Source organism: Sodalinema sp., from assembly GCF_046483825.1.
Lineage (GTDB): Bacteria > Cyanobacteriota > Cyanobacteriia > Cyanobacteriales > Geitlerinemataceae > Sodalinema.
Window position 1 is genome coordinate 1 of record NZ_JAWOCL010000071.1, and the last position, 57,671, is coordinate 57,671.

The 57,671-nt window shown below is 52.1% G+C and carries 45 protein-coding genes and 1 pseudogene (1 of these 46 running past the window's edge); 24 read left to right on the forward strand and 22 right to left on the reverse strand.

Going from position 1 to position 57,671, the window contains the following annotated elements:
- Window positions 1–394: hypothetical protein (locus R6U67_RS04550; protein WP_410251455.1), on the forward strand; the 394-nt coding region annotated here is incomplete at its 5' end.
- A 22-nt stretch (window positions 395–416) separates the two neighbouring features.
- A pseudogene (locus R6U67_RS04555) lies at window positions 417–503 on the forward strand (histidine kinase); the annotation flags it as partial.
- Window positions 504–572: 69 nt separating this feature from the next.
- Here R6U67_RS04555 and R6U67_RS04560 read toward each other — a convergent pair.
- Window positions 573–839, reverse strand: a complete 267-nt coding sequence (locus tag R6U67_RS04560; protein WP_410251456.1) for a type II toxin-antitoxin system YafQ family toxin — start codon at window positions 837–839, stop codon at window positions 573–575.
- Window positions 840–841: 2 nt separating this feature from the next.
- A complete protein-coding gene (locus tag R6U67_RS04565) occupies window positions 842–1,051 on the reverse strand; it encodes a hypothetical protein (RefSeq protein ID WP_046320858.1) in 210 nt (69 codons plus the stop codon).
- 182 nt (window positions 1,052–1,233) lie between these two features.
- On the opposite strand from R6U67_RS04565, the gene R6U67_RS04570 reads away from it, so the two are divergent.
- The 3 genes from R6U67_RS04570 to R6U67_RS04580 all read left to right on the forward strand — a co-directional run bounded on the left by R6U67_RS04570 (window position 1,234) and on the right by R6U67_RS04580 (window position 2,228).
- On the forward strand, window positions 1,234–1,533 hold the full coding sequence (locus tag R6U67_RS04570; RefSeq protein WP_410251457.1) for a hypothetical protein: 300 nt from the start codon (window positions 1,234–1,236) through the stop codon (window positions 1,531–1,533).
- 82 nt (window positions 1,534–1,615) lie between these two features.
- Window positions 1,616–1,852, forward strand: a complete 237-nt coding sequence (locus tag R6U67_RS04575) for a hypothetical protein (protein ID WP_159788236.1) — start codon at window positions 1,616–1,618, stop codon at window positions 1,850–1,852.
- Window positions 1,845–2,228: a PIN domain-containing protein gene (locus tag R6U67_RS04580; protein ID WP_170191672.1), complete on the forward strand. Its 384-nt coding sequence runs from the start codon at window positions 1,845–1,847 to the stop codon at window positions 2,226–2,228. The genes R6U67_RS04575 and R6U67_RS04580 overlap by 8 nt, the downstream gene beginning before the upstream one ends.
- Before the next feature lie 363 nt (window positions 2,229–2,591).
- On the opposite strand, the gene R6U67_RS04585 is transcribed toward R6U67_RS04580, so the two are convergent.
- Window positions 2,592–5,654 (reverse strand): glycosyltransferase, encoded by a 3,063-nt coding sequence (locus R6U67_RS04585; protein WP_410251458.1) that lies wholly within the window; start codon window positions 5,652–5,654, stop codon window positions 2,592–2,594.
- A 56-nt stretch (window positions 5,655–5,710) separates the two neighbouring features.
- Window positions 5,711–8,323 carry a tetratricopeptide repeat protein gene (locus R6U67_RS04590; protein WP_410251459.1) on the reverse strand — a complete coding sequence of 871 codons (2,613 nt, stop codon included), beginning with the start codon at window positions 8,321–8,323 and terminating at the stop codon, window positions 5,711–5,713.
- Window positions 8,324–8,811: 488 nt separating this feature from the next.
- Between R6U67_RS04590 and R6U67_RS04595 the strand changes: the two genes are divergently transcribed.
- The gene (locus R6U67_RS04595) at window positions 8,812–10,137 is read left to right on the forward strand and encodes a calcium-binding protein (RefSeq protein WP_410251460.1); all 1,326 of its coding nucleotides are present in this window, start codon (window positions 8,812–8,814) and stop codon (window positions 10,135–10,137) included.
- On the forward strand, window positions 10,118–12,727 hold the full coding sequence (locus R6U67_RS04600; protein WP_410251461.1) for a glycosyltransferase 61 family protein: 2,610 nt from the start codon (window positions 10,118–10,120) through the stop codon (window positions 12,725–12,727). Before R6U67_RS04595 ends, R6U67_RS04600 begins: the two co-directional genes overlap by 20 nt.
- Here the strand turns inward: R6U67_RS04600 and R6U67_RS04605 are convergent.
- The 8 genes from R6U67_RS04605 to R6U67_RS04640 form a co-directional block, all read right to left on the reverse strand.
- The gene (locus R6U67_RS04605) at window positions 12,701–14,209 is read right to left on the reverse strand and encodes a sulfotransferase domain-containing protein (RefSeq protein WP_410251462.1); all 1,509 of its coding nucleotides are present in this window, start codon (window positions 14,207–14,209) and stop codon (window positions 12,701–12,703) included. The two genes, R6U67_RS04600 and R6U67_RS04605, sit on opposite strands and share 27 nt — an antisense overlap.
- Window positions 14,210–14,373: 164 nt before the next feature.
- Complete coding sequence (locus R6U67_RS04610; RefSeq protein WP_410251463.1) at window positions 14,374–15,093, reverse strand: ABC transporter ATP-binding protein; 720 nt, start codon at window positions 15,091–15,093, stop codon at window positions 14,374–14,376.
- Window positions 15,094–15,128: 35 nt separating this feature from the next.
- Window positions 15,129–15,671: a tetratricopeptide repeat protein gene (locus R6U67_RS04615; protein WP_410251464.1), complete on the reverse strand. Its 543-nt coding sequence runs from the start codon at window positions 15,669–15,671 to the stop codon at window positions 15,129–15,131.
- A gap of 2 nt (window positions 15,672–15,673) precedes the next feature.
- Entirely contained in the window at window positions 15,674–16,303 is a 630-nt protein-coding gene (coaE, locus tag R6U67_RS04620) for a dephospho-CoA kinase (protein WP_410251465.1), read from the reverse strand.
- Window positions 16,300–17,094 carry an S-adenosyl-l-methionine hydroxide adenosyltransferase family protein gene (locus R6U67_RS04625; RefSeq protein ID WP_410251466.1) on the reverse strand — a complete coding sequence of 265 codons (795 nt, stop codon included), beginning with the start codon at window positions 17,092–17,094 and terminating at the stop codon, window positions 16,300–16,302. Before R6U67_RS04625 ends, coaE begins: the two co-directional genes overlap by 4 nt.
- Window positions 17,095–17,171: 77 nt before the next feature.
- A complete protein-coding gene (locus R6U67_RS04630) occupies window positions 17,172–18,878 on the reverse strand; it encodes a protein kinase domain-containing protein (protein ID WP_410251467.1) in 1,707 nt (568 codons plus the stop codon).
- A gap of 188 nt (window positions 18,879–19,066) precedes the next feature.
- Window positions 19,067–20,335 carry an SGNH/GDSL hydrolase family protein gene (locus R6U67_RS04635; protein ID WP_410251468.1) on the reverse strand — a complete coding sequence of 423 codons (1,269 nt, stop codon included), beginning with the start codon at window positions 20,333–20,335 and terminating at the stop codon, window positions 19,067–19,069.
- A gap of 97 nt (window positions 20,336–20,432) precedes the next feature.
- Window positions 20,433–23,981 carry an ATP-binding protein gene (locus tag R6U67_RS04640; RefSeq protein WP_410251469.1) on the reverse strand — a complete coding sequence of 1,183 codons (3,549 nt, stop codon included), beginning with the start codon at window positions 23,979–23,981 and terminating at the stop codon, window positions 20,433–20,435.
- Window positions 23,982–24,120: 139 nt separating this feature from the next.
- On the opposite strand from R6U67_RS04640, the gene R6U67_RS04645 reads away from it, so the two are divergent.
- From R6U67_RS04645 to R6U67_RS04680, 8 genes are all read left to right on the forward strand, one after another.
- The gene (locus tag R6U67_RS04645) at window positions 24,121–25,305 is read left to right on the forward strand and encodes a pyridoxal phosphate-dependent aminotransferase (protein ID WP_410251470.1); all 1,185 of its coding nucleotides are present in this window, start codon (window positions 24,121–24,123) and stop codon (window positions 25,303–25,305) included.
- A gap of 128 nt (window positions 25,306–25,433) precedes the next feature.
- Entirely contained in the window at window positions 25,434–28,319 is a 2,886-nt protein-coding gene (locus R6U67_RS04650; RefSeq protein ID WP_410251471.1) for a Calx-beta domain-containing protein, read from the forward strand.
- Window positions 28,320–28,558: 239 nt separating this feature from the next.
- Window positions 28,559–29,245 (forward strand): Crp/Fnr family transcriptional regulator, encoded by a 687-nt coding sequence (locus tag R6U67_RS04655; RefSeq protein WP_410251472.1) that lies wholly within the window; start codon window positions 28,559–28,561, stop codon window positions 29,243–29,245.
- Window positions 29,246–29,425: 180 nt separating this feature from the next.
- Complete coding sequence (locus tag R6U67_RS04660) at window positions 29,426–30,472, forward strand: hypothetical protein (RefSeq protein WP_410251473.1); 1,047 nt, start codon at window positions 29,426–29,428, stop codon at window positions 30,470–30,472.
- 127 nt (window positions 30,473–30,599) lie between these two features.
- Window positions 30,600–32,408, forward strand: a complete 1,809-nt coding sequence (locus tag R6U67_RS04665) for an aspartate kinase (protein WP_410251474.1) — start codon at window positions 30,600–30,602, stop codon at window positions 32,406–32,408.
- A gap of 145 nt (window positions 32,409–32,553) precedes the next feature.
- Window positions 32,554–33,510: a tRNA pseudouridine(55) synthase TruB gene (gene truB, locus R6U67_RS04670; protein WP_410251475.1), complete on the forward strand. Its 957-nt coding sequence runs from the start codon at window positions 32,554–32,556 to the stop codon at window positions 33,508–33,510.
- A 1-nt stretch (window position 33,511) separates the two neighbouring features.
- Complete coding sequence (locus R6U67_RS04675; RefSeq protein WP_410251476.1) at window positions 33,512–34,294, forward strand: hypothetical protein; 783 nt, start codon at window positions 33,512–33,514, stop codon at window positions 34,292–34,294.
- 153 nt (window positions 34,295–34,447) lie between these two features.
- Window positions 34,448–34,759 carry a DUF3082 domain-containing protein gene (locus R6U67_RS04680; RefSeq protein WP_410251477.1) on the forward strand — a complete coding sequence of 104 codons (312 nt, stop codon included), beginning with the start codon at window positions 34,448–34,450 and terminating at the stop codon, window positions 34,757–34,759.
- 244 nt (window positions 34,760–35,003) lie between these two features.
- Here the strand turns inward: R6U67_RS04680 and R6U67_RS04685 are convergent, their stop codons facing one another.
- A complete protein-coding gene (locus R6U67_RS04685) occupies window positions 35,004–36,968 on the reverse strand; it encodes a protein kinase domain-containing protein (protein WP_410251478.1) in 1,965 nt (654 codons plus the stop codon).
- A 925-nt stretch (window positions 36,969–37,893) separates the two neighbouring features.
- Between R6U67_RS04685 and R6U67_RS04690 the strand changes: the two genes are divergently transcribed.
- From R6U67_RS04690 to R6U67_RS04715, 6 genes are all read left to right on the forward strand, one after another.
- Window positions 37,894–38,412, forward strand: coding sequence for a phycocyanin subunit beta (locus R6U67_RS04690; protein ID WP_087709575.1), 519 nt, complete (start codon window positions 37,894–37,896; stop codon window positions 38,410–38,412).
- A gap of 102 nt (window positions 38,413–38,514) precedes the next feature.
- Window positions 38,515–39,003, forward strand: coding sequence for a phycocyanin subunit alpha (gene cpcA / locus R6U67_RS04695; RefSeq protein ID WP_170188221.1), 489 nt, complete (start codon window positions 38,515–38,517; stop codon window positions 39,001–39,003).
- A 111-nt stretch (window positions 39,004–39,114) separates the two neighbouring features.
- Window positions 39,115–40,014 carry a phycobilisome rod-core linker polypeptide gene (locus R6U67_RS04700; protein WP_410251479.1) on the forward strand — a complete coding sequence of 300 codons (900 nt, stop codon included), beginning with the start codon at window positions 39,115–39,117 and terminating at the stop codon, window positions 40,012–40,014.
- A gap of 153 nt (window positions 40,015–40,167) precedes the next feature.
- A complete protein-coding gene (locus R6U67_RS04705) occupies window positions 40,168–40,431 on the forward strand; it encodes a phycobilisome linker polypeptide (protein WP_410251480.1) in 264 nt (87 codons plus the stop codon).
- A gap of 19 nt (window positions 40,432–40,450) precedes the next feature.
- The gene (locus R6U67_RS04710) at window positions 40,451–41,269 is read left to right on the forward strand and encodes a HEAT repeat domain-containing protein (RefSeq protein WP_410251481.1); all 819 of its coding nucleotides are present in this window, start codon (window positions 40,451–40,453) and stop codon (window positions 41,267–41,269) included.
- Window positions 41,270–41,283: 14 nt separating this feature from the next.
- Window positions 41,284–41,910, forward strand: coding sequence for a HEAT repeat domain-containing protein (locus tag R6U67_RS04715; RefSeq protein ID WP_410251482.1), 627 nt, complete (start codon window positions 41,284–41,286; stop codon window positions 41,908–41,910).
- 88 nt (window positions 41,911–41,998) lie between these two features.
- On the opposite strand, the gene R6U67_RS04720 is transcribed toward R6U67_RS04715, so the two are convergent.
- From R6U67_RS04720 to R6U67_RS04745, 6 genes are all read right to left on the reverse strand, one after another.
- Complete coding sequence (locus R6U67_RS04720) at window positions 41,999–43,165, reverse strand: hypothetical protein (RefSeq protein WP_410251483.1); 1,167 nt, start codon at window positions 43,163–43,165, stop codon at window positions 41,999–42,001.
- A 269-nt stretch (window positions 43,166–43,434) separates the two neighbouring features.
- Window positions 43,435–44,499, reverse strand: a complete 1,065-nt coding sequence (locus R6U67_RS04725; RefSeq protein WP_410251484.1) for a potassium channel family protein — start codon at window positions 44,497–44,499, stop codon at window positions 43,435–43,437.
- Between the two features lie 19 nt (window positions 44,500–44,518).
- A complete protein-coding gene (locus R6U67_RS04730; RefSeq protein ID WP_410251485.1) occupies window positions 44,519–44,809 on the reverse strand; it encodes a DUF2103 domain-containing protein in 291 nt (96 codons plus the stop codon).
- 95 nt (window positions 44,810–44,904) lie between these two features.
- Window positions 44,905–45,795 carry a hypothetical protein gene (locus R6U67_RS04735; RefSeq protein WP_410251486.1) on the reverse strand — a complete coding sequence of 297 codons (891 nt, stop codon included), beginning with the start codon at window positions 45,793–45,795 and terminating at the stop codon, window positions 44,905–44,907.
- A 586-nt stretch (window positions 45,796–46,381) separates the two neighbouring features.
- Window positions 46,382–48,451: a thioredoxin domain-containing protein gene (locus R6U67_RS04740; RefSeq protein ID WP_410251487.1), complete on the reverse strand. Its 2,070-nt coding sequence runs from the start codon at window positions 48,449–48,451 to the stop codon at window positions 46,382–46,384.
- A gap of 144 nt (window positions 48,452–48,595) precedes the next feature.
- The gene (locus R6U67_RS04745) at window positions 48,596–49,834 is read right to left on the reverse strand and encodes a trypsin-like peptidase domain-containing protein (RefSeq protein WP_410251488.1); all 1,239 of its coding nucleotides are present in this window, start codon (window positions 49,832–49,834) and stop codon (window positions 48,596–48,598) included.
- A gap of 142 nt (window positions 49,835–49,976) precedes the next feature.
- Here R6U67_RS04745 and R6U67_RS04750 point away from each other — a divergent pair, with 142 nt between their 5' ends.
- Window positions 49,977–50,282 (forward strand): hypothetical protein, encoded by a 306-nt coding sequence (locus R6U67_RS04750; protein WP_410251489.1) that lies wholly within the window; start codon window positions 49,977–49,979, stop codon window positions 50,280–50,282.
- A gap of 284 nt (window positions 50,283–50,566) precedes the next feature.
- Here R6U67_RS04750 and R6U67_RS04755 read toward each other — a convergent pair whose 3' ends face one another.
- The 3 genes from R6U67_RS04755 to R6U67_RS04765 form a co-directional block, all read right to left on the reverse strand.
- Window positions 50,567–52,147 (reverse strand): B12-binding domain-containing radical SAM protein, encoded by a 1,581-nt coding sequence (locus R6U67_RS04755; RefSeq protein WP_410251490.1) that lies wholly within the window; start codon window positions 52,145–52,147, stop codon window positions 50,567–50,569.
- A 522-nt stretch (window positions 52,148–52,669) separates the two neighbouring features.
- Window positions 52,670–52,864: a DNA-binding protein gene (locus R6U67_RS04760; RefSeq protein WP_410251491.1), complete on the reverse strand. Its 195-nt coding sequence runs from the start codon at window positions 52,862–52,864 to the stop codon at window positions 52,670–52,672.
- A 69-nt stretch (window positions 52,865–52,933) separates the two neighbouring features.
- On the reverse strand, window positions 52,934–54,244 hold the full coding sequence (locus R6U67_RS04765) for a DNA cytosine methyltransferase (protein WP_410251492.1): 1,311 nt from the start codon (window positions 54,242–54,244) through the stop codon (window positions 52,934–52,936).
- Between the two features lie 192 nt (window positions 54,245–54,436).
- Here R6U67_RS04765 and chlG point away from each other — a divergent pair, with 192 nt between their 5' ends.
- A complete protein-coding gene (gene chlG / locus R6U67_RS04770) occupies window positions 54,437–55,441 on the forward strand; it encodes a chlorophyll synthase ChlG (RefSeq protein ID WP_410251493.1) in 1,005 nt (334 codons plus the stop codon).
- 12 nt (window positions 55,442–55,453) lie between these two features.
- Window positions 55,454–57,671 carry the 5' portion of a transglycosylase domain-containing protein gene (locus tag R6U67_RS04775; protein WP_410251494.1) on the forward strand. It continues 5 nt past the right edge of the window, so only the first 2,218 of its 2,223 coding nucleotides appear in the window; the start codon lies at window positions 55,454–55,456; the stop codon falls past the right edge of the window.

Consider the following 57,671-nt stretch of genomic DNA (forward strand, 5'->3'; position numbering starts at 1 on the left):
AACCCACCCCCTCAACTGCCAAATCATTTGCATCGACGGCAGCCGCTTCAGCGACCCTAGCAACCCCACCCTCCAAATCTACACCACCCTGAAAAAAGCAGGCTGTCCCGCCAGTCCCGACGGTAAACCGGATACCATTGCCAAATTACAAGCCTACTGCGACGATGACCTCAGCGACCATCAAATTGCCCTCATCCTCTACGAAGAACCCACCAATCCACCCCCCCAAGGCTTTGATATCGCCGTCCTCAATCAACTCGCCCGCTTTAGCCATTCCCCCATAGCCCTAGTTGTCCCCGATCGCCTTGCTGAATGCCGATTACCGCAATTCCTAGAAGGCGACCCGAATTTAGTCACAACAATCCTTCAGTGGTTGCAAAATTTAGAAAGATAGGGGGCATCCCTTCCTCAGTGACGACCCCCTAGAAGCGCCCTTAAAAGGCTTTCCCCCCAATCAACGGAATCTGATATCTGCGATCGAAACCTGGTTAGAGGAAATTTGAGAAACCGGTTTTCTGCGACAGTTTCACCTACAAATCAGAGATTGGGATAGAAACCCAGTTTCTGGCTACTTAATACACCTCATCATGGCTGCCCATATCAACAAATACAGCTTTTTCATCCTCTGTAAAATAGAATAACACTCTCTCATCATAACCCACACTGAAACTCCATAAATCTTTCAACTTACCCGATAGTTTGTGCGTCTTTAAAGTAGGGTCAAATGGATCGAGGATAAACAAGTCTAACTTTTGCCAAAACCTTGTTTCTAAATCCTGATTGTCTTTAATTTTCTTTTTAAAAGCCCGTTTAAAAGCAGAGCTAAAACTAACTTCCATGATTATTCTTCAATCATCTCCTTCAATTTATCAATCTGGTTGGAGAACTTAAGATTTCCTTGTTTTTCTTCCTGCTGGGCTACTTGGAAATTCTTATAAATATTGTCACGAGATTCTTCACGAAGATATTGCTGTAACAACATTGAAATTTCTTGTTTTTCATCGATAGAAAGACCTTTTATTGCTTCAACTACATCATTAAATCTCATCATTGACTAAGCCTCACGGTACTGACTTACTTTGAATGATATTCTATTTTGCCATAAACCAACCGACACCCCAGCCTTCCTCACGGACGAACCCCTAGAATTGCCTCAACGCCGACATCCTCGCCAACGAAACCCGCGAACGGGAAATCGCCCTCACCCTGGCTCGAACTGATTTGGGACATCACTTGTCCCGACGAAGACCCCGCAGAACTGCGATCGCCACCTCAAAACCCTCAAACGCGCCCCACCTCCTCCCCCACCGTGCCATTCTCTTCGGTAGCGAAACCGTTTCCACCCCGACCCAACCCACCCCAGAAGCGATCGCGAAGCGTCTCCGCAGGAGAATCGCCTTTTGCCAAAAACTGACCGGGGTAATTGCCGTTGCATTTCTCACCGAGGAACCCCTAGAAGCGCCGTTAAAAGGCTTTCCCCCCAATCAACCAAATCTGATATCAGCCATTGAAACCGGGTTAGGGGAGATTTAAGCAGCCACCAAGAAACCCGGTTTCTGACCCTTGGCGGCAAAATTAGCTAAAATGTCAACAACCCCTAGCCCCTGACTAAACAATGACTCAAACTCTTGATGTCACTGGACTCACCCCAGAACAAATCGAGCAAATTCAGAAGATGATAGAAACCTTTAACACTATTAATCAACAGCAGAAACAAGGCGATCGCCCACTAATAACTGACTCCACCAGCCCCCTCACCCACGCTCAAAAAATAGTCAAAAAATATGCGAAAAATCGGAACCTAACAGAGGAACTGATTCAAGAACGCCGTCACGAGTCTATCCATGAGTAATGTCATCATGGATGCCTCTGCCATATTAGCATTTCTCAATCAAGAAAGCGGGAGTGAACAAATAACAGACTTGATTGAAAATGCAACGATTAGCACCATTAATTTATCTGAAGTGATTGCTAAATTAGCAGAAATTGGCATCTTAGAAACCGAGATTTTGCAAATTTTGTCCGACTTGAACTTAAAAATTGTTCCCTTTGATGAACCGCAAGCTCAAATTGCGGGTATGCTACGACCCATGACTAAACCTCTAGGCTTATCCCTAGGCGATCGCGCTTGTTTAGCCCTGGGTCTTGTTCTCAATCAACCCGTGATCACCGCAGACCGCCAATGGAGTCAGTTAAATCTTAACCTCGAAATTCGAGTGATTCGGTAAAAAGGCTTTCCCCCCAATCAACCGAATCTTATATCCGCCATTGAAACCGGGTTAGGGGAGATTTAAGCAGCCACCCAGAAACCCGGTTTCCGAACCCTCACCCCAAGTTCTCAAATTCGCTAAAATATCATCAAACCCTAGCCTTCAGTTACTGTCGGGGCGAAAAATTTTTCGCCCCGACAATTTTGTATGTTATGTAATAAATTCCACCGTAGATCCAGAAGACCCAAAAAATCCACTGAACTCAAATCTAAGCGAAAATCACCATCCTCTCCGACAACCCCCTAGAAGCGTCCTTAAAAGGCTTTCCCCCCAATCAACCCAATTTAATCTGCACCCTTGAAACCGGGTTAGAAGACCCCATCAAAACCCATCAGACAGACCCATTTTTTCAGAATTGAGAGCATCAATAGCCCTCAACAGCGTCTCAACTCGTTGTGCAACACTATGCTGTTGACGAATCCGCTGAGATAACGCCAGTCGTTGCGATGCTGTACTGTCGCGGCGGCGTAAACAGTCTTGGACCAATACACCTAACTTCTCGGGTTCATCATAACAGGCGATCGCATCCCCAAACACCGCCTCTACGCCAACCACCGCATCCGAAACAATCATGGCCCCACAAGCCGCCGCATCAAAGAGACGATTCGAGAAAAACCCACCCTCGCGCATCGTATCCCAATGGTCATTCAACACCACTCCCGCCGCCGTATAATACTGTCGCAACTGGTCATTAGCAATATGAGTTCCTCGCACATAATGCGACGGTAAAAAAGCCTCCCAACGGCTTCCATACACCGCCACATCTAACCCCGCCGCCACCGCATCTCGCACAATTGGACGATACACCTGGCGTGAATTGCCAACAAATAACACATCCGGGATATCAGCATCTAAACTTGAGTCAGGATAGAAGCGAGAAGCGTCGGTACATTGCAATAGCGGTTGTACCTCAACCTGAACCTGGGATTGTAACTGTTTGGCATAAAAGTGTGAGGCAACAAATACCTGATCATATTGCTCATATTCCTCCAGAGAAACCTGGTCAGGATGACTAATAAGCCAAAGAAAATTAAGCTGATGGGGTTGTGGTTTATAATCACTCAATCCTCGCAAGACAATCGCCACATCGTCGCCCAAACTTTGGGAACATTGCCAATCGGGGAGGATATCAATCCGCACAGAATGTCCCAACTGCTCAAACCCTCGTTTCAAGCCTTGCGCCAGGTGATAATCTCCCCATTCTTGAACTTGGTCTTGATGAGGAACTCCAATCTTAAGACTAATTCGATAGCGGTTTGTCATCGTCTCTTTGAGACTGGTAAACACTGTTTGAGCGCGATGACGATAGGTATGGTGATCTCGGATTTGAGCCTGTAATTGAGCCACTTTTTTCTGTCGTAATGGCTCATCACTTAGATAAGTGTGTAACACGGATTCCAAGGATTCAGGAGAGTCAAAGGTGGGTAGTAAACCGCCAAACACCTCATCGTTGCCTAGTTTGCCATTGGTCACCACTAACGCTCCTGCTGCGATCGCATCAAAGACCCGAGAATTAACCGACCCCCAATTTTTTGTGACTGTATTCGCATCATCAATGACAATCTTAGTGGAACGATAAACCTGTGGGAGTTGCTCATAAGACACTGCACCTCGGTAATAGTCTTGAAACTCAGGAAATTCCTGCCAATGATGACCATAAAGAGCAAAGCAATAGGGGATTTTTTCAGGACGTAAACAGGTGATAATCTCCCGAGGAACGTTCCAGAAATTGCCCGTAAAACAATAGTCAGACTGGAAAGAATCTCGGGGTAATAATTGGTCAGAAAATCGCTCAGGATTGGTGGCAATTCGCAGTTGAGTCACGGCTTTAGAAAGCTGCTGGCTGAGATAGTCCACCCCAGCGTCAGAAGATGACCAAACCGAGTCGTAGTCAGCGATTGATGGAGTTTGAGTCCAAGCTTCAAACCAATTGCGAATCCAAGCCACTTTAATTAGACGTGGTTTAGCGTTTTTAAGTTGGCTTAAATCATAGTCCTGTCGCATCACAATCAGGACATCTAACTGATGCACATCGTACCAGGACTTTCCTTGAGTTTTTGAGAGATAATAGATGCTCCAACCATACTGTTTGCTGAGTTGTTCTCCCAATTCCAACGCCGTGAAATAATCCCCCGCTGCTGCGTCGAATTTTGCCTCAGTTACGGCAAAGCCAACTCGTAGCGGATGTCCAGTCCAGTAGCGATCGCAGTCAAAGAAATCCGCCAAATGACGACGGCGAAGATAATAGCCAAATTGACGTTCTAAATACTGACGATTGTTGCCAATTTTGGCGAGAAATGAACCCGGAAGCTGACGACTAAAGCGAGAAATTCCCCGATGATGTTGAGCGGTTAAATGATTAGCACAAATAACGTTTTTTTGCAACTGTTTTTGATAGCGTAAACAGAGGTCAATATCCTCATAGCCATAAAAATAGGTCTCATCAAACCCCCCTAAGTCCAGAAAGTCTTGACGACGACAAAGCATCATCGCTCCTGTGACTCCAGGAACCCGCCAAGATTGATGAATATCGTCTCTGAGATCAGGATTATCTCGCACTTCAAAAGGAGAAAAACTGGCAAAGGGATTATAAAAATCAAATTGCACCCCCAGATGTTGAGTTCCTGGGGACAAATGGGGCGAATCCGTGATTTTATCCAACAGTTTCACCCCCACAACTCCCACCGTCTCATCTTCCAAGATTGTCGCTAAATCTGCCAAAATATCTTGACAGAAACTGATGTCATTATTGGTAAACAGCACCAAACTGGCATTCGTCTGTTGAGCCGCCAAATTATTCGACTCGGAGAAACTATAGTTTTGGTCTCGGGCCAAAACTTGAATCGGGAGTTTATTTTGCCAACGTTGACAAACGGCTAAACTCTCATCGCTGGAGTCATGATCCACAATAATCAGTTCCAGGTTGGTATAACTATTGTGGATTTCAATCGAAGAAAAGAGGTCTTCGAGTAACGTCGCCCCATCGCGATTGAGGATAATTAGGGCAATCTTAGGGTTTGTGGTGAGGGCTTGTGGAGGATGATAGACGAGGGTGGAACTCGACGTTGCTGGGGGAAGGGCTAACCGTTGTCCCTGGGGGCCGAGTTGTACCCAGATGGGGGAGTGGGGCAGATCGCGATCGCCGCCGTGGCCCGTCACACGGACCGCAACCGGCTCATGGCTGTTGATAGAAGAGGGGATTTTCAGTTCAAAACCATGTCGGCCCTGACTCTTGAGAAACCGGGCTACATCAGGGCGATGGCTTTGGGCGGGATACGTCCCCAGGAGAGTGTCGGCGATATAGACATCAACCCAGAGGGGTTTGTCGGGGTCCTGTTTGTGGCAAATCCAACCATAGATGAAGTCAGGAGTTACCAGTTGCAATTCCCCCTGGAGATCCTCTGGATTGTGAGTTTCGGGTTGGGCTAGAGGAGTTGGGGTTACTTTATTTTTTTTTTGAGCAGATCTTGCAGTTTAGCTTTGATATCGGGGCGATCTTGCAGTTGTAGGGCCATTTGATAGAAGGTTATCGCCCCACTGTCTTGATTCTGACGGGCCAGTTCGTCGGCCAGTTGCACGTAAAGGTCAATATCGTTGGATTTGAGATCCAAGGCCCGGTGGTAGTTATCGAGATCTTCGGGATGTTCGGCGATCGCCTGACGATACCAGCTGACCGCTTGCTCGATATCAGCCAACGCCCGACCCCGTAGGGCATCAGCCAGTTTCTTGGCTAACCAGGGCGTCTCAGGGGCTAAGGCCTGGGCCTGTTGGAACGCCTCAACCGCCTTGTGATACATCTCCAATTGCATCCAAGCCTGGCCTAACTCCACATAGCCCCAATGGAACTCAGGATTGAGGGGCATTGCCCTGTCAAGGACATCGGCGGCGGCTTGCCATTGTTGCAAGGCTAGGAGGGATTTACCCCAGAAATACTGACTCCAGAAAAACTGAGGATCTAAGTTGACCGCCTGTTGGAGATGATTAGCGGCGTCTTGCCAGCGTTCTTGGGCCACTTGGCAACGTCCGGCATAGTAATGAGCTTTGGCCACCTGGGGATTGAGGGCGATCGCCCGCCGGGCCGCCTCTAACCCGGCCTCCCATTGCTCGGACTGACAGAGAAGTTCCGTCAAACCTAACTGAAGTTCAAAGGCCTGGGGGGCAAATTGCAAGGCCCGCTCATAGACGCCAATGGCTTCTGAGTGCAATTCCGCTTCCATGAGGCGTTGAGCAAAACGCTGTTGAGCCAAAACTTGGGCGGGGGCAACTTCGGCGAGATAGGAGTATTGGGCGATCGCCGCCGGCCAATCTTGCAACCCCGCTAAGACTCGGCCATAGCCAAGTTGAGACAGCACTCGCTGCGGATCTTGTTGTAAGAGAGTTTCATAGGTTTCGCGAGCCGCTTGCCACTGCTGATCATGGGCCAGAACTTCGGCTAAGTTATGCCAAGCATCGAGTAAATTGGCATCACAGGCGATCGCTCGTCGATAACAGCTCTGTGCCATATCCCATCGATCCAGTTTGACCCAACGATTGCCCAGAGCTAAATGGTCTTTTCCCTGAGCCCAGTCCGGTTCAATGGCCAGGGCTTGATGCCAACAATCGAGGGCTTCACGTTCGTTGCCCACCTGTTCCCAGACTTTCGCGAAATTCCGATAAGCCGCCGCCAGTTGCGGTTGTAGACGCAAAGCCCGTCGGAAACATTCGATCGCTTTGGGCCAATGTTTCTGTTGGGCGTAGAGGCTGCCGAGATTGGCGTAGACTTCAGCAAAATCAGGCTTGAGGCGTAGGGCCTGACGATAGCTGTTTTGGGCCTGGGTGGCTTGTCCTAGGGCTTGGAAGGCATTGCCGAGGAGTTTCTGGAGATGGGCATCATTTTGATGAGTTAGGGCCTGTTGACAGGCGGTGATACAGGCGGGCCATTGACGGCGATCGCCCGCCTCTTGGGCCACCTGCTTCAACTGCTCAAAGCTGGGCGGTTGAGGGCTAGACTCAACGGCTGAATTGTCCTCCGTTGGGGTCTCCCCAGCCGCTGAAGCGGTGTTATCTGGGGTGAATGCGGGTTTTGCCTTCTCGGCGGTTGAGGCGGTCTGAGGGCTATTCGAGGCGGGATAGGTGAGGGCCTGTTCATAAGCGGCGATCGCCTCGGGCCAACGCCCATCTTTCTCGCAATCTCGGGCGAACGCTAACCAGCCCTCGCGAGAGTCAGGCGATGAGGGAGCCTCGTCAGAACCAATCTCAGAAACGATATCAGGAGAGTGATCAGACAACGACTCACCCTCAGCAAGTGTTTCATCCGGGGTCATCTCATCCGGGGTCATCTCATCGGCTAGAGTTTCCGTGAAAGATTCAGTTTCCGGCAACTCCAGCAATTCCCCCATCGAAGGAGTTTCCGTCTCCTCCGCCGAGCCAGTTAAGTGACGTAAAAGCGTCTCAGGGGTCAGATGAGCCAATTGTTGCCGCTCAGACTGATGATTGTAATAGACCGTCCATAACAGCTCTTGTAACTCTCGCAATCTCTGTTCTCGGAACCCATCCAGCTCCTGAATTTCCGCCAGTTGCACTTCAACGGCTTGACTAACAGACTCCACCTCATCAGGGATTTGGCTATTGTGTCTCTCAAGTCGTTGTTCGAGATCCCCGAGAAGCTGATCCGCCTGTTCAGCCCGTGATTCCAACTCCGTTTCCAAGTCTCCCAAACGCTGGAGTTCCTGACGCACTTCCTCACTGAGATACTGAACCACCCGCCGACGTAACACCGCAAACACCGTCATCGCCGCTAGGGGAGACAGAGCTATACTCAGCAGCAATACCTGATAGAAGCGGACATATTGAGTAAATAGAGACCCCGTGTCTGAGATTAGGGCGGGGGTGAGGTGGATTTCCGGTTGAGCGATCGCCCCAGAAGTCGCCAAGGCCATCTCAGGTTCAAACTCCGCTTGAGCATCACTGACAGGCGGAGGGATAGTATCGGGTGGCATCAAGGCCAACTCCGTTGCATCGGCTTCGGGAACGAGGAGTGCTGTCAGGGCCAACAGGGCGGGGGAGGTACTCATAAGCCGTAATCCGTCTTCTACAGAAGTGCTATTTGCATATACTGACGAATCCCATCCGATCCGGACTCCTCCGGATTCTTCCAAACTTAGCTGAAAGGATGAAAACACTATCCGGATGGCTCCCTAACAATCCTGAATTGATTACTGGGGCGTCATCTGGCCAAAGCCATAGTTAATCTCATTAACCGTTGACCGCTATCCCTAAAAGAACCGATGTCAGTTCAGGGGTTAGATGGAGATATCAATTTGCTCTAACTATTCTGCTTATCCAGATTGAAATTAGTGGCTTTTTATGCGTTCTCATACACAACCTCGGAAACTTTTATTCGTGAAACACCATCTTTATAGTTGCAGGAGTCAGCAAAAAGTTTAAACACCTTCGCTCTGATAGTGGCTTAAATAGCTTCAGGTTGGGCAATATATTTTTTGCGATATCTGAATTAAATTCCCCTGCTTGTTCGGTGTGAAAATTGGAGTAATAACCTAGTATGTCTTGTATTGAAAATCCCACAACTCCGATGAGTTCGGAACCCAATGAAGAAGGAGGATTTAACATTATCGGTCAAGCCGATGAAAGTAACCGCCTTCAAGGAAGTGATGGTAATGATATCATCCTCGGATCTGACCCCCAACTCGGGGCTAGTGTCGGCATGGCTGATACCATATGTGGTTCTGATGGAAGCGATACGATCGCCGGTTTTGCCGGTGATGATAGCCTCGTTGGTGGCGGAGGAAATAACCTCATCTTTGGCGGTGAAGGCAATGACACGGTTCTCGCGGGTCCCGGCAATGATACTCTCTATGGCGGCCAGGGAGACGACTACATTAGTGGCGGCGGCGGAGATGATGTTCTTCTAGGAGATGATGGCCATGATACCGTCGCTGGTGGTGATGGTGATGACCTGATTTTTGGTGGCAAGGGAGATGATTATCTCTTTGGCGGTCGTGGCAACGATACCATTTATGGCGGTCAAGATAATGACACCGTTGTAGGTGGAGAAGATAATGACTTACTCTTCGGAGATCTCGGAGATGACTATCTCTTTTCTGCTAGCGGTGATAATAGCTTAGTCGGTGGCGATGGTAATGATACGGCGGTCACCGCAGACGGGAATGATCTCATGTTTGGGAACAAAGGAAATGATTACCTGATGACCGGTGGCGGGAGTAATAGTCTCTATGGTGGACAGGGAGATGATACCGTCATTGGCGGGGATGGCGATGATATCTTATGGGGCGATCTCGATGATGACTACCTGTTTGACAGTGGTGGTAATAATACGCTCCTCGGTGGTGATGCCAATGACACCTTGGTTACAGGTAATGGTAATGACATTCTCGTGGGCCATTCTGGCAATGACTATCTCATGGCTGGTGGGGGGAGTAATAGCCTCTATGGCGGACAGGGAGATGACACCCTCATCGGTAGTGATAGCAATGATATCCTCTCGGGCGATCGCGGCAATAACTGGCTAACCGGCGGCTTGGGCGAGGATACCTTCTTGTTTAGTAATCACGGCAACACGGCCATTACTCCCGATCAGATTGGTAATGACACCATTACTGACTTTATGTCTGGCCAAGACAAGATTGGTCTCGATCGCAGGGTCTATACCGCCTTAGGCGACAGCTTAGCCGCCTCAGACTTCACCACCGTTGAGTTTAACGATGGAGCCAGTAACGCCAAACTCATCTATGAACAGTCGAGCGGCCAACTCTTCTATAACCCCACCACTGAGATCGGCGACGAATCAACCATCGCCCGTTTAGACACGCTACCGGATCTGACCATCAATGATTTCGAGTTGCTTTAAAGGAGTCCCCTCGCCCATCTCCGGGGAGTCTGAGTTGCAGCAACTGCGTCAACGATTCCAAACGGGAGAGTTTCTAGAGATACTCAGGGATTGCGATCGCCGTCTCCAGAGAGTCCCCCATTGTGCGGCGACGCACCAACTGCGGGGGGAAACCCTAGCCGAACTCCAGCGCGTTGACGAGGCCATCACCGCCTATAAAACCTCCATTGACTGCGATCGCCAACGCCCCCAACCCTATGCCTATCTCGGGGAACTCTACGATCGCAGCGGCGACGCTCACCAAGCCGCTCACTACTATGAAACCGCCCTACAATTGCGGCCCCAATGGCAAGCGGTTCGCTATAACTTAGCCCGAACCTATCTCAATGAGGGGAACGATGGCCAAGCTCATCATCACTACCGCATTGCTATCGAACAGAATCCCCAAGATGCCAAAGCCTACAACGATCTCGGGGCGCTTTATGAACGTTGGGGACAATTCCAACAGGCTCAAACCTATTATCAACAGGCCATCGCCCGGCAACCCAACCGCCGCCAACCGCAACGTAATCTTGCGGCATTACTCCTGAAACAAAATCGTCCCCAGGAGGCTCGTCTCATCTTAGAGCAGGCTCTGGCTCAAGATACCCATCGCGCGGATCTCTATCATCTTCAAGGCTGGTGCGATCGCCTCAGCGATCGCCTGGATCTGGCTCTCGCTCACTATCTCCGCAGTCTACAACTCGATGCCAACCAAGCAGAGGTTCATGAGGATTTAGGCAAACTCTTCGATCGCCTACAACAGCCCGCCGCCGCTCTCACCTGTTTTCAACGGGCCTTAGAACTGGCCCCCCAACGCTTAGATCTCTATGGCTATACCGCTCAGATGGCCTTGCAACTCGAACAACCCAGGGAGGCGATTCAGCAATTCGCTGAGGGCGTTGCCCGAATGCCCAACATCGCGCAAACCTGGCTGCAAACCTTAGCCTCAACGGACCTCTCTCGGGATCTCCCCCAAGATCTTCCCCAAGATCTCTATCATCAGGCCTTCCTAGCTCGACAAGAGGTGATCCGGACCTTGATGCAGGGCAGCCCCCAAGCTCGCCAGCAGGCTCTGGCTCATCTCTATCGCGGCTGGGGCGATGTTCGCTTAGCCTATGACGCGGTGTTGGAGGCTCAAACCTACTATCAACTCTCACTCACCGTTGAGGCCAACAATCCCGAGGCGGAACGAGGCTTAGGGGCGGCTCTGCTGAGTCAGCAACGACTCGCCAAACTCCGACAATCCCCCACACGTCGCGAGTATCCCTATCCCCAAGGCCAGTTTCCTCAAACCCTCTCCTGGCTCGGGAATCTCTCGGATCATCGCTATTTTCCCCTCAGTCAACCCTTCGGTAAACCCTTCAGTAAACCCTTCAGTAAACACCAGTCTGCCGCTACTCCCGATTCCCTCGTCCCCCTCCCGCCACCAACAGCCGAGACGGCTCAACCCTGTCAGGGGATTAACTGCCCTAGCTGTTTGCAACGGATTCAAGAACAGTTTGCCCCCATTGGGCTGCGACAAGATCACTATCACTGCCCGCCAGGAGCGAAACTCCCCCAGGTTGAGGGCGATCGCTTCACCGTCGAGATTCCCCAGGGGCGAGTCTGGACGATGGCTCAAGAGCAGTGGTGGAAGGTATGCGAGGCGATCGCCGTCATGACGCCGGATAACACCCTATTGGCGGATCTTTCTCGCGAGTATCCCGGAACCCTTCCGGGTTGCCCCCACGCCGCGAACCCGAACCGCCCCCATCGTATCTTTACAACGGCTCAACTGCCCCCAGTGAAGAGGATTGAGGGAACAGTTGCGGTGCTGACGGGCCTCTCGGCGAATGTCTATTTCCACTGGATGGTGGATATTTTGCCCCGGTTAGATATCCTGCGTCGCAGTGGCTTCCCCGAGCAAGAGATTGACTGGTTTTATGTCAACAGCCTCGCTCAACCCTTTCAGCGGCAAACCCTAGAACAGTTGGGGATTCCCCGCGATCGCATCCTAGAGAGCGATCGCCATCCGCATCTACAAGCCAGCCGCCTGGTGGTTCCCAGTTTTGCCAGTCCCATTGGTTGGGCGACAGCCGAGTCTATCGAGTTCCTGCGATCGCAATTCCTCTCTCCTCAATCAACACCCTCCACCACTCCAAAACGACTCTACCTCAGTCGCCAAACCGCTCGTTATCGCAAGGTGATTAACGAACCAGAGCTAATCCAATACTTACAAAAACAAGGCTTTAGCGTCATCACCCTAGACGAATACACCGTCCGGGAACAGGCCCAACTTTTCGCCAATGCTGAAGTCATTGTTGCCCCCCACGGAGCCACACTCACAAACCTAGTATTTTGTCAACCCAAAACCACCGTTTTAGAGTTATTTTGTCCCAACTATATTCGTTATTATTATTGGTCAATTTGTCAATACCTGAACCTCAATCACTACTATGCGATTGGGACCGCCTTACCCTGTTCTGCACTACGCCGTCTCCTCTATCCAGATGCCCTTACGGAAGATTTTTGGGTTGATATTTCAGGGCTTGAGTCGTTAATCTCAACTCCAAAATTCCTGACCCAGTAACGCCGCTAAATCCCGATTATAGGGAGCATAAAACTCCGCTAAAAACTCACGAGTTTTCGCCTCACTGGGAGGATAATGACCTTGATTGTATTGAGGATAGGCTTTCAATGGATGATGGGGTAAGCCCAGAAACTGATACACTTGCCGCAACGTCTGATCTGGATTGCCATAAAATTCTTCACTCTGCACAATCAAAAACTGTTCCCTGGGAAAATAGGAAAACCAACGTCGAAGATGGTCTGCATATAAGCCGCGCTCTAAGTAATTCTTAGGAACACTGTCATAAGAGGAATTGGGTTTTAAGTGTTGTACGTTCTTTTGTAAGGCGAGTTCTAATGAATCCTCTTCTTGGTGGATTTTGCGCCAATGATGATAATGAGAAATAGCTCGATCAACGGGATTACGAAGTAAGATAATAAACTTAATTTTGGACTCCTGACTCGCCAGCCGTTTTGGGGTATCAGGAAAATCAAAATAATTGGGGCAAGCTTCCCCAGTTTGATAGGGTCCCCCAGCCGGTAATTTAGGAAATTGGGCGAAATACCAATCGAGGCCATGATAGAATTTCCAAGACCAAAATTCGAGTTCCTTGCGTAACGGCGGCAAAATTTGCGGATGTTCTGTTAAGTAGGCATATAAGGAGCTTGTTCCAGCTTTTTGCGCTCCTAAAATAATGAAATTTGGGGCAGTTTGCACAACCTCTTTTGCATCAACATCCAGTGTTTGATTGAAATGTCCATCTGTGAGACTCTCAGAATACATCAAGTCAATTCCCTGTCTATAATACAAAATCGCCTCATTTTTCTTGTTTTGTAATGACAGAGCATCCCCAAGATTGATATATGAATTAAGGGAGTTTTGGGCGTATTTTAGGGTATTTTTGAATTGATTAATTGCCGCTAAAACCTTGTTTTCTTGCTTTAAGGATTTCCAAAATAAGGGATAATAATACCAGGCAAAATCAGGATTGAGGGGAATACTTTTTAGGTAAATATCCACCATTGCCGCGCGATCGCCTAACCGGGAGAAACAAGCCGCCTGCTGATGTAACGTCGCAAAATCCTCAGCATCAATATCCAGGGAACGCTGATAGGCAGAAATCGCCTCAGTCCACCGTTGCTGACTCATTAACCAATCTCCCCATTGTCGATGAATAGCGGCGGATTGGGGATTTAAGGTGCAGGCGCGATGATAACAGGATTGAGCCTGTTCCAAGTTTCCCAAACGAAGCCAACGTTTGGCTAAGGTGAGATGTTCGGCTAACGTTGCCCAGTGGGGATCGAGCCGTAACGCATGAGTCCAACAAATAAGGGCTTGATATTCCTGTTTCTCCTGTTCCCAAAACTGGGCAAACGTTCGATACGTTTTGGCACAACTGGGCTGAACCTTTAAGCTCTTTTGATAGTAGGCGATCGCCCCGGCTGGATTGCCCTGTTGACGATGACAATTAGCGAGATGTCGTAAAATTTCGTGAGTATCCACAGGCAAAAATGAGCAAGTTTACAGGAGTCTTCTGGGTTCAGGGTGATCCAGGAAAATTATGGCAGAGTATCCCCGTTGCTATAGGGGCGAAAAATCCCCTCCTGGGAGGGGCTAGGGGTGGGTTCCCCTAGAATTTGGTATACTGCCCAAAATCCGCACAAGATCTATTGAACTTTACCGTCACGAAACCAAATAATCCGCTCTGTTCGTTCAGCCACTTCCGGCTCGTGCGTCACCATAACAATGGTAATTCCGGCCTCATTGAGTTGAGCAAAAATCCCCATCACTTCATCGGTGGTGTGAGTATCTAACGCCCCCGTTGGTTCATCCGCGAGGAGGATAACCGGACGATTCACGATCGCCCGTGCAATCGCCACCCGTTGCTGTTGTCCACCCGATAGTTGAGTGGGTTTATTGTTCATGCGATCGCCCAATCCAACCCGGACTAACGCCTCTTGCGCTCGTTCAACTCGTTCTGCATGAGGAACCCCAGCATAAATCATCGGTAACATCACATTATCCAAAGCCGTCATCTGAGCCAACAGATGAAACTGTTGGAAGACAAAACCGAGTTTACGATTGCGAACTTGAGCCAGATGAGGTTCATCAAACCCCGCCACATCCACCCCATCAAGATAATAGCGTCCTTGAGTGGGGCGATCGAGACAACCGATCACATTCATCGCCGTAGATTTCCCAGATCCAGAGGGTCCCATAATCGAACAATACTCCCCCGGATAAATGCAAAAATTGACGCCATCGAGAGCGCGAACTTCAGTATTTCCCGAACCATAAATTTTATAGATCTCCTCAAAGCGAACCAAGGGGCGATCGCCCGACGGAGACAACGGCGACAGTTGAGGATCAACATCAGTAGAAGCCATAGGGAAATCAACAGAACACAAAAATGGACAACGAACTAATCGATAAATAACATCCGCAACACCGATGGCGTAAAGGGATTTTCATCCGCTTCTAACATCTCAATCCAGTTTTGACGTTGAAACCGACGCCCCTCATGATCCGTTTGCTCAACAAAGACTCGGAAATCAGCGATCGCCCCCTCAAAATCGCCCACCAAGGCCCGCGCCAAGCCGCGACTATCGCGAATCTCAATATTATCCGGGGCCAGTTCCACCGCGCGATCGCAGGCCTCGAGAACCGCCTCAGCTTCTCCCCACAAACTGCCATACCAACACAAAAGATTCCAGGATTGCGCCCCCACCTCTCCATGAAGACTCAGCGCATCAGCCTCATTATAGAGAGCAACCGCCTCCAAAACTTCCCCGCGCATAATATGCCGTTCCCCCTCTTCGAGTAACTCCGAAGCGCGACGACGGCGGCTCAGTCTCATCGGATGAGACTCCGTAACCTCCATCGCCGCAACAGGAGGGCGAACCTCCATCGCCCCAAGCCACAACAGACATGAACTCGCCAAAACCGTCCCAAGTTTAACCGTCATCGTCAAGATTCTACTCGATCAAATCGTTGCAACCACTGTTGAATCTGTTGTTTCCAGATCCTCTCAGCGCCACTGTTGTCTAACACCAGCGTCGCCTGGCGGCACTTCTCCGCTAAGGGCATTTGTGCCATCAGGCGCGATCGCACCTGCTCTTCATCATAGCCATCACGCTGCCGCAGCCGTGCTTTCTGTTGCTCCAGGGTACAGTAAACGACCCAAATGTCCGTCACCAAATCGGTCATCTGCGCCTCAAACAGCAACGGAACCACAAACAACAACGGCGGCCAAGCCGCAGCCGCAGCGATGGCCTCCTGGAACTGCTGCCGGATGCGAGGATGAATCTGCGCTTCTAACCACTGTCGTTCTCGCTGCGCCTCGGCCGTCTCTTGGAAGACAATGGCCCCTAACTCAGCGCGATTAAGACGGCCATCGGGCTGTAGCACCGACTCCCCATAACGCTGGACAATCTCGTGCCAGGCCGCCGTTCCCGGCTGCACCACCTGGCGCGACAAGACATCGGCATCCAGCATCGGCCAGCCATAGTGCTGACTCAGATAGGCCGCCACGGTACTTTTGCCCGTGGCGATGCCTCCCGTTAAGCCAATCAGCGGCGGCGTTGCTGCTGCTGTCACGACACCACCACCGTCAGTTCATCGCCTACCTTTAACCCCAACCGTTCCTGGGCGCTGTGTTGATAGGCGGCTAACTCCAGCCAGCCGTGACGGGAGGCGATCGCCACCACCTCTTGCTCTTTGGCATCCATATAACTCTCACCCTGGGGAATCTCGCGGGAGGCGGCTTCAACGTGCCAGGATTGGCCGATTAACTCATCTGAGGCAATGTTACTGATTAAATTGCCGAAGCGATCGCAGTATTGAATCACCCCCGTCAGGCGATTCTCCTGCCACTGGGCATCACTGAGTGACAAGCGGGTGAGACTCTCAGGATCAATGGCTGTTCCCAGGCGATCAACCCGTACCCCCGTCGCCACATGAGCGCCGACGGTGGCAAAAATATCGCGAGCGTGGAACGTCTGACTCGGTTCGGGGGTGCGCCAATACTTGACTTCTGTTAACTCCACCGCCGCCAGGATTTTATCCTGATGCTGCCGCAGAACCCCATCAAAAATGCCATTATCGGGGCCAATCAGAAAGCCATCTTCGAGTTGAATGGCAACGCCGCGCCGGGATGTACCGACACCGGGATCAACCACGGCGATATGAACCGTCTCTTTGGGAAAGAAGGGATAGGCGTTGGCGAGACAGAAACGGGCTGCCAGGATATCTTGCGGGGGAATGTCATGGGTGATATCGGTGACGGCCAGGGACGGTTCAATTTTGGCGATCGCCCCTTTGAGAATGCCCACATAGCCATCCCGTTCACCAAAATCGGTCAATAATGTTAAATGTCGTCGAGAAAACATAAAGGCTCCTGTATAACGAAATCTCCTCCCTCATCGTAACGGTAGATTTGCCGTCACTTTCCCTTCACAGGGCCAATCTAGGAAAATAACCCCCGTTTGCCATCAGGTAAAATGGTGCGCCAATTGGTTTTAGCGGCCGTCAACTGTTCCTGAGTCACCTTGGCGTTGCTTAAATTGGCCCCACAGAGATTGGCGTTGGTGAGGTTGGCATAGGTTAAATAGGCATTCGTCAGATCCGCCCCGCGCAAATCGGCCCCGGCTAAGTTGCAATAACTCATAAAGGCATCGCTGAGATCGGCATCGCGCAAATTGGCGTGATTCATGCCCGTTTGACTTAAATCGGCTTTATGTAAGTTGGCGCCTCGTAAATTGGTTTTGACGAGTTTACTTTCATTAAAGTTAACGCCTTCGAGATTCAACTCTTGCAAATCCGCCCCGCTTAAATTACAGTTGGCAAAATCCCGCCGTCCTTTAAAATAATCCCGTTTGAGAATGGCTAAGGTTAAACGGCCTCGGGCTGTACTATTGCCACTGAGTTGAGTGGGGTTGAGTTGGCTGCGATCGCCCCGGTTCTTGGCCGCCTTAGACGCCGCCTTAGAAAAAGCACTACGCGATCGTCGCGGTGATTGGCGATGGAGACGGGTATCCGCCAACCCCGTCGCATCGAGGGGATCACTATTCGATAAATGGGTGCGCCATTGGTCTTCCGAGGAGCTAAACTCTGTCTGAGAGGGGTTTAACTCCGTCTGAGAGGGGCCAAGCGCCGTTTCTTCAGGCTCATTCGCCCCCCAGTGAGTCACCTCGTCTTCGGCTTCTAAATAGGTTTGTTCCTGGATTCTCTGAGGCTGTATGGGAACCGAGTTATCGCTTAACTCTGCCTCCGACGGCTGATAATGTAAATCCGCCAACACCTGATCCGGGGACTGATAGCGCTGGGACAACAGCGGCTGTAACATCTTATTCAAGACATAGGCTAGATTCTCGCTGACGGTGATGCGATCGCGCCAGGTAATCGCCCCAGTTAAGGGATCATAGCCCAGACGGCGGGGCGACTTCCCAGATAGTAAATAGAGACAGGTGGCCGCCAACGCATAGATATCACTAGAGAACACCGGGTGCATAGCCATCTGTTCTGGGGGTGCAAATCCCGGTGTACCAATGGCGAATGAGGTATTCGGTGCCTGATCATCATCGCTTAACATGGCCGTATGGCTCACTTCATCTTTGACGGCCCCAAAATCAATAAACACCAGGCGGCCATCAATGCTACGCCGGATCACGTTGGCGGGTTTAATATCGCGGTGAATCACCGACTGGGTTTGAAAATACTTCAGCAGTTCTAGGGTTTCATCGAGAACCGCTCGCACCTTGAACTCGTCAAAGACACCATAGCGTTTGACTTCCTGCTTGAGGGTCAATCCCTTCACGTATTCTTGAACGAGATAAAACTGCCCGCCAATTTCAAAGTAGTCTAGTAGGGAGGGAACTTGGGGGTGATTGCCAATTTTCCCTAAGGTGGCGGCTTCTCGCTCAAAGAGTTTACGGGCGCGATCGATGACATTGGGGCTATTGGAGGCGACTCGTAATTGTTTAATCGCACAAACCGGTTCACCCGGTAGGGCCACATTTCGAGCCGCAAAGGTTGCACCAAACCCGCCTTGTCCGAGGATTTTGACAGATCGGTATCGTCCGTTGAGTAGCAAGGGAGAGCCACAACTGACACATTGCTCAGCAGAGTCGTTATTTTCAGGACTCGGACAGGCTGGATTAACGCAATAACTCATGGACAGTTGCTAGAATTCGCAATGAGGAACTGTAGGGGAACCGGAGAAACGAAACTTTCCCTGATGTCGAATCAAACTCCTGCCTCTATTGTGACATCTCACTTGTCGGGCCAGGACCTGAAGGCAAAAACCGGGTAGTTTTACGGATCATGGTAGGCGGGTGAAGCGGTCCAATGGAGAGGCTAGGGTTACAGTAATGACATTGTCGCCTCGTCGGCGATCGCCAACTCTGAGATCTCGGAGTCGAATAACTCCAAGTCCCTCAAGGGGGCTTCGGCTTCCTCTAAAGCAAAGGCTTCGAGGGATTGCAACTCGGTCAAACTCAAGCGGGTAATCAGTTCATGAGTCCGCGTCGAGGGGTGAATCTCGTCCCAAAACAGATACTCCTCGGGATTGTCGACAACTTCTCCGGTCAGAGGATCTAAGGCTGATTCCGTTGTGTTGGTAAAGCCAAATTGTTGGGGATTTTGCAAAATTTCCTCGAAAGCTCCGGCAAAATCGAGTTCGAGAATATCAATGCCCAATTGCTGCTCTAAACTCTCGAAACGAGCGTCTAACCGTTGATTGGTCTCTAAGACGGCTCCCGTCAATACATCTCCTTGGCCTTGGCTTAACACCGCCGGAAGCTGACCAATATCGGGTAAATTCGAGATCAGAAACTGTTGCGCTCCTGCCTCGGCTAAGGTTGAGATATGGTCGGTTAAGTGATCGGCGATCGCCTCGGGAGAGCGCTGGCCAAAAATCAAATCATTGGCGCCGGCGGACAAATAAAACAGATCCTCAGACTCGGGACGATCTTGACTAAGATAGGCCTCAATCTGTTGGCCAACATTGGGTGCGCCGTTGTCTAATGTTCCCGGTCCCGTTTGCGCCCCAGCAAAGGCGTAGTTGTTTCCCCCAGCCAAGGCCGGGATCGGCGCCGCAACCCCTAGCCGCTCAGCCATCCATTCCGGGAGAATCGGTCCGTTGGAGAAACGGCCCTGAAAATAGGGGGGAGAGGGAGGCTGTTGTTGGTCCAGGGCTAAAAACAGATTCCCGGTATCACTGAGACTGTCGCCAAAGACAACAAAGTCCCCAGTTCCCGAGAGTCCCACATCGACGAGGGTTTCAAAGCGGCCTCGCTCTGAGTTACCTTGAGCATCGGTCAGACGATAATAATAGGTTTGATTGGGGGTCAGTCCGGTTAGATCAATGTCTAGATCAACATCTCGGCCATCGCTTGGGGGTTCAGGATCAGCAATCTCGATTCCGGCGATCGTCTCAAAGTCCGGAGTGAGGGAATATTCAACGGCTAAGAACTCCCTGGAGTTGGTTTCAAGTTCGGCGCTGGTTGTGGTTACATCTGAGACGGTGACCTCAATCGAGAAGGTCTCGGAAGGGGGGGCGGTTTGACGCAACTGCTTCAGGGGAGTGCTAACATCGCTGCTGAAGAGAGAGAGAAAGTTAAATTGGTTCATGATGACGCTGAAGGGGTCAGGGGACAGGGGTTAGCTGTTGACGGCGATCGCACCGGGGTCAGGTTGATACGGCTGACGGCTTGAGATTCGCATTCTCTCAGCCCGGCGATCGCTGATTGGTTTCTCGCAGTTTTTCACATCGTTCTAGGTAGATTTTAGCAGGATAATCTGCGGGGTTTTGGGCTAAACAGTCTAAAAATAAATCTTGAGCTTCTTGGATTTTTTGTCCTTGTAAGTAAGCCAGTCCCAGCTCAAACTGAGTTCGAGTTGCCAGTTTACCAGAACGAATGGGATCCGCGTCAGCATCAAACACCTCAAAAATGGAGGTCTTCTGACTTTTGCCCTTCACCAACACTCGGTCAATCAGACGAATATTGTAATCTCCGGTATTTTGCAGTTTAATAAATGTTTCTTCTGCAATCAATAGGGGAACGCCATAGACTTTCGTGAGTCCTTCAACCCGCGAGGCGAGATTAACGGCATCACTAATCGCCGTGCTATTCATATGTTGTTCGCCGCCGACGGTTCCTAACATCAGTTGTCCCGTATTGATGCCAATGCCAATTTTAATGGGTCTGCGTCCAGGTCGTTGACGACTTTGGTTATATTTTTCTAGGTTTTCCAACATGGCGATCGCCGCCTTAACAGCATCATCAGCATTTCCTCCAAATAGCGCCATAATGGCATCGCCAATATACTTATCAATAAATCCATTATTGTCTAAAATTGCCGGTTCCATTCGCGATAAATAACCATTAATAAATTTGAAATTATCCTCGGGCTTCATACCCTCACTCAATTTCGTAAAATCTCGAATATCTGAAAAAAGAATCGACATTTCTCGCTCAACAGTATCCCCCAATCGAACATCAAGAATACTCGTTTTTTGCAGAAAATCTAAAAACTCCCTCGGCACAAACTTCGCATAAGCAAGACTCAAACGAGAGAGTTTTAAATGAGTTTTTAAACGAGCCAAAAGCTCCCGTTTATTCACCGGTTTTGTGAGGTAATCATTCGCTCCATTCTGGAGTCCGAACACAACATCTTCCGAGCGATTTTTCGCCGTCAGCAGCAGAATCGGCAGTTCATGAGCCGAATAGGTTTCTCGTAACTTCTGCATCACCTCATAGCCCGTCATTTTGGGCATCATGACATCGAGAATCACCAAATCAGGCTTAAAGCCATTTTGGATAATTTCTAAGGCTTCAATCCCATTAATCGCTTGGATAATCACATAATTTTCCAGCGAGAGATGATTCACCAACACCTGTAAATTGATCGCCTCATCATCAACAATCAAAATTGTAGCAACCTCGTCCCGATTAGCCGCTTGAATCTGGGCCATCACCTCCGACGTCGTTTTAGACATGGACAAGTCCGAGATTATCAACGCCTCCTCAACCTCCCCCTCAGCAGATTCTCTCGCCGACAAAGACTCTGGGAAAACCGTCCTCGTTTCAACAGCCGAGGCGTCATCCTCCCCGGAAACATCCTCCTCCAAGACCGGTTTAAGCTCCGTTTTTGAGACCGTTTGGGATGCCTCTAATTGCTCAGGAGTCACCACCGGCAAACTAAACGTAAATTGCGATCCTTTGCCAACAATGGATTGCACCGTCAAGGTTCCACCATGTAATTCCACGAGCTGTTTTGTCACCGCCAAACCGAGTCCTGTCCCCCCATAATCTCGTGAGGTCGAGCCATCCGCCTGTTCAAAGGATTCAAAAATGGACTGGTGTTTGTCCGCCGGAATCCCAATTCCCGTGTCAGAGACCGTCACTAACAAGTAGCCCCCCAACCTATGATCAGCCGTCAACGTAGAGTCATTTTGAATGTTTAATTGTAAGCCTAAGCGATCGCCAGCATTAGCCGTCTGAGGTTTCGCCTCCTGGGAATAAACAGCAGAAATGCCCACAAAGCCTTCTTCAGTAAATTTAATAGCGTTTCCAACGAGATTATATAAAATTTGTTGCAAGCGGTTTTCATCGGCATACGCCCAAGGAAGCCGAGGGGAAATAGCATTAATGAGCTGAACATTTTTGCGAGACACGAGGGTTTTGCAAAAACTCAACACTGAATCCACAATTTCCCGAAGACCAACAGGCTGGCACTGTAAACAGATTTGCTTGTGGCGCAATTTAGAAAAATCTAGAATGTCATTCACGAGAGCATTGAGCCGATAGCAACTTTGAACAATCAGACTTAAATTCGTTCGTTGGGCTGGATTGAGGGGACCGGCGACGCCATCTAGGAGCGATTCGGCGATCCCAATCGTTCCATTGAGGGGCGTTCGTAACTCATGGGAGGTATTGGCTAAAAACTCATCCTTGAGTTTATCGAGCCGTTGCATTTGTTCATTTTTGGCTTGTAGATCACGAAAATACTGTTGTAGCTGAGTGGCCATACGCCGAAACGAGCGGGCTAAATCGCCAATTTCATCTTGGCGATGTTCGGGAACCGGATGTTGCCATTCTCCTTGAGATAGAGCCTGAGCCGACTCTTTCAGTTGTCGTAGCGGTGAGACCACCCAACGGGCCGTCACCACCCCGATCGCCGTCGAGATGACCAGGGCCAAGCCAGATAACAACATGGTATTGCGGGTGTTGGCGTGAATCCGCTCCATGAAGTCCCGTTCCGGGATCACCACCACAATCGACCAATTAAGACCCCACTCATCCTCAAAGGGTCTGACCTGGACTAAATGGGCTTCGCCCTCAATGGTAAACCGCTCCTGTCGGGTCTCCTCGACTCGGAAAAATCCACCCAACTCAGCCAACAGATAGCGCGCCGTTTCCTGAATCAGCTCATTGCCGGTTTCACTGGCGTAGAGGCGAGTCGGATTGCGTTCATCCTCAGAGAAAGGGGGATCTGAGGTGGAAGTGGCGATGAGTTGCCCCTGTTGGTCAACAATGAAGGTTTCCCCGGTTTTCCCCACCTCAAGCTGGCCCAGAAAGGTGCTGATATCCAAAAGCGATAAATCGACCGCAAACACCCCCAACAGCTCATTCTGGGCATCATAGACCGCTTGGGTGGCCGGGAGGGCGAGATTCTGGTAGGGGGCCGCCCAGACATAGACCTCTCCCCATTGAGGCGATCGCCCCCGCACCGCCCCCACATACCAGGGTCGGGTGAGCGCGTTATAGCCAGGGACAGCCGACAATTGCTCGGTTGGCTGTCCCCTCTCATTGACGGCATAGGTGTAAAACTGGTCATCCTCAGGGCCAGTGCGTCCCGCTTGGCCAATGTTGACGCTGTCTCCGGGAACTTGTTCGGCCCCACTAAACGCGCCCTGGGGGTTGGCAAAATAAATATAACTGACGGCATCAAAAAGGCGAATCTGTTGGGCAAAATAGCGATCGAGTGCGTCGAGATCCGTCAGATCTAGGGTATTCAGACGAACCCCCATGACATTCGTTTGATTGATCAGATGAGCTTGGGATAAGTAAGTCTCAAGTCGTTCCTCAATGCGTAGACTGATTTCGGCTTGCAGGTGTTCGGCCAGTTCATCGACCGCTTGTTGGCCGTTGCGGAAGGACAAATATCCCGTCAGGCCAACGGCTGCAAAGATTTGCAGGGCGAAGGGGATGATTAAAACCGTTCGGAGGGGCAGTCGGTGGGACAAATCTTGTAAGAGACGTTGGAGGACCATAGATTCAAGGGTACAAGGGGACCGATGTCACCGTCATCTGACATGAGTGCGTTGCCAAGAATATCCGAGCTTCGGGGGATAGGGGTAAAATTCCCCTAATCTAGTTGGCTGACGATCACACTGCCTTAAGAAATCCACAATGAATATTTCCCAGACTATTTCTCAACGAGTGGCTCAAGTTCCCGCCTCCATGACCCTGATTATTGCGGCCAAGGGGAAAGCCATGAAAGCCGAGGGAATTGATATCTGTAGTTTTAGTGCCGGGGAACCGGATTTCCCAACTCCTCAGCATATTGTTGAGGCAGCTAAACAGGCTCTGGATGAGGGGAAAACCCGCTATGGTCCAGCCGCTGGGGAATTACGCTTACGGGAAGCGATCGCCCACAAGCTACAAACGGACAACCATCTGGATGTTAGCCCACAACAGATTCAAGTGACCAATGGCGGCAAGCAGGCCATCTACAATGCGATCATCGCCTTGATCAATCCCGGCGATGAGGTGATTATTCCGGCCCCGTACTGGGTCAGTTATCCCGAAATTGTCAAACTGGCCGAGGGGGTTCCGGTAATGCTTCCCACCAACGCCGAGAGTGAGTACAAAATCACCCCGCAACAACTACAAGCGGCCATTAGCGATCGCACCAAGCTCGTGGTCCTCAACTCCCCCTCGAACCCCACGGGAGTCGTCTATAGCCCCGAGGAAATTCGCGCCTTGGCTCAAGTCATCCTCGACCATGATCTGTTGGTTCTCTCTGATGAGATTTATGAAAAGCTCCTCTACGACGATGCCGAACATCTCAGTATTGGCTCGCTTCCGGGAATGGGCGATCGCACCATCACCTGTAGCGGCTTCGCCAAAGCCTATTCCATGACCGGCTGGCGTTTAGGCTATCTCGCCGCTCCCCTGGAGTTGATCCAAGCCACCAGCACCCTGCAAAGTCATAGCACCTCTAACGTCTGTACCTTTGCCCAATTTGGTGCGATCGCCGCCCTAACAGACCCCCAATCTCCCCCTTGCATTGAAAAAATGCGTCAAGCCTTCGATCAGCGACGACAGTATATGTACGATCGCCTCAGTCAACTGCCCAACACCAGTGTCGTTAAGCCCAAAGGTGCGTTTTATATGTACCTCAACATCGGCAAACTGGGGATTCCCTCCTATGAATTTTGCGAACGTCTCCTAGAAGAGCATCACGTCGCCACCGTTCCGGGGATCGCCTTTGGAACCGATGACTGTCTTCGTCTGTCATATGCCACAGACCTGGCATCGGCCGAAAAAGGACTCGATCGCCTCGAAACCTTCGTGCAGACGATCAGCCGCTAACGGTCGCCGGAAACCGATGTTGTCGGGGTGAACTGGGTTCGCCCTAGACGGTGACGAGTGACGGCGATGGTTGGCCAGTTCTGTTTCTGCTGGCTGCACTGGACCGTTGAGCGTTAACCACGACTATCATGAACCCGTCTTCTTTGTTCAACCGCTCCGACCCTTCCGAAACCCCTATCCTCAGTGTCAATCCCATGGAATCCAACGACAGGCTTATAACTGATACTCTGGCGGATCCGAATCAATCCGATGACCCCCCCCCAGTCGAAGACGACCCCAACCCAGTCGAAGACGACCCCAACCCAGTCGAGGACGACCCCACCCCAGTCGAACACGACCCCACCCCGGAGGATGATACGCTCACCGGAACCCCCGGCGTCGTTGCGTTCGGCACGGAGGAGGATGATTTTATCTTCGGCTTCGAGGACAATGATACGCTCCTCGGACTCGGCGGCAATGATGTCATTCTCGGTGGCGATGGCGACAATGTCATCAGCGGCGGTTCTGGGGATGATGTCCTACGCGGCGGCCCCGGCCGTGACAGCCTCGTGGGAGGCTCTGGGGACGATGTTCTTGGGGGCGATTCTGGGGGCGATTCTGGGGGCGATTCTGGGGGCGATCGCCTACGGGGAGGCGCTGGCCGTGATATCTTCCTGCTACAACCGCGACGGCAACTGAATTTAAGCCAATTCGTCGCCCGATTTGAGGACTTTGGTCCTGAAGCCTTCCCCCTCAACCGTCTTGATCAACTCATCAATAACCCCGATCAGGTTGACCCTGAACAATTGGCGCGTTTTGAGGACCTCAATGTTCTCCTAGAGGGCAATGTACCTGACGAGGATGACGATGACGATGACGATGACGATGAGGTTTTAGACTCCGAGACAGTCATCGAAGATTTTGACCCCACCGAAGATCGCCTCGGCCTGATCGGGTCCCTTGGCTTTGACGACTTAGAGATTCGTCCGAGTGCTGAGGATGAGACAACGGTAGAGATTCGGCTACGAGACAGCGGTGAACTCTTGGCCCGTCTGCTTTCCGATGACCCGCAATTGGCTGAGAAAATCACAGAGGAAACCGTGGTCGCTCTCGATGTGGTGGAGTTCACCCAGGAGCGATTAGAACTCGATGACGCGGGGAACCCCGTCGAAACCGTGACCTTACAACGGAATCGCTCTAGTGGTAACACCATCGCCGTGGCCATCACCTCCTCGATGACAACCGACCCCGACGGAGACTCTGAGACCGAGGAGAGCGAGGAATTCGATCGCCGTTGGGTCTTGTTCGGCCCTACGGAACAGGAAAAAACAGTACCACTGATCCTCGATGAGTTGCTGGCCCAGAGAGTCCCAGACGTGAATCTGCGACTGGAGACTCCTTTTGGGGGAGCGCGTTTAGGAGCCGTTGATGAGGCGGTCTTGGAACTGTTGAACCCTGAACCGGTCGAACCCATCCCCACCTTTGTGAATCTACAACGGATTCGTCCGCTGTTGGCCCCAGATGAGACCTCCCTAGAGGGGTTGGAAGTGGTTTTAGTCCGGTCTGGGGATCTCTCGGACGCGGCGGAGGTGACCGTGCAACTCGATGATGGGACGACCCCAACGCCTCCCTCTCTGTTCAGTTCGTTGCGTGCTGAATTTGCTGCCAACCGGGCCACAACCACGGTGCAGATTCCCTTATCGGAGGATGCAGCCCGGTTAGAACAGGTGCGGCTGAGTTTGGCTGAACCGAGTGCGGGGTTACAGTTAGGAGATGATCGCCAAACCCTGTTTGAGTTGATGCCGATGCCGATGGACCCGGTGTTGTTGTCGTTTGCTGAGTCGATTTTTCAGGTTGAAGAGGATGGCACGCCAATTATGGAGGTCGTCTTGGTGCGAACGGGGAATCTCGAACAAGCCTCTCAAGCTACGATTACGGTCAGTGAGGGAACCTTAGCATTGCCCGAGAGTTTTGGCGATCGCTTGATTCCGGTGACGTTTGAGCCGGGCCAGGAGCGACAAACCATCACCATCGCCGGTGTTCAGGAGTCGGAGTTAGCGGCACCGGGAACGGTGAATTTGAGTTTGAGTAATCCCAGTCCGGGAACGGAGTTGATTCGCCCACGAACGGCGATTTTAGAGGTCTTTGAGGTGGAACCGCCGCCACCGGATGAACCGCAACCGCCTCAACCCGAACCGCCGCCGCCGGGGTCTTTTGGTGAGATTAGCTTTACGTCGGCTAACTATGTGGTGGATGAGGATGGGACTGAGTTTGCTGAAATTGGCTTGCAGCGACGTAATGGCAGTACGGGGGTGGTTGGGATTACGGTGATCCCGTTTAGTCAGACGGCTGTTGCTCCGGCGGATTTTGATGATACGCCGATTCAGGTGACGTTTGCTGAGGGCCAGACGGAACAGGTCGTCCGGTTACCGATTGTCGATGACAGTCTGATTGAACCGTCGGAAACTCTGGGGTTGGTCTTGGCGAATCCGACGAATGGTGCCAGTCTCGGGCCGGTGGGATCGGCTACGCTGACGATTGGCCCGAGTGATGTGCCGACCACGCTCTCGTTTGAGGGGGTCGGCCATCTCAACCCGGTGGGCAGCTTTTACGGCGCTCAAGGGGTGCAATTTTCCGAAAATGCTCTGGCGCTCCTGAGTGCGACGGGACTGCGGGAGATGGGCGTGCAAGAGGGGGTTGGGGGCAATTTTGAGACCGCACCGAGTGGGGAAACGGCGGTGTCTTATAATCAGGGCGATCGCCTCTTGCTGACGGTTCAGGAAGGCTTTTCGAGTCAGCTCTCGTTTGCCTACGCTTCGCCGTTCCAAGAGCATCAGGTGACGGTCTTCTCGGGGCCGGAGGGGACGGGAGAGGTTTTGGCTCGCTTGAGTCTCGCTGAAAGCCCTGAGGGGGAATTTCCCCACGCTTATGAGGTCTTTGAGACGGTGACGCTTCCCTTTGCTGGGGTGGCGCGATCGCTTAGCATTGGCAGTGTGGCCAATAAGATTCTCTTGGATGATATTGTGCTGGGTTGAGGCAGGGTTCGCCACTCGGGAGATGGCCCAATTCTCGGGCCATCTTCGAGCTGGGCATTTTAACCCGAGATCTCAATGCTAAAATTCAGGAGGACGCGGGTTTTTCGGCGATGATGCCATAATTCGTCGTCCTCAATGTTTTGTAGATGTCTGTTCTAGGTCTGTCGGCGTGGCATCTCCACCTGACGGCATCTTCGACAGCGACTCCCTTTAGACTGGCGATTTTCTCCCCAACTTTCATGCAAAGCGAAGCCTTCAGTGAGCTATTCCCTCTGTTTAATGCAGCAAATCCTGAAACGGTCGATTGGCTGTTATCGGTTGCAGATGAACATGAATATCCTCCCAATCGAGCGGTGTTAATGGAGGATGCCTGGGGGAATGCGGTGTATTTTCTGGTGTCGGGTTGGGTGAAAGTCCGACGACTCTCGGGCGACGATGCCGTCACCCTCGCAATTTTAGGCCGGGGTGATTTTTTTGGTGAAATGGCCATTTTGGATGAGTCGCCACGCTCTAGTGATGCGATCGCCGTGAGTGAAGTTAAGTTATTAAGTGTTTCGGCGCAACGGTTTATTCAAACCCTATTTAAGGATGTCCAATTGCATCATCGCATGTTGCAATTGATGGTTCGTCGTCTGCGCCAAACCAATGTTCGCTTTCAACTTCGCAATCGTCCCCCGGCAATTAAATTGGCGAAAACATTGGTTGCATTGGGAGAAAACTATGGCGAAACGACGGATCGAGGAACTCGAATTTATAATTTAGAAGCCAAGGATTTAGCCAATGTTTCTGATATTAGCCCGGAAGAAGCTCAGAAACTGCTGGCGAAATTGGTGAGCAAGAATTGGATTGAGATTAATGAGTCGGAAGAGAGTATGTATCTGCTCAATCTCAAGCAATTAGCCCATTTAGCTGGACATATGGGCTAGGTTAGGACGGTCTTAACCCGGTGGGGCGATCGCACCGGTTGGTTTCGAGGGAAGTAATCCGTTAAACTAGCGCTTAATCTCGGCGATCGCCTGAGTTCGGCTCGGGTCTGGCCGACCATCGACTGAAGCTCCTGAGACTGAAACCCCATCGACTGAAACCCCTGATTAGGTCAAATGATTATGTCAAACGCTAATCTTTCTACGAGCATGGCGGAGGGCGCTCCCCCCTCCCGTCGAGGACGCAAACCTCTGATGGAACTGCTCGAAATCGCCTCTCTCGGGGCGTCGGGGGTGGGTATTGGTTTGTCGCTCGTGACGCAACAGGTGCTTCATGCGGCGGTCCCGATTACCCTATCGATGTCGTTGGGAGTCCTCAATCGCCAACGCTTCCACCGACAGATGCAGCAACAGTATCAAGACGCCGTTACCCAACTGCATGAGAGCTTACAAGTCCTACCAGACCCCCTAGAGTTAGATCCAGTTCTGCAACGAGTCACCCAACTCGAACAGAATCATCAGATCATGACTCAGCAGCTCGAAAGTGTCAATCGTGAGCTGCGCAATCAGCGCAATCCGCAACAAATTCAGGTGCTACGAGAGACGGTGGTTGGCTTACAACAGGATTTGCAGGAGATGCAAACCTATGTTCAGGAACAACGACAACGAGAACAGCAACTCCTGGCACAAATTCAGCAACTCCAACGCTGGTATGACAGCCTCAGTACCCCTCAACAGGCGACGGAGTATAAACGGGCCGAAAATGCGATCGCCCTCCTCCATCGCGAACTGGCGGTCATTAAAGGACGCTTAGCCCCCCTCGAAACGCAAAATATCCAACAGGTTCAGGCCAATATCCGTCAGCTTCAAGCCTATCTCCAAGAACTCAGCAATGGAGTTCGGCCCCTGCGACGGCGACAACGGGATATGGTTCGTCGTCTCTTCCCCCGCATGATTGGTTTGATCAATGATTTGCGTCAAGGCGAGACGGCTTCAGTGGCCACGGTTCGCCCCAGCCGTGACGATCGCTCTGAATCCTCTCTCGCCAAGGCGATCGCCCAGCGACCGAGTCCACCAACCCCGAATCATACCCTACGCAAGGGACCCCTAACCCATAAACCCGCCCCTCCCCCTCGTCCCGATTGGCAAACTCAAGCCGAAATCCTCCGCCAACGGGCGCATCAACGACAGCAACAGCAACATCAAGGCGATTCTAAGGTCCCTTGGTAATGGCGGCGGTGCACTCCTAGTGTCGATGATGTCCAGTCAATTGATGTCACTTTGTCAGGGTGGCCGCGAATCTTGGACGAAATATGCGACAATAACCGGCCGTTTCGATTCACATCTGGGGGAGACTATGGCAGCGATTGTACAAAAATATGGCGGCACGTCCGTTGGCTCTGTTGAACGGTTGCAAGCCGTGGCTCAACGGGTGGCCAAGACAGCCGAGGGTGGACAGCCCGTGGTGGTGGTGGTCTCGGCGATGGGCAAAACCACCGATACTCTGGTTCAGTTGGCCGCTGATATTTCCTCGAATCCCTGTCGCCGGGAAATGGATATGTTGCTGTCGACGGGAGAACAGGTTTCGATCGCCCTATTAAGTCTAGCCCTCCAGGAACTCGGACAACCGGCCATCTCCATGACTGGCGCTCAGGTGGGAATTGTCACGGAAGCTGAACATAGTCGCGCTCGCATTCTTCAGATTCAAACTGATCGCCTACAACGTCATCTTCAGGATGGCAAAGTGGTTGTGGTGGCTGGATTTCAGGGCATTGCTCAAGGGGATGACCTAGAAATCACCACCCTAGGTCGCGGCGGCTCGGATACCTCGGCGGTGGCTCTAGCGGCGGCCCTCAATGCCGATCGCTGTGAAATCTATACGGATGTTCCTGGGATTTTAACCACAGACCCCCGTTTGGTTCCCGAGGCCCGGTTGATGCCCGAAATTACCTGTGATGAAATGCTGGAGTTGGCCAGTTTGGGGGCCAAGGTTCTCCATCCTCGGGCCGTGGAAATTGCCCGCAATTATGGGGTGACGTTGGTGGTGCGATCGAGTTGGAGTGATGACCCCGGAACGCGGGTGATTGCTCCTCCCCGCCAACCTCGACAACTGAAGGGTTTGGAATTGGTGCATCCGGTGGATGCGGTGGAGTTTGATGCGGATCAAGCCAAGGTGGCGTTGTTACGAGTCCCGGATCGCCCCGGTATTGCTGCGACGCTATTTGCTGAAATTGGTCGCCAACAGGTGGATGTGGATTTGATTGTCCAGTCGATTCATGAGGGCAATACGAATGATATTGCCTTTACGGTGACGAAAGAGATGTTAACGCGGGCTGAGTCGGTGTCTCAGGCGGTGATTCCGGCGCTAACTGGCCCCGACAATACTACGGACACGGATTTATTGATTGATTCTCAGATTGCGAAAGTTAGCATTGTGGGCGCGGGGATGATTGGCCGGCCAGGGGTGGCGGCTGAGATGTTCTCGGCCCTGGCGGCGGCGTCGGTCAATATTCAGATGATTTCGACGAGTGAGGTGAAGGTGAGTTGTGTGGTGGCGGCGGAAGACGGCGATCGCGCGATCGCCTCTCTGTGTGAGACCTTTGATGTCCATCCCTCGACGGTGCGAGAACAGGAGATGATGACCGCCACGGGGACGCAACGGCCAACAACGCCGATTGTCCGAGGGGTTGCTCTCGATCGCAATCAGGCTCGTTTGGCTATTTTACAAGTCCCGGATCAAGCGGGTCGCGCTGCCAAAATCTTCCAATTGTTGGCGGATAAAAACATTAGTGTGGATATGATTATTCAGTCCCAACGCTGTCATATTATTGGCGATTATCCAACCCGAGATATTGCTTTTACGGTGGCTCAAACGGACGCTGAAGCGGCGCAAGCGTTATTAACACCTCTGTTAACTACACTTAATTGTGGAGATTTGCGGGTTAATCCGGCGATCGCGAAAGTTAGCATTGTTGGCTCGGGAATGATTGGCCAGCCAGGGGTCGCGGCGAAAATGTTTGCCGCTTTGGCTCAGGATGGCATCAATATTGACACCATCGCAACTTCGGAAATTAAAATTAGTTGTGTGATTTCTGAGGCGGATGGTGTTAAGGCGTTACAAGCGATTCACAATGCGTTTGAGTTGGGCAAAACAGCAACAGATTAACTGCAATTGATGTCAGATTTTGGCGAATTGGGTAGGGGCGAAAAAACTTTCGCCCCTACAGAAAGGAAGATAAGCCGCCATGATTTTCCCGAATCACCCTTAATCCAGAATACCCTTCAGTTTTTATTATTCATTCAGACTTGTTTTGACTGGTTTTTTAAATCTCAATAAACCCCTGGGTTGGACGTCTCATGATTGTGTCGCCAAGGTGCGCGGCCTACTCAAGACCAAAAAGGTTGGCCATGGCGGAACTCTCGACCCCAAAGCCACAGGAGTCTTGCCTCTGGCTGTCGGACGTGCAACCCGATTACTGCAATATCTACCCGATGACAAAGCCTATCGGGCCACGGTTCGTTTTGGCATCACCACAACAACAGATGACTTGGAAGGGGAGGTGATGTCACAGACCGAGGTTCCTGAATTATCCCTAGCACAAATTGAGGCCGTTTTACCGCAATTTATCGGCAAAATTGAGCAAATTCCCCCGCAATATAGTGCGATTCAAATGGGAGGAAAACGCCTCTATGATCTCGCTCGTGCTGGGGTGGCCGTTGATGTTCCTTCCCGAGAGGTGGAGGTGTCTAGGATTGAGGTGCTTCACTGGCAGCCGGGAGATGCCCCAGAAGTGACGTTAGCCATCGCCTGTGGGGGGGGAACCTATATTCGGGCGATCGCTCGTGATTTGGGGGCAGTTCTCGGCTGTGGGGCAACTCTGGTACAGCTCGAACGCACTGAAAGTAGTGGCTTTCATCTGCGAGATAGTTGCACCCTTGAGGAACTGATTGAACAGGTGGAACGGCAGCAGGAGGACTCGTCTGGAACGCGACTCGATGGGGGGTTAGCTGGGGGAGTGGCCTTGACACCGCCGGAGGTGGCGATCGCCCATTTACCGCGAGTTGTGTTACCTGAGGATTTGGCACAACGTTGGTGTATGGGGCAACGCTTTGAGCTAGAACTGGAGGCAGCTTATTTGCAAGCTGAGTCGTTGGCGGTTTTTACGGAAGATCACCGTTTTTTGGGGATTGGAACCTGGAAACCGAGCCGAACTCAAGGGGAGTTAACGCCTCAGTTTGCACCGAAGTTAGTCCTTTACCAGGTTTAGTATGACGAGCAAAGATCTAAATGGGTTTACTGGCTTAACGATCGCTCTGGTTCTCGTCGGGTTAATTGCCTTTGCCATTTTGAAATGGTTGGGGGTTTACACGGGCAATTTTTTAGAGTGGAGTCTTGGGGTTGCCATATTTTGGTGGTTGGCGGTGGTGGTGACGATTCCTTGGAATGTCCACTTTAAAGCCAAACAGGTGGCGATGGAGGGGAAGCAGTCTCGGGAGAAGGGGATTCGTGTTGATTGTGAGAATCTTGACTATGTGAACTTGATTGTACGTCGTTCGCTGGCGATCGCGATCGCTCTTCATGGAGTCTCGGCTCTGGTGTTTTATCTGTTGGCCGTGACGGGGGTCAGTGCGATCGGCTATATTGGGTCGGGAGCGGCTCTGTTGCTGACGGGATTGCGCCCGGCGATCTCGTTTTACCAGTATCTCAGCGCCCGGTTGCAGGAGATTGATCAAGCGGTAAAATACCCCCGTGAGGATATCTCTAAGGTTCGCGCTCGGCTACTCTCTCTTGAACAAGGCTTAAAACAGCTTTCGGGTCAGGTGAATCCGGAAAAACCCAACTCAGTGACGGCTTCTCAACAGCGGCAACTTGAGGCACTCCGTCAGGATTTGACCCGTTTATTAACCTCTCACACAACGTTACAGGCTCAGAACGCCGCCGATCACGACCGCCTGGCTCGGGAGGCCCAAGGGGCGATCGCCAAGCTCAATGCGGATGCTGAGTTTCTCGATCGCGCCCGTGAACTCATCCGCTTTTTCAAGGAAGCCTAAGAAGACAAAGGATAATTAACAGTTAATCATGAATTATTAACAACCAGACAGCCTATTTTCTATTGCCTCTTGCCTCTTGCCTCTTGCCTCTTGCCTCTTGCCTCTTGCCTTCTTCCCCCCTGTTCCCTGTTCCCTGTTCCCTGTTCCCTTCTTATGACTCAAAACATCGACGCAACCCGGACAATTCTACGAGCCTTTAGTGGCTCATTTATGTCGGCGACAATCTCATTATTGCTCTATCGATTGACGCTCTCGATTATTGAAACCTTCGCCAATAAACCCCTGACAACAGACAATCAAACAGCCTTGAACATTGCGGCGGCTGTTCGGACGTTGGTCATGGGGTTAAGTGCGTTGGCGACGTTTGTGTTTGCGTTCGCGGCCTTGGGGTTATTTTTGTTGGCTCTGCAAACTCTAGTTCGCAAGCTTTTTGCTAAGAAGGGTGAGGAGTCGGTTGAGAATTGAGGGTCTTCAGGATATAAGGGTGGAATGGGTTGCATTCGACACAAAATTGTCGGGGAACCCACCCCTAGACCCTCCTAGGAGGGGATTTTTCGCCCCGACAGCAAGGGATATAATTCGCCATAATTTCCTCTGATCACCTTGAACCCAGAAGACCCAAAATTGAGGTCTGCTGGTTTGGCATGAGGTTTAGCTTGATACTTCCTAGGCGTTCCCTGGCTGAGCCAGGGAACGAGGAGGGGGGAAGTTAACGTAGCACTCGGTTGAGATTCCAGGAGTTTAGGGTTTTATCGGAAGCGCCGCTGATTAAGGATTGACCGTCGGCGCTAAAGTCAAAGCTTACCCAGCCTTGATGGGATTTGATCTGACTGAGGCTACCGCTTTCGGTGTGCCAGAGGGAGATATCGCCGTGAACATCGCCGCTCGCGAGCAGGTATTCTAACCCGAGACTGGAGGACACGGGGAAGGGGCTAAAGGCCAGGGAAACGACAGCATTGCGGTGCAGGCTATTTTGACGAAACGGGCGACCACTGCGGATATTCCACAATTGTACGGTTCCATCTTTGCTCCCGGTGGCGAGGGTTTCGCCGTCGGGACTGACGGCGACTGACCAAATTTCTGAGGAACTCGATACCAGGCCGCGTAGATGGTGACCGGTTTTCCAGTCCCATAGGTGAACTTTGCCATCGGCGCCAGCGGTGACGAGAAAGCGGTGATTGGGACTGAAGGCTAAGCTGTGAACTTCGCCGTTGTGGGCGTTGAGGCTATGGCGGGGGGTGGAGTTGCGATCGCGCAGTGGGTAGTTAAAATGATCGACCGCATCCCAGAGTTTAACGGTTCCATCGCGACTGGCACTGGCCAAGATGTCACCGTTGGGGCTAAATTCTAAATGATGAACGTCATCGTAATGTCCATGCCAGGTTGCCAGGAGGTTGCCTCGCTGCATATCCCAGATTTTGATGGCGTTGTCGTTGCCGGTGGTGGCTAGGAGTGTGCCGTCGGGGCTAATGGCGACGCTGAAGACGGCTTCGGGATGAGCTTGGAACTGGGTGGGTAAGTTGCGATCGCTATGACGAATTTCGATGCTCCCGTCTCCCCGTCCGCTAACGATGGACCCATCGCGACTGACGGCGAGGGTCCAGATCGCATGAATTCCTTGACTTAGGGTTTCCATCCGGGGGCCAGTCGGGCTGCCTTTGCTGGGAATCGCTTTATCGAGATCAGGGGAGCTATTGAGGCTCGGACTGGCCGATTCGCCGTTGAATCGCAGTTGAGGGGCTTGTTGTCCCCAGAATTGCAGTAGGGTGAGGGCAAAGGAGGCGGCGAGGAGTCCCGAGAGGGGACGGAGGACGAGAAGAGCGTCCCAGTTGATGGGTAAGTCAAAGCGATTGAGGTCTTGCAGGGCTGTCTCGGCGGTCTGGTAACGCTGATTCAGGTCGGGGTTTAGCAGACCGTTTAGCACCCGAGTCAGTTGGGGGCTGATGGAGAAGCGGCAGCGATCGCGCCAGTGCCAGGTTCCCTGACGATCATCGTAGAGGTCAAAGGGAGATTGACCGGTGAGTAGATGGACACAGGTGACGCCGAGGCTATAGAGGTCGCTACTGGGGAGGGGATGTCCTTCAATTTGTTCAGGGGCAGCGTATTCGGCGGACCCACTGAGGGCTTCGGCGTCGAGTCCGTTGGGGCTGGCGGTGCAATGAAGGGCGCTGAGATCGACGAGGACCCATTGTTCGTGGCACTGAATCAGGTTTTGCGGTTTGATGTCTCGGTGCAGGAGTTGGCGATCGTGGAGATCCTGTAGAGTCGGTAAAATCTGATTGAGCAGTTGCCGAATTTGGGCTTCGGTCCAGGCCCCTTGCAGTTGTAGGTATTCTTCGGCGGTTTTGCCGTGGATGTATTCATGGACGAGGTATTGGCTGCTCTCGTCGTCAAAGGCGGCCCGTAAGCTGGGTAGGTGAGGATGGTCGGCCAGTTGTTCCCAACGCATCAGCACGGGATAGGGGAGGGGTAATTCGCCTCGGCGGCGATCGCGCGATCGTACGACACAAAAGGTCTGAGATGGGGTGTCTTCGTCTAGGGCCAGAACCGTTCGTCCATCATGGCTCAGTGATTTTAAAACTCGGTAGCGTCCTTTAATGGCCAAACTTGGGACCGCCGTGTCGGGGTGGGAGGCTGGGGTAGACTGGGGGCGTGGGGAAAAGTTTTCGCTCATAGTTATGAAGGGGCTAACGGTGTGAGGAAGAAAAATCCTCTTTTCAGGTTAACGCTTTCTTCCTCATTCACCCTCATTCAGCGTGGCCCTCCCTCGTCTAAGTCGGGTTTAGGTCACGATTCTCAGAATTTTTATCGCTGTTTCTGGGCTATTCACATTACGAAATGTTGCAGTCTGGCCCTCAACGCCAAGATCGGCCGATAAGTAAAAATACTGATATTACCTGGATTTATCGCCAGTCATCTTTATTTCTGTTTCTTGTACAGTATTGCTTGAGATAACGAATTGTTGATTTCTGTAACATTAGCCACAATTTAGGTAGACGGGATCGGCGGGGGCTTCTAACCTGATAGGGGTTAGCCCAGAGATGTTGACTTAGGTTCACTAAGGTGGGCTATATCCGAGAGTCAGGTTAGACCGGGACGTCGGATGTAGGACATCAGACGTAGAACTGGGTCGTTTTGTAGAGTTTTGTAAAGTTTGCTTAGGTCATCTTCGTTACATTCGAGGCCGGTTTTCGGACCCATCCTCGGCGGCTGCGGCTGCGGTTTCCTTGGAAGCGCAGTCAGTCAGATGGCTCCTCAATCAAGGCTCCTTGGGATTGAGGCGATCGCAGCATCAAACGCCAGTGCGAAGATAATCCAGACCGAAGGGTCACCCATATGCCCATTTGAGCGGCTTAAAATCTTTACAAAACGTAACTCACAAATGCTCTGTGGCAGTGTATAAATTTATCGGAAGGGCATGAGCAATTCGACGGAAGTTGAGTTTCAGCGATTTTCGCGCTCTCTCATCTAAGACAAAAACATTCTCAGTTTTGTCGGCTGTCGGTTTCTCACCCAAGGCTACCGTCTAGGAGCCAAACCGTTAAAATATCTCGTTTGAACTAGACCAGCCCATCTCAAGTTAAGTAGGAGATTAATTCATGTTCGACGCATTCACTAAAGTCGTCTCTCAAGCTGACGCTCGTGGCGAGTACCTCTCTGCCTCCCAGCTCGATGCACTGCAACAAATGGTTGCAGATAGCAACAAGCGCATGGACTCGGTTAACCGGATCACCAGCAACGCTTCGACCATCGTTGCTAACGCAGCTCGCGCTCTGTTCGCTGAGCAGCCCCAACTGATCACTCCCGGTGGAAACGCTTACACCAGCCGCCGCATGGCTGCGTGCTTGCGTGACATGGAAATCATCCTGCGTTATGTCACCTATGCCATCTTCTCTGGCGATGCTAGCGTCCTCGACGATCGCTGCTTGAACGGTCTACGTGAAACCTACGTGGCTCTGGGAACCCCCGGTGCTTCCGTTGCCGTCGGCGTTCAAAAAATGAAAGAAGCGGCTCTGCAAATCGCAGGCGATCCTTCTGGAATCACCCCCGGAGATTGCAGCAGCCTGATGTCTGAAATCGGCACCTACTTCGATCGCGCTGCCGCTGCTGTTGCGTAATTCGCACCCCTTGCAGTCTGGTCATCAGACGTCATCGATACACCATATCGATTCCAACTTTCAAAATTAATTTGAAACTGTAACACAGGAGATTATTCAACAATGAAAACCCCGTTAACCGAAGCCGTCGCCGCAGCTGATTCTCAAGGTCGTTTCCTGAGCAGCACCGAAATCCAAACCGCGTTTGGTCGTTTCCGTCAGGCTAACGCCAGCCTGCAAGCTGCTCGCCAACTGACCGACAAAGCTCAGTCTCTCGTGGATGGCGCTGCTCAAGCGGTTTACAACAAGTTCCCCTACACCACCCAAATGCAGGGACCGAACTACGCTTCGACCGCCGAAGGTAAAGCCAAATGCGCGCGTGACATCGGTTACTATCTCCGCATGGTCACCTACTGCCTCGTGGCTGGTGGAACTGGTCCTATGGACGAGTACCTCGTTGCCGGTATCGACGAAATCAACCGTACCTTTGAACTGTCTCCGACCTGGTACGTTGAAGCTCTGAAATACATCAAAGCCAACCATGGTCTCTCCGGCGACTCCGCTGTTGAAGCCAACTCCTACCTCGACTACGCGATTAACGCTCTAAGCTAGATCGCCTTTCTAGCCCGGAACGGTAAGCAGCTACAGAGCATCAATGCTTGGAGTTGTTTTCTGTTCCGGGCTGTTTTTATATCCGTCGTTAAAAAATTAGGAGGATAGACTTTGGCTATTACTACCGCTGCAACCCGTCTCGGCACCTCGGCCTACGATGACACGAACCGAGTCGAACTGCGCCCCAACTGGACGGAAGACGACGCTCAGATTGCCATCCGTGCCGTCTACCGTCAGCTTCTGGGGAACGATTACGTCATGGCATCAGAACGCCTGACGAGTGCTGAATCGCTATTATGCGATGGCAGCATCACCCTGCGCGAGTTCGTTCGCTGCGTGGCTAAGTCTGAATTGTATAAGACAAAGTTCTTTTACACCAACTTTCAGACTCGCTTTACCGAGTTGAACTACAAACATCTGCTCGGACGCGCCCCCTACGACGAGAGCGAAGTAATCTTCCACTTGGACTTGTACCAAAACGAAGGCTACGACGCTGACATCGACTCCTATGTCGATTCCGTCGAGTATATCGAGAACTTCGGCGACAACATTGTCCCCTACTATCGTGGGTTTAACACCCAGCGGGGTCAAAAAACCGTGGGCTTCACCCGTATGTTCCAGTTGTATCGCGGTTACGCCAACAGCGATCGCGCCCAACTGCGAGGTTCAGAATCCCGTCTAGCTCAAGAACTCGGACGCAACAGCTCATCAGCCGTTGTTGGCCCCTCCAACTCAAACGAAGGTTGGGCCTATCGTCCCTCGAAAGCTGGGGTTGCGCCTTCTCGGACTTATGGCTTGTCCGGTCGCAACGACGCCGATACTCGGATGTACCGCATTGAAGTGACGAAAATCTTGGGACGGAACTATCCCAACAACCTGCGTCGTGGTGGAACCCCCACCGTGCGTCGCAGCAGCCGTTCCTTCTTTGTTCCCTACAACCGCCTCTCCCAAACCTTACAACGCATTCAGCGTGAAGGTGGGAAAGTGGCCAGCATCGAACCCGCTAACTAAAACGGGTTAACACCGGAGAATCGAGGTCAGACTGGCAAAGACCTCGGTTCTCCCTTACCGTTGAGAGAAGAGGACAGATCACCCCGGTCCCCTCCCTGAAACAATCACAGTATGGATTCGGTACACCCAATACAGAGGAGTTGAGAAATTACGATGATGGGTTCTACAGCGCTCAACAGTAGCACTCCGTCTGGGAGTCGTATGTTCCGCTATGAAGTGCGCGGACTGCGTCAGTCTCCCAGCACTGACAAGAATGATTATCCCATTCGTAGCAGTGACAGTATTTTTATGACGGTTCCCTATAACCGCATGAATGAAGAAATGCGGCGGATTACCCGGATGGGTGGAGAAATTGTCAGTATCCAGCCCCTTGAATTTGACCCGGAAGGCAGTTCTAACGGAAAATCCGAAGAGTAAGCGCAAGTCTCGTTTTTTCATGCAGCCGTCTGAAACCGAAGTCGCGATCGCAGCCGAGTCTTGGACAACGGAACAGGCGATCGCCAATTTACAACAAACCGACGACCCCAGCACTCGCTACTATGCAGCTTGGTGGCTGGGGCGTTTTCGTGTCCGTGACGATCGCAGTCTGGAGGCTCTCATTGAGGCTCTCGGCGATACCATAGATCGCTCCCCCGGTGGCGGCTATCCCCTCCGTCGTAACGCCGCCAAAGCCTTAGGTAAACTCGGAGACCTACGAGCCGTTCCCGCTCTGATTGACAGTTTAACCTGTGCCGATTACTACGTTCGCGAGTCAGCCGCTCAAGCCTTAGAAGCTCTCGGGGACTCTCGGGCCATTCCCGGTTTGCTGGCCCTTCTCGACGGAGGCGTAGAAGCCGCTGTTCGCGTCCCCGGCAAACCGCACCTGGTGCAGCCCTACGATGCGATCCTAGAGGCCTTAGGGGCCTTGAAGGCAACAGAAGCCATCGAGCCGGTGCATCCCTTTTTAGAGCATGAGGTAGCCCGAGTGCGCTTTGCCGCCGCCCGAGCGCTCTACCAATTGACCGGAGACGAGCAGTATGGCGATCGCCTCATCACCGCCCTACGCTCCCCTGAATTACAACTACGGCGGGCCGCCCTAATGGATGTCGGGGCCATCGGCTATCTCAAAGCCGTCACCCCCGTCGCCGAAACCTTAGCCGAAAATAGCCTCAAACTCATTGCCCTCAAAGGGATTTTGGAACATCACCTGGCTCAAATCGATGACCTAGACGAAGCGGCCATCGAGATCATGACCCAGATGGATAAGCTGTTATAACAACTGACCGTTTCATGACCCTCGACTCTCTTCTTGCTGACGTTGACCACGCCGATTCTGCGGTCGGTTTGCTCATGGCCGTGCGATCGCTGGCCCAAACCGGCGATCCCCACGCCATCCCCAAACTCATCGAAGTCTTAGGCTTCAACAATCCCGGCGCAGCAGTAGCCGCCGTTCAGGGATTAGTGACCATCGGAGAACCCGCCGTCGCTCCCTTATTAGAGCATCTCGACGGCTATAACTATGGCGCCAGAGCCTGGGCCATTCGCGCCTTAGCCGAAATTGGCGATCCTCGCGCCCTAGACATCTTACTCAGCGCCGCCGCAGACTTTGCCCTCAGTGTACGACGAGCCGCCGCCCGAGGTCTCGGGACCCTACAATGGCAGGCCTTAGAGCCATCCGAGCGCGTCCTAGCGCAAAAACGGGTGCTTGAGCGATTACTCGAAACCAGCCAGGATCCTGAATGGGTCGTCCGATATGCGGCCATTGTCGGCCTAGAATCCCTCGCCAGAGGACTCGATGACCCCGAATTACGAGACCCCATCAAGCAATGTTTGCAGCAGCTGCGTCAAAGCGATGCAGAAGTGGCCATTCGAGGGCGATCGCAGTTGGCGCACCACCAGTTAATGACGACCGATTAGACCACCGGTTAAGACTTAACGCCGAGAGGGATCGATGTATCGTTCTCCCTCTCAGCCGATCGAGTCCAACCTCGATGGAGATCCCCCCTTAAATCAGGCGGGAACCGTCCGCTTGAATCACCTGAGTTGCCTCAAATTCAGGAACTCCCAGAGAGGATACATCATCATCAAAACTGCCAATCACCGTCACAAACTGACCCGGTTGAACCGGTAACACCCCTTGGCGCTCATCCCAGAGCGTTTCCACCTCAAAACGTCCGTTGGCGGTATCCAGGAGAAAGTCCTCTTCATCCGTCAAGCGGACCACCGTTCCTTCTAGGGTTTGTCCCGAGAAATTGGTGAGGGGATCAGGCGTCGAGTCAGGCGTCGAGTCAGGCGTCGAGTCAGGCGTCGAGTCAGGCGTCGGTTCAGCACCAGGACTCAAGCGGGTAATCTCATTGCTGTCGATTTCGCGGCCGTCAAACTCATCAACACGCACCATCAGGCGATCGCCAACCGATAGATTAAGATTGCGAGCATCCGTTCCTTGAGGATCGACAATATATTGAGTACCATCGACATCGAGCAGAAAGTCATCTCCATCATCCCAGAACCCCACCAACGTACCGGTTACATTACGATCCGAATCGACCATTGGAGATCCCGTGAGGGGGTCATCAGATGGGGGGGTAGGTGCGGGGTTTCCAAACCCAACGGCGATGGCCTGATTAAATTCCACCGATCCCGTCGCACTTCCCAGGCGTCCTTCCCGAGCGCCGTGATAGCGAAAATGCTCCCAGCCTGAGGAGACACTATTCGCCGCCACAGCCGCCGCCACATCGGGATTAGCTTGCAGATAAAAGTTTTCGTCAAACAGATCCGGAAGCCGTCCTTCGAGGGCGCCATGGTCCCAGAAATGTTGAACCGGATCGACCCCCGCCGCCGCTACATCGGGGTTTTCTTGCAAGTAGCGATCGCCGTCGAACCCATTCAGCCCAGACCCCGGTGTCGTTGTGGGGGCGCCTGGAGTCGCCGCTGCAACGCGAGTGATACTGCTGCTGTCGATTTCGCGACCATCAAATTCATCAACACGCACTTCTAGGGTATCCCCAGGAGAGAAGTTGAAATTACGAGCATCCGTTGACTGGGGATCGACAATGTACTGAGTTCCGTCCGCGTCGAGGATGAAATCATCGCCATCATCCCATAAATCCACGAAGGTTCCGGTGATGATTCCAGAGGCGGGGCTGTTTGGAGAGGAGTCAATAACGCTCATGATCGGTTGTTGAGTCTTGAAGTTGAAGGGTCAAACATCTGGCGGCTGTTCGCCTGATAGGTATGACTATAGGGAGTGATAATGACCCAAAAATGACGATTTAAAATTCAACGATCGCCACGAGCGCTAGACCGACTCAACCCGTAAATTCACGAGTATCTTTGGGCGATCGCCATCTAAATCGGCTCAGCAGTAACGTAAATTTACGGGTTCAAGAGATAGATGTCAATTGCTTAGGTCTCGCTTGAGAACTTTCTCCCATGGAGATATCAGACAATCCGTTCGATGTTGCGGAATGCCATGACAATTAAACTATCCTCTTCTTCCAAATGGTCAAAATGACTCGGTTTAGGATTGAGGAGAATCGCACCATTGCCCCGTTTAACGCCCAGGAGTAATAGGGGATTATTGGGATGCTTGGCACTGTAATTACTAATCCAAGTTCCCAACTCAGGAAACCGTTTTCCAAATAACTCCGAGGGATAATTACCCGGCTGAATAAAATAAAACTCATTCGAATCATCAGAATAGGTCAACAGTTGCTGATAGACCACCGACATATTCCTGAAAATGGCACTTTGGGCAATAATTCCCGAACTATAGTCCCGAGCCGAGACCACCTCATCGACTCCCGCCTCTTGCAGATGGCGGCGGCGATCAAGATTGACCAGTTCAGCAATAACATGAATATCCTTTTGTTTGCCCGGTGTTTGTTCTAAATGCTTCACCGCCAAAGCAATTAAGGCATTCTTTTCATCAGGCCCAGTACTCTCATCATCGGCGAGTAAAATGATGGCCTTGGCTTGAAACGCTTGTAAATCTTCTAGGGTGACATGATGCGTGGGATCTGCCTGAATGAAATGAACATTCTCAAAATTATGGAAATCTCGGGCATCGACCACTTCCGAGGCAGAGACAACCAAAATATCTAAGGCTTCTCCATGATTAGACTCTAGTAATTGTTGGATAATGCTCGCCGCTTTTCCATTCCAATTACAGAGGATAATGTGATTGTTAAATCGCTTCATTTGCTTTTGTTTCCAGAGAGCATGAGTCACAAATAGAGAGGAGATTTTACCGATAATTGTCCCAAACAAAAATGTGCCAAAAACCAATAAAAAGAGCTGAATGATTCGACCTGGAATCGTTCTGGGTTTATCAGGATATTCCCCCATGAGGGTAATAATGACATTTTCCAGAACTTCCCATAAGTCTTCTCCTGATTCAGCCGTTCCCTCACTCCAAGCTAAAAGGACCACTGTCCCTAATAACAAGACGACAGCAGCCAGAATCCCCAAGATTAACTTGAGACGACTATTTTGTAACTTGACCATCGGCACCCATCCCGTTTTGTTAATTAAGACTTTCGGCGATCGCCTGTTCTAATTCACCCTTCGAGAGGCTCGTGAGAACAAAGACTTCCTGAACCGTTTTCCCCCCACGGGCGATCGCCTTATAGCCTCCTCGAATCGGCACCGACACCCGTAACTTCAACCTAGGAATATGACCGCGCGATCGCGAAATCACACCCGGCGTAATCGTGCGGATTCCTTGCCAAAGCACCAAGCGCTCCAACACTGGAATCAAGCCATCGACATGAGTCGAATGATTCAGAACGAGACGTCCACTATCTTTAGAAGCCATAAATTAAAAAACTCCAAAAACTCAAAGAAACAACAGGAATTACAAGTAACAAAAACCCCGATTTTCAGACTCTGAAAATCGGGGTTAATCATCATTTACTCAGACCCAGGGGGCTGGCTATCCTTGACCTTTTTCGGGCGTGGTGTCGGGCGATTTCCCTTCGCAGCGGGGCCGGACTTGCGGCGGCCGGGGCGACGATTCTGGGGAGACTTCGGGCGAGACTGACGTTTAGGAGGCATCACCCCCATATTATTCCCCGTCAGGATCACCAAATCTTGGCCCTGACGCTCGACCTCAAACGACCAAAAATGGCGTAAGGCTCGTCCCGAGACCGTCCCTTTGAGCGCAATCTTAAAAAACTTCGGTGGTTGTCCCGCCTTACGGGGTCCTTGACGGATTTTAACAATCACGCGACTGTCTTCTTCTGAATAAAAGACGACCTCACCGCGAACCGAGAAATAGCCCTCATGAACCTCCTCAGACGACACCGGAGGAAGTTCAGGATCTTGATCCTCTTGATTGAGGTTTTCGGGTTCCCAAACGCCAACAATTTGGAGATGGAGATTTCCATCGCGCTGGCCCGTTCTGGGATACACCACCCAAAGATGGTCTTGGTCCAAGTCAATGTGGTTTTTAACCAAACTCATGACTCGTCCCAACAACACCGCCTCAACAATCGTGTCATCACTGGTATGAAGCGCTCCCTGAGTCACTTGCTCCTCAGAGGGCATATAGCGGCCGCGAACGACGCCAATCGCTCGATATTGTCGGGGTTCACTCGGGGGAGGAATAGGAACCGGGCGTTTAGGCGCTTCAGGCTCAGGTTCAGGCTCAGAGGCGACTGTTTCCGGAGTCGGTGACGGCTCAACCGGTGGGGGAACGGGGGGTTTTGGGCGTAACAAAGCATCCGCTCCCGATTCACGAGGAGCGTCAGAGACGGACTGTTTAGGGTCTTCTGGATTGGGAGGATGGAGTGGAGACGGCATGGTATCATTAAAATCGGAATTTGGACGAGAAGAGGAACTCATAAACCCTCCTAATAGCGGAGATACATCCATTGATAACCCTGCTGACTCATCGACGACAGCCTGAGTCAAGACAGTCAAACACGGACAATTTACTGTAATAGAATCCTTTTACAGCAATTGTTTTAGGCTTAACTGACGTACTATAATGTCTGTCAAATGATGACTCAGCAGACTTCAAAACAAGCTCACTAGCGCAGCCAACACCTGACAGGGCGAGGATGACCAGAAGCCACGGGGAATGGCGATCGCGGTTGCGAAACCCGGTTCCACTGGCCAATGGATATCACCAACAATCACAAATCGTTAGAACCATTGGCCAGCACGCCGAGTTAGATCAACTATCTCACATTCCACCTTAACGATTGGTTTCAGGTCTGTCGTTAACAAATCGGGAACCTCTCGTCAGTCGGCGTGAATCATCCATCAAGACGAGCCAACCCGTGACCACGAAGAACCTGCACCAGAAGCCGGTTATCCCCAATGGACATCAAACGCCTCAATCTTAGCCTTGGCAGTAGCCAACCGTCTTGAGGTTCCGCTCAGATCAGCCAATTCCCGTGCGGGTTTGACTTTGTTCAAGTTGTTCGAGGAGGGTGCTGCGATCGCGGGCCGGAGGCAAACAACTCAACCCCTGACAGACCAACCCCACCGCTCCTTCTGGGAGTTGGTTGACCACCTTAAACACCGTAGCCGGCAAATAGCGCCGTTTCAACACCTCCAACTCAGCCGCCGTCGTCCGCACCAGCGTCGCATTCTGAAACCAATCGAGTCCCGCAAACAAACTCGGGCAGGCTTGGGGCATTTTCTCCAAAATCGGCAAAAATGCCGTTAACACCGCTTCAGCCCGCTGCAAATAGAGCAATTCCTCACTGTAGAGAGACAAACGCACCAAATTACACACCGCTACCCCATTGGCGCCCGGCGTGGCATTATCCGTATAAGACCGTTCCCGGACAATCGCCCCGCCACGGGTATCTTGAGCCGCATTATAATAGCCGCCTAACTCATCACTCCAGAGATGCTCATCAAACTCCGCCTGCACATTAATAGCCGCATCGAGATAATCCTCAGCCCCGGCTTCAACTAAATCCAAAAGCGCCTTCACAAATAGCGCATAATCCTCCGATTGAGCCAACACCGAGGGAGTTCCATCATAATTGAGGCGATAGAAGCGGCCCTCAATCCATTGATGATCGAGAATAAAATCCGCCGTGCGACGGGCCATGGCCAAATCGTCCGGCATCTCAAAGGCCACCGAGGCCCGGGCCAACCCAGAAATCACCAAACTATTCCAGGCGACAATCCCCTTGGTATCCGTAACCGGAGGAATGCGCCCCGGCCAGACTCGGGTTTTCGCCTCATGATTATCTCGCGCTGGGGCGATGGGGGTCTCTGGAGTGGCCTCGGCCCCGTAGCGTTGGCTAAATAGGCGTTGTAGGGCTTGCTCGGCGATCGCACTCAAAGAACCACTATGGCGACGTTGTAAAACAATCTTGCCCTCAAAATTCCCCGATTCAGAACTATAAAAAGCCGCCTCTAACGCCTGATACTCCTCATCACTGAGACTCTCGTGTAACTCAGCCGCCGACCAGACATAAAACGCCCCTTCCTCGGGTTCCGCCTCCTGAGGATCACTGAAATTATCGGCATCTTGAGCCGCATAAAAATAGCCCTCGGGTGCCATCATCTCCCGTTTAAGCCAAGAGATCGTCAGGTGTACCGCCCGTTCGATGGCCGCATCTTGGCTTCCCGAACACCAAAGATTGGAGAGATACTCTAAAATTTGCCCATTATCATAGAGCATCTTTTCAAAATGTGGCACCGTCCAAGTCGCATCAACCGTATAGCGGTGGAATCCTCCCGCCACCTGATCCAAAATCCCTCCAAGAACCAAATCAAAGCCCCGTTGCTCACAGCGCGGTTGAGCCACAAAGTCCTTATCTAACTCAAAGCGGGTTCCTCGCAGCGCCGTTTGCGCATAGGGCATCATGGGAAAACAGGGCGCTCCCTCGGGTTCGAGGATGCGAATACTGGCTTCTAACCCCCGTTGTAGGAGTCCATCGTCTAAGAGAGAGGACTGGCCCATGGCCTTAAGTTGCGGCGGAATCTCGGCGGCCTGTTGCAGGGCCGTCAGCATATCGTGACTAATGTTGTCTAGTTTTTCTTTTTCGTTGTCATAGTAGTCCCGTAACTGGGTCAACACTTGCAGAAAACTGGGACGACCGTAACGGGGTTCGGCGGGGAAATAGGTTCCGCCATAGAAGGGAACCAGGCTATCGGGGAGGAGAAAGAGATTGAGGGGCCAGCCTCCTTGTCCCGACATCAGTTGTAAGGCCTGCATATAGAGGCTGTCGATATCAGGGCGTTCCTCGCGATCGACTTTAATCGGGACAAACTGACGGTTGAGATACTCTGCAATCTCGGAATCTGAGAAGGCTTCTCCTTCCATGACCGTACACCAGTGACAACTCGAATAGCCCACGGAAAGAAAGATGGGTTTATCCTCCTGGCGGGCCAGTTCGATGGCTTCGTCACACCAATACCACCAATCAATGGGATTCTCGGCGTGTTTACGAAGATACAGACTTTGACTGCTCGCGAGACGATTGGTCATGATTCTATCGGATGAATGAGTAGACAGGGGTGAGTGGGCCAGAACGCAGCATCGAGTGGATGGCGATCGCCGATAATCCCATCGTGACGGATGAGCGGCAAATCCCCAAATCATCTGGCCACTCAGGGACGGTGAGGATCGAGGTTAGTTGGCCGGAAATGGGCCGGGGCGAACCTCCAGGGTGAGTTGCTGATCTCCCCGTGCTATATCAAGTTCAAGGCTGTCCCCAATGGCCGTTTCTTCCACGATACGCTGTACGCTTTCAAAATTCATCACGGCGACGTCATCGATGGCCAGGATGACATCGCCCATTTGCAGGCCAGCCGCTTCGGCGGGGGAATTGGCGACGACATCGACGATTAAGACCCCTTGGCTTACGGTAATCTTAGGACGATTCTCCTGTTGTGCTAATTGTGCTTGAAGCTCAGCATCGAGGGTTTTGAGGCGAACCCCGAGATAGGGATGTTCCGCCACGCCGTTGGCGATGATTTGCTGAGCCACCCGCAGGGCTGTTTTAATAGGAATCGCGAAGCCTAAGCCTTGAGCGCCATCGAGGATTGCCGTATTCATGCCAATTGCGGCGCCCGAAGCGTTGAGGAGCGGGCCGCCGGAGTTACCGGGATTGATCGCGGCGTCGGTTTGAATGAATCCCACCCGGCGCTCAGGAACGCCAATTTCGCGGCTGCTGCGTCCGGTGGCGCTGATAATTCCCATGGTGACGGTACTATCTAGGCCGAGGGGGTTACCGATGGCGATCGCCCATTCACCGGGTTTGAGGTCATCGGAATCGCCGATGGGAACTGGGGCCAGGCTCACACCATCGAGTTTGACCACCGCCACATCCGTGATGCTATCTCGTCCGAGGACTGTCCCCCGTAGGCTGCGGCCATTCTGGAGGACGACTCGCACCTGTTCAGCGTTCCCGACGACATGAGCGTTTGTGAGAACATGGCCCTGGTCATCGATAACAAATCCGGTTCCTGCGCTTTGGAAATCGGGAGGATAGGGAATCGGATCTAATGGATCTAAGGCCCGCAAATCCTCTTCGGAATAGAGGCGCCGTCCGTCAATCCGCACCACAGAGGGTTCGACTTGACGGACGGCGCGAACGATGAAGTTCGTCTGATCAAAGGCGGTATCTGGGGCGGCATCATCCCCTTGAGGACGAGCTGGGGGGTTGGCGAGGCGATCGCTGTCAGGTTGAGGCGGCTCAAGCGCTTGGGGGGGTCTCAAGGACGATTGTGGAGGTGGGCTAAGAAAGCCCGAATCCTGGTTTTGCCATCGTTCTACGGCGATCGCGACCATCAGCCCCAGTAGGAATATCCCAAAACCCATCGCCCATTGAGTCCTGGGATGTTTCGAGTTTTGGCGAGACAATGCCATTGACCTCTGTTGCGCTGTGGCTTGGATATCGTGACTTTATTATAAAGGGTATTGTGGAGATCCGTTGATGAGAACCGTGTTTGCCGATGGTTTTCGGGTTAGCTCATCTCATCAACTCTGCTTTCTTACTGACTCGATCATTATGACTTCTAACCGTCCTGAATCCTTGGACTTAAAGCCGTTAGCGCCCTATGAAGATCGGCTTCTCAATGCCCTAGCCTTTTTTCGCACCCAACGGGACAACGCAACTCAAGCTCGTCACTGTTTAAGTATGTATTTACGCCAGTCAGAAGCCCGGATCATGTCGGAAGTTAGCTTTTATGCTCAAGAAGTGGGGGTGAGCGATCGGGAATTATTGGAGTTGATTTATCAAGATCCCAATCAGGCACAATCTCTAATTCAGGACAAGTTAGGAATGGATATTTTTAAAGTCTTTGCCGATGAATAGGAGTATTGCTCCCAATTTTCATCTCTTCAGACCACAGATGGCGGCGGTCCGGGAACCCATCCCTAACCCCGACCGTGGGGGGGACGGCCGTTGCCCTTCCCCCATGTCGACTGTATGGCAAGGGTATCGAAAATTGGGAGCAATTGGCCGGTTGCTCCCAATGGTTGTTGAAGCTGACCTGAGCGGCGGCGAGATCGCGAGATGGGGTGAGTGATTTGGACTTCCCCATCTATCGAAGACCTGCCAATCCTGCGTAGTCGGTCATCCAACCCATTCAACTGCGCCTAACGCACTAGCACCGACTCTGGAGTTGGCGTTGCTGGCACTTCCAGAGGATCATAGCCAATCTGTTCCTGAATTCGCTCCCGTGCCAAGGCTCGGTATTCCCAGAAATGTTCCCCAGCCGCACATAAGCCAAGATACAGGTTGAGCATCTGAGGTTTCTTGCGCAACATTGTCCAAAGTTGACGCCAGAACTGCCCACGAATCTCAGGTCGACGAATGCCCTGATGCCAGATCAATTGCATGATTAAGGGCAACCCCTTATTTAAAGGAAACTGCATCGTTTGCCGGTTAGTTTTGCCGCTGCGAATTTGCAGACATTGCTGTAAACAGCGCCGCAAATAGCGTTGCGGTTCGTAGAGCTGCCAAAACCCTTCAACATAGTCCTTAGCCAGTTCAGAGATGGGGCGGGTGGGGACGAAATTCATTAAGCTATTCTGGTCACCGGTGAGATGGCTGCTCTCCCCTAATAAGCGTTCTTCCCGTTTGAGCCGAGTCCAGAGAGCTGTGTTGGGTAAGGCTTGGAGTAGGCCCAACATCGGTTGAGGAATATTGGTTTGCTCAACGAAAGTTTGAATGCGATCGCCGGCCCCCGCGCGTTCCCCATCAAAGCCGAGAATAAACCCAGCATAGATGAGCAAGCCAGCATCATTAATCCGACGACAAGCCTCAACCAGGGGCGCACGGGTATTTTGGACCTTACCTGTGACTTGTAAGCTATCTTGATCTGGGGTTTCAATGCCAAGGAAGACGGCATAGAAGCCAGCTTCACTCATGAGTTCAAGCAATTCATCATCTTCAGCCAAATTCACCGAGGCTTCGGTAATAAAGGTAAAGGGATAGTCATGCTCTTGCATCCAGGGAATCAAGACCCGCAGAAAGCGCTTCACGTTGCGCTGATTACCGATGAAGTTGTCATCGACGATGAATAGAGAGCCTCGCCACCCTAGATCATAGAGGGTTTGCAGTTCAGCCAAGGCTTGTTCTGGGTCTTTGGTGCGCGGTTTACGACCATAGAGAGAAATAATGTCACAAAATTCGCAGTTGAATGGACAGCCTCGCGAGAATTGCATGGCCATCATCAAATAGGCATCCCGTTGCAGGAGGTCAAAACGGGGTTGAGGCGTTTGGGTGACATCGGGTTTCTCCAAGGAACGGAAAACGCCCTGGGTTTCTCCTCCCTCAACGGCTTCGACAAACGGGGGTATGGTCATTTCCCCTTCATCGAGAACCAGGAATTGTGCGCCGGCGTTTAAAGCATCGTCAGGAACTGAGGTGGGATAGGGGCCTCCGACGGCTACGAGTTTGCCTAAACGAACCCCTTTGCGAATCAAAAATTGAAAGTCCGGCTTTTGCACCAGCATCGCGGAGAGAATGACAATATCGCACCATTGCCAATCTTCATCGGTTTCCGTGGCGACGTTGCGATCGCGAAAGCGAATCTCCCAATGGGAGGGCAATAGAGCCGCAACAGTAATAATCCCCAGGGGCGGAATTGTGGATTTGAGTCCAGCCAGTTCCATGAAGCGATCATAGGACCAAAAAGACTGAGGAAATTGAGGATATAGTAATAGTGCTTTCATGAAAGCTCCTTGTATTAAGTTCAGGGTCAAGCGGAGATTAGCAGATTTACGCCAGGAGTTTTCAGTCGAAAGATTATAGGAATTTTCGGAACTATATCAAGAGTTCCAGCATTAAATCCACAGGGACGAGATCTGAGAAGGCCTTGCTGTTAATCCTGTCTCGGGACATTCATACAATTCATACAATTCATACAATTCATACAATTCATACAATTCATGCAATTCATGCAATTCATGCAACTATCTGTCAGAGCTATATTCTCCCTAACATAACAAATTTCAAGGAATTTTCCAGTGCAGCCCAATACCATTTTATTTTTTATTTTCAACGTGTCTTTAACCCAATTAACCGAAGATCACCTCCCCCAGAAGTATGATATTTACAGCCACCTACCCTGATTAACTGACACGAGTTTGAGGGGGAGACGGAGGGGGAGCGAAAGCAGCTTAAAAATGTCCCATCCTGGGAGTGACTAGGGGTGAGTTGCCCAGGTTTTGTTCCCCCAGGGTCAGAGACAGGATTTATTTCAGGTTAATAGCGAGAGCAATCTCTTCTAAAGTGGAAGTCATTTGTTTGGCACGAGCAATATCAGATAGGGCAGTGAGTAGGAGAAGCACGTCACCCTCCTCTAACGCCGCCTCTAAATACGCGGCCATCTCTTCTTCTGTTTTTAGGGAATCTACGATATCCCAAGGTTGGGTTTCAATTTTGGTCATCAGGTTTAATTTTTTTCGCTATAGCGTCTGACCAATCTTTCATACCTTTTGAATGTCTCGCAAACCGTTCTAGTCTAGCCCATCACCCGCAGCCCTTTGCGACGACGAATCCACCAGCCGCCGCCGAGGGGCGATCGCATCTCTCCCCACCCCATACCGCGCCGCCGCCTGAGTCATCGTCAGCGATAACAGCGCCGCATCCCCTAACCGACATTCACCCAGAGGACGCTCAACCGCTCCCCCCAACGCCTCCCGCACTGAGGACGCCACAGCCCGCGCCAACCACGGGGGAACCGAATTGCCAATTTGCCGAAACCCGTGCCATTTGGTGACATGGAAGCGGAACCAGTCCGGGTAACTGTGCAATCGCGCCGCCTCCCGCACCGTGATACAGCGGGGACGCTGTGGATGAATGGGACGGGGTGAGGTGAACGCGCCCCGACTGCTGGGAGTTCCCGCGCGTAGGGTATTACAAACCCCCTGGGGATGTAGGCGCAAAAAGCGACTCACCGGCTCCCTCTCCCCTGGCTTCGTCTTGCGAAATCGCTCAATGGAACTGTCCCGATGGTGCGATCGCCCACTATTACTCAGCCAATTCTCCATCACAGGACGAGGATACCCATAGTCCCCTAAATCCACCGCTAAGCCCCGCAAAATAGCTCCATACTGGCTCGGAACCCCAAAATTTGCCTCAACCCAGTCTTGCCGCCATAACGCCTCATACTGCTCAATTTCGGGCAAATCCTGTAACGCCTCCGTCACCGTCGCCGAAGCGGGCAACCGCGCCAACTCCCCCTTAAGCCGTGTTTTCCCCGCCGGATGGGTAGTTGGGGGCGGATACTGGGGCGGCGTTTCCCCCTGACGGTAGGCCAACAGAAACAGACGCTCCCGATATTGCGGAACCCCATAATGAGCCGCATTCAGCACCTGGGGCGGGTCCACCACCTCATAGCCGATCGCCTCCAACGCCGCGATCGCCTCAGACAGCACCTGACGCTGTTTCCCCGTGGCCATCCCCTTCACATTCTCCATCACCACATAGCGGGGCTGAATCTCCCCCACCAGACGGATAAAATCAGACACCAAAGCATTCCGGGGGTCATCCAACAATCGTTTTCCCATCAAAGAAAAGCCCTGACACGGAGGTCCCCCAAACAGCACATCCACCTCCGTCACCCCAGCGCGTCTTAAAATCTCAGCCCCCGACATCTCGCTAACATTGGCACAGATCATCTCGCAATCGGGGAAATTGTACTCATGAACCGCACAATGAATCGGGTCCACTTCCAGCGCAGCCACCACATCAAACCCCGCCTGTTCAAACCCCAGACTCATCCCCCCCGCCCCAGCAAATAGATCGATCGCAGTCGGTCGCACCATGACGATTGCACCATTCAAAAGACTGTACTCTAACAGAAACCGGGATCTTGCCTCCACCTTGAGACCCTTGACGGACCCACTCGGCGATCGCCCATATTACACTAGACAGGATTTGCATTCGATCCAACGCCCAACCACAACCCCACATCGGTTTCACTGATCCAACAGATTTTCAACGCCAAATTCTCAACTATGTCTAACCCACAAACCCCATCTCCAGCCAATAGCGACGCCCCGAAACCCGAAGTCAAAGGGTCCAAAGCGCGTCAACTCATGGGCATGAAGGGCGCCCAATCCGGCGAAACCAACGTTTGGAAAATTCGCCTACAACTGATGAAGCCCATCACCTGGATTCCCCTCATTTGGGGCGTTGTCTGTGGGGCCGCCTCATCCGGATCCTACACCTGGACCCTAGAAAATGTTCTCATGGCCGCCGCCTGTATGCTCCTTTCCGGGCCGCTCATGACCGGATACACTCAAACCATCAACGACTACTACGATCGCGAAATCGACGCGATTAACGAACCCTATCGCCCCATCCCCTCCGGGGCCATCTCCATCCCCCAAGTCAAAACCCAAGTCTTCATCCTACTCATTGGCGGCTGGATTCTCGCCTATGGCCTCGATGTCTGGGCGCAAAACGAGTTTCCCACCATCACCACCATCGCCGTCGTCGGGGCCTTTCTCGCCTATATCTACTCCGCCCCACCCCTAAAACTCAAACAAAACGGCTGGCTGGGCAACTACGCCCTCGGGGCCAGCTACATCACCCTCCCCTGGTGCGCCGGCCACGCCCTATTTGGCGACCTCAATCTAACTATTGTCTTCCTGACCATGTTCTATAGCCTCGCCGGCCTGGGAATCGCCATTGTCAACGACTTTAAAAGCGTCGAGGGCGATCGCCAACTCGGTCTTAAATCCCTCCCCGTCATGTTTGGCGTCGGAACCGCCGCTTGGATTTGCGTCCTCTCCATCGATGTTTTCCAAGCTGGAATCGCCGCTTATCTGATGAGCATTCAACAAAACGCCTACGCCGTACTGTTGATTCTGCTGATTATCCCCCAAATCACCTTTCAGGATATGTACTTCCTGCGAGATCCCCTGGAAAACGATGTCAAATACCAAGCCAGCGCCCAACCTTTCCTCGTCTTGGGAATGTTGGTCACCGGCCTCGCCATTGGTCATTCTGGACTTTAGAGGATAAGTATCATGTTCTGGGATCGGACTCCTCCACGCCCCTGGCTCAAACTTTGGAGCCTCTTTTGGTCAGTCTTTGCCCTCGGGGGACTGACCCTGGGGGGGATGGCTTGGGCGCGACGGGAACTGGCCGCCATCGACGATAGCCTCCCCGATCCCAGTGAACTCCTCACCTATGCTCGCAGCGGAACCATCACCATCAAAGCTGCCGATGGCAGTATCTTGCAACAAATCGGCGACGTCACTCACGAAAGCTTAGAACTCGCCGACACCCCACCCCAATTAATCGAAGCCTTCCTGGCCGCCGAAGACCATCGTTTCTATGACCATGACGGCTTAGACTATCATGCGATCGCCCGTGCGGCCATGACCAACTGGCGAGCTAGGGCCTGGCTCGAAGGGGGAAGCACCCTCACCCAACAGTTAGCCCGCATGGTGTTTCTGACTCAGGAAGTGACCCTAGAACGGAAACTGCGAGAAGCTCGTCTAGCCCAAGAAATCGAGCGCAGCACCAGCAAAGAGGAAATTCTGCAAAAATATCTCAATCTGGTGTATCTCGGGTCTGGGGCCTATGGCGTAACCGATGCGGCTTGGGTCTATTTCGCCAAATCTCCCCAGGAACTCACCTTGCCGGAAATGGCGCTGCTGGCCGGACTTCCCGCCGCTCCCAGTGACTATTCCCCCCAAACCTCCCCCGAGTTAGCCCAACAACGGCGTAATACGGTTTTGCGACGGATGGCGGAGGTCGGCTATATCAGTGAAAGCCAGGCCAACCAAGCCATAAAACAACCCCTCGACCTCAATCTACGACTTCCCAAACGCCTCGAAGTCCGACTCCCCTATTTCACCAGTTATATTCAGCAAGAACTCCCCAACTACGTCAGTGATGAGGAAATCGAAAGAGGGGGGTTAACCGTGGAAACCAGCCTCGATCCTCAATTACAAGAACTGGCTCAAGCGGTTGTCCGCCAAGGAGTGGCCCAATATGGCTGGCAAGAAGGTTTTACGGAAGCAGCCTTAGTGGCGATCGATCCTCGCAATGGGGAAATTCGCGCTCTCGTTGGCGGAACTGGCTTTGAACAGAGTCAGTTTAACCGGGCCACTCAGGCTCTGCGTCAACCAGGGTCCACCTTTAAGGGCATTATCTACGCTACGGCGATCGCCACTGGCCTGTCTCCCCGTGATGTCTATGATGATGTTCCCTATAGCATTGCTGGCTATCAACCTCAAAACTACGGCGGCGGCTATGCGGGCAAAGTGACCCTACAAAACGCCTTAGCCCAATCCATCAACGTCGTCGCCGTGAAACTCCTGGCCGATATCGGCTTTGAACCGACCCTAGAGGTCGCCCGCAAGATGGGAATTGAGTCGGAGTTGGGGGAGGTCTATCCCTTGGCGTTGGGAGCCTTTGAAGTGACCTTATTGGAGATGACGGGGGCCTATGGAACCCTGGCCAATCAGGGACAACATTACCCCAGTCGAGGCATTCGCCGCATCCTGGCCGCCGATGGAACGGTGCTGTTTGATGCACAGGAGGACATTCGCCCGCAACAGGCGATCGATCCCGATAGTGCGGCGATTATGACCTCGATGTTGCGCCAAGTGGTGGAGTCGGGAACGGGTCGCCCGGCGCAACTCGATCGCCCCGTGGCCGGGAAAACCGGAACCTCGGACAATTCCCGCGATCTCTGGTTTATTGGCTATGTGCCTCAGTTAACGGTGGGCGTTTGGCTTGGCAACGATAATAACGCCCCCACCTATGGCAGTAGTGGCACGGCGGCCCGGGTTTGGCGGCGGTTCGCGGCGCAAGCTTTACGAGATGTGGCGGTGGCGGAGTTCCCCAGTTTGCCCAATTTGGCTCGGCGAACCATTATCCTGCAACCTCAACCAGAGGAACCCGAACCCCGCGCCACTCGGGAACCTCGCGAGTCGGGAGACGATTGGCAACTCACCTGGGGCGATCGCCCCTTGGGAGTGCCAAGCCGCTCAGTCTCCCAGGAGTCGCAGGAGTCGCAGGAGTCGCAGGAGTCGCAAGAGGCCGAAACTCGCGATCGCGCCCTAGACTATGGAACGGTCGAATATTTCCGCCGCCGCTATGGACTCGATCCGGCCCCGTCAAACCCAGTTCGGGAACAGCAATCGTCCCCCTCTCGTTTAGAATCTGACCCAGTTCTCCCGTCTAAAAAAGAGATTATTCTTCCTGAAGCCCTCGAAACAGTTGAAGGTCACG

What these genes read in the sequence shown, in the direction of transcription:
- R6U67_RS04560 (WP_410251456.1), bottom strand. Translation starts at nt 839, where the DNA reads ATGGAAGTTAGTTTTAGCTCTGCTTTTAAACGGGCTTTTAAAAAGAAA.
- R6U67_RS04565 (WP_046320858.1), bottom strand. Translation starts at nt 1,051, where the DNA reads ATGATGAGATTTAATGATGTAGTTGAAGCAATAAAAGGTCTTTCTATC.
- R6U67_RS04575 (WP_159788236.1), top strand. Translation starts at nt 1,616, where the DNA reads ATGACTCAAACTCTTGATGTCACTGGACTCACCCCAGAACAAATCGAG.
- R6U67_RS04580 (WP_170191672.1), top strand. Translation starts at nt 1,845, where the DNA reads ATGAGTAATGTCATCATGGATGCCTCTGCCATATTAGCATTTCTCAAT.
- R6U67_RS04590 (WP_410251459.1), bottom strand. Translation starts at nt 8,323, where the DNA reads ATGAGTACCTCCCCCGCCCTGTTGGCCCTGACAGCACTCCTCGTTCCC.
- R6U67_RS04595 (WP_410251460.1), top strand. Translation starts at nt 8,812, where the DNA reads ATGTCTTGTATTGAAAATCCCACAACTCCGATGAGTTCGGAACCCAAT.
- R6U67_RS04600 (WP_410251461.1), top strand. Translation starts at nt 10,118, where the DNA reads ATGATTTCGAGTTGCTTTAAAGGAGTCCCCTCGCCCATCTCCGGGGAG.
- R6U67_RS04610 (WP_410251463.1), bottom strand. Translation starts at nt 15,093, where the DNA reads ATGGCTTCTACTGATGTTGATCCTCAACTGTCGCCGTTGTCTCCGTCG.
- R6U67_RS04615 (WP_410251464.1), bottom strand. Translation starts at nt 15,671, where the DNA reads ATGACGGTTAAACTTGGGACGGTTTTGGCGAGTTCATGTCTGTTGTGG.
- R6U67_RS04625 (WP_410251466.1), bottom strand. Translation starts at nt 17,094, where the DNA reads ATGTTTTCTCGACGACATTTAACATTATTGACCGATTTTGGTGAACGG.
- R6U67_RS04630 (WP_410251467.1), bottom strand. Translation starts at nt 18,878, where the DNA reads ATGAGTTATTGCGTTAATCCAGCCTGTCCGAGTCCTGAAAATAACGAC.
- R6U67_RS04635 (WP_410251468.1), bottom strand. Translation starts at nt 20,335, where the DNA reads ATGAACCAATTTAACTTTCTCTCTCTCTTCAGCAGCGATGTTAGCACT.
- R6U67_RS04640 (WP_410251469.1), bottom strand. Translation starts at nt 23,981, where the DNA reads ATGGTCCTCCAACGTCTCTTACAAGATTTGTCCCACCGACTGCCCCTC.
- R6U67_RS04645 (WP_410251470.1), top strand. Translation starts at nt 24,121, where the DNA reads ATGAATATTTCCCAGACTATTTCTCAACGAGTGGCTCAAGTTCCCGCC.
- R6U67_RS04650 (WP_410251471.1), top strand. Translation starts at nt 25,434, where the DNA reads ATGAACCCGTCTTCTTTGTTCAACCGCTCCGACCCTTCCGAAACCCCT.
- R6U67_RS04655 (WP_410251472.1), top strand. Translation starts at nt 28,559, where the DNA reads ATGCAAAGCGAAGCCTTCAGTGAGCTATTCCCTCTGTTTAATGCAGCA.
- R6U67_RS04660 (WP_410251473.1), top strand. Translation starts at nt 29,426, where the DNA reads ATGTCAAACGCTAATCTTTCTACGAGCATGGCGGAGGGCGCTCCCCCC.
- R6U67_RS04665 (WP_410251474.1), top strand. Translation starts at nt 30,600, where the DNA reads ATGGCAGCGATTGTACAAAAATATGGCGGCACGTCCGTTGGCTCTGTT.
- R6U67_RS04675 (WP_410251476.1), top strand. Translation starts at nt 33,512, where the DNA reads ATGACGAGCAAAGATCTAAATGGGTTTACTGGCTTAACGATCGCTCTG.
- R6U67_RS04680 (WP_410251477.1), top strand. Translation starts at nt 34,448, where the DNA reads ATGACTCAAAACATCGACGCAACCCGGACAATTCTACGAGCCTTTAGT.
- R6U67_RS04685 (WP_410251478.1), bottom strand. Translation starts at nt 36,968, where the DNA reads ATGAGCGAAAACTTTTCCCCACGCCCCCAGTCTACCCCAGCCTCCCAC.
- R6U67_RS04690 (WP_087709575.1), top strand. Translation starts at nt 37,894, where the DNA reads ATGTTCGACGCATTCACTAAAGTCGTCTCTCAAGCTGACGCTCGTGGC.
- cpcA (WP_170188221.1), top strand. Translation starts at nt 38,515, where the DNA reads ATGAAAACCCCGTTAACCGAAGCCGTCGCCGCAGCTGATTCTCAAGGT.
- R6U67_RS04705 (WP_410251480.1), top strand. Translation starts at nt 40,168, where the DNA reads ATGATGGGTTCTACAGCGCTCAACAGTAGCACTCCGTCTGGGAGTCGT.
- R6U67_RS04710 (WP_410251481.1), top strand. Translation starts at nt 40,451, where the DNA reads ATGCAGCCGTCTGAAACCGAAGTCGCGATCGCAGCCGAGTCTTGGACA.
- R6U67_RS04715 (WP_410251482.1), top strand. Translation starts at nt 41,284, where the DNA reads ATGACCCTCGACTCTCTTCTTGCTGACGTTGACCACGCCGATTCTGCG.
- R6U67_RS04720 (WP_410251483.1), bottom strand. Translation starts at nt 43,165, where the DNA reads ATGAGCGTTATTGACTCCTCTCCAAACAGCCCCGCCTCTGGAATCATC.
- R6U67_RS04725 (WP_410251484.1), bottom strand. Translation starts at nt 44,499, where the DNA reads ATGGTCAAGTTACAAAATAGTCGTCTCAAGTTAATCTTGGGGATTCTG.
- R6U67_RS04730 (WP_410251485.1), bottom strand. Translation starts at nt 44,809, where the DNA reads ATGGCTTCTAAAGATAGTGGACGTCTCGTTCTGAATCATTCGACTCAT.
- R6U67_RS04735 (WP_410251486.1), bottom strand. Translation starts at nt 45,795, where the DNA reads ATGCCGTCTCCACTCCATCCTCCCAATCCAGAAGACCCTAAACAGTCC.
- R6U67_RS04740 (WP_410251487.1), bottom strand. Translation starts at nt 48,451, where the DNA reads ATGACCAATCGTCTCGCGAGCAGTCAAAGTCTGTATCTTCGTAAACAC.
- R6U67_RS04745 (WP_410251488.1), bottom strand. Translation starts at nt 49,834, where the DNA reads ATGGCATTGTCTCGCCAAAACTCGAAACATCCCAGGACTCAATGGGCG.
- R6U67_RS04750 (WP_410251489.1), top strand. Translation starts at nt 49,977, where the DNA reads ATGACTTCTAACCGTCCTGAATCCTTGGACTTAAAGCCGTTAGCGCCC.
- R6U67_RS04755 (WP_410251490.1), bottom strand. Translation starts at nt 52,147, where the DNA reads ATGAAAGCACTATTACTATATCCTCAATTTCCTCAGTCTTTTTGGTCC.
- R6U67_RS04760 (WP_410251491.1), bottom strand. Translation starts at nt 52,864, where the DNA reads ATGACCAAAATTGAAACCCAACCTTGGGATATCGTAGATTCCCTAAAA.
- R6U67_RS04765 (WP_410251492.1), bottom strand. Translation starts at nt 54,244, where the DNA reads ATGGTGCGACCGACTGCGATCGATCTATTTGCTGGGGCGGGGGGGATG.
- chlG (WP_410251493.1), top strand. Translation starts at nt 54,437, where the DNA reads ATGTCTAACCCACAAACCCCATCTCCAGCCAATAGCGACGCCCCGAAA.